This window comes from Moraxella sp. TY6 (assembly GCF_048551375.1).
Classification (GTDB): Bacteria; Pseudomonadota; Gammaproteobacteria; order Pseudomonadales; family Moraxellaceae; genus Faucicola.
This window is the reverse complement of record NZ_JBLYZJ010000001.1, coordinates 115,344-173,014: the sequence shown is the minus strand read 5'-3', so window position 1 is coordinate 173,014 and position 57,671 is coordinate 115,344. Positions and strand designations below refer to the sequence as shown.

At 43.4% G+C, this 57,671-nt stretch carries 51 protein-coding genes, 1 tRNA gene and 1 pseudogene (2 of these 53 cut by a window edge); 22 read left to right on the top strand and 31 right to left on the bottom strand.

Translation table 11 applies throughout. The features are described 5' to 3' along the window. The 3 genes from ACK1U4_RS00815 to ACK1U4_RS00805 form a co-directional block, all read right to left on the bottom strand. Nucleotides 1-298, bottom strand: the 5' portion of a protein-coding gene (locus ACK1U4_RS00815; protein ID WP_419399790.1) for a hypothetical protein. Its footprint begins 191 nt before the window's first position; the window shows 298 of its 489 coding nt (coding positions 1-298); it begins with the start codon at nucleotides 296-298; its stop codon lies off the left edge, out of view. A gap of 3 nt (nucleotides 299-301) precedes the next feature. Further along, nucleotides 302-1,231 carry a bifunctional demethylmenaquinone methyltransferase/2-methoxy-6-polyprenyl-1,4-benzoquinol methylase UbiE gene (gene ubiE, locus ACK1U4_RS00810; protein ID WP_419399789.1) on the bottom strand — a complete coding sequence of 310 codons (930 nt, stop codon included), beginning with the start codon at nucleotides 1,229-1,231 and terminating at the stop codon, nucleotides 302-304. 133 nt (nucleotides 1,232-1,364) lie between these two features. Next, nucleotides 1,365-2,063: an FFLEELY motif protein gene (locus tag ACK1U4_RS00805; RefSeq protein WP_419399788.1), complete on the bottom strand. Its 699-nt coding sequence runs from the start codon at nucleotides 2,061-2,063 to the stop codon at nucleotides 1,365-1,367. A 182-nt stretch (nucleotides 2,064-2,245) separates the two neighbouring features. On the opposite strand from ACK1U4_RS00805, the gene ACK1U4_RS00800 reads away from it, so the two are divergent. Then, entirely contained in the window at nucleotides 2,246-3,832 is a 1,587-nt protein-coding gene (locus ACK1U4_RS00800; RefSeq protein ID WP_419399787.1) for a hypothetical protein, read from the top strand. 179 nt (nucleotides 3,833-4,011) lie between these two features. Here the strand turns inward: ACK1U4_RS00800 and ACK1U4_RS00795 are convergent. The 4 genes and pseudogenes from ACK1U4_RS00795 to leuA form a co-directional block, all read right to left on the bottom strand. Further along, nucleotides 4,012-4,726 (bottom strand): annotated as a pseudogene (locus ACK1U4_RS00795) (AAA family ATPase); the annotation flags it as partial. 234 nt (nucleotides 4,727-4,960) lie between these two features. After that, on the bottom strand, nucleotides 4,961-5,404 hold the full coding sequence (locus tag ACK1U4_RS00790; RefSeq protein ID WP_419399786.1) for a resolvase: 444 nt from the start codon (nucleotides 5,402-5,404) through the stop codon (nucleotides 4,961-4,963). Between the two features lie 101 nt (nucleotides 5,405-5,505). Further along, nucleotides 5,506-5,826, bottom strand: a complete 321-nt coding sequence (locus ACK1U4_RS00785; protein WP_419399785.1) for a YcgL domain-containing protein — start codon at nucleotides 5,824-5,826, stop codon at nucleotides 5,506-5,508. A 73-nt stretch (nucleotides 5,827-5,899) separates the two neighbouring features. After that, nucleotides 5,900-7,624 carry a 2-isopropylmalate synthase gene (gene leuA / locus ACK1U4_RS00780; RefSeq protein WP_419399784.1) on the bottom strand — a complete coding sequence of 575 codons (1,725 nt, stop codon included), beginning with the start codon at nucleotides 7,622-7,624 and terminating at the stop codon, nucleotides 5,900-5,902. A gap of 175 nt (nucleotides 7,625-7,799) precedes the next feature. Between leuA and ACK1U4_RS00775 the strand changes: the two genes are divergently transcribed. Further along, nucleotides 7,800-8,261, top strand: coding sequence for an Lrp/AsnC family transcriptional regulator (locus ACK1U4_RS00775; RefSeq protein WP_419399783.1), 462 nt, complete (start codon nucleotides 7,800-7,802; stop codon nucleotides 8,259-8,261). Between the two features lie 224 nt (nucleotides 8,262-8,485). Here ACK1U4_RS00775 and ACK1U4_RS00770 read toward each other — a convergent pair whose 3' ends face one another. Next, nucleotides 8,486-9,355: a hypothetical protein gene (locus ACK1U4_RS00770; RefSeq protein ID WP_419399782.1), complete on the bottom strand. Its 870-nt coding sequence runs from the start codon at nucleotides 9,353-9,355 to the stop codon at nucleotides 8,486-8,488. A gap of 443 nt (nucleotides 9,356-9,798) precedes the next feature. Between ACK1U4_RS00770 and ahcY the strand changes: the two genes are divergently transcribed. The 3 genes from ahcY to ACK1U4_RS00755 all read left to right on the top strand — a co-directional run bounded on the left by ahcY (nucleotide 9,799) and on the right by ACK1U4_RS00755 (nucleotide 13,461). Next, a complete protein-coding gene (gene ahcY / locus ACK1U4_RS00765) occupies nucleotides 9,799-11,187 on the top strand; it encodes an adenosylhomocysteinase (protein ID WP_419399781.1) in 1,389 nt (462 codons plus the stop codon). Between the two features lie 457 nt (nucleotides 11,188-11,644). Beyond that, a complete protein-coding gene (metF, locus tag ACK1U4_RS00760) occupies nucleotides 11,645-12,628 on the top strand; it encodes a methylenetetrahydrofolate reductase [NAD(P)H] (RefSeq protein WP_419399780.1) in 984 nt (327 codons plus the stop codon). 98 nt (nucleotides 12,629-12,726) lie between these two features. Continuing rightward, nucleotides 12,727-13,461: a hypothetical protein gene (locus tag ACK1U4_RS00755; RefSeq protein ID WP_419399779.1), complete on the top strand. Its 735-nt coding sequence runs from the start codon at nucleotides 12,727-12,729 to the stop codon at nucleotides 13,459-13,461. Between the two features lie 3 nt (nucleotides 13,462-13,464). Here ACK1U4_RS00755 and nfsA read toward each other — a convergent pair whose 3' ends face one another. After that, nucleotides 13,465-14,232, bottom strand: a complete 768-nt coding sequence (gene nfsA, locus ACK1U4_RS00750; RefSeq protein WP_419399778.1) for an oxygen-insensitive NADPH nitroreductase — start codon at nucleotides 14,230-14,232, stop codon at nucleotides 13,465-13,467. A 62-nt stretch (nucleotides 14,233-14,294) separates the two neighbouring features. On the opposite strand from nfsA, the gene ACK1U4_RS00745 reads away from it, so the two are divergent. Next, nucleotides 14,295-14,786, top strand: coding sequence for a DUF3592 domain-containing protein (locus tag ACK1U4_RS00745; protein ID WP_419399777.1), 492 nt, complete (start codon nucleotides 14,295-14,297; stop codon nucleotides 14,784-14,786). Between the two features lie 91 nt (nucleotides 14,787-14,877). Here the strand turns inward: ACK1U4_RS00745 and ACK1U4_RS00740 are convergent, their stop codons facing one another. The 8 genes from ACK1U4_RS00740 to ACK1U4_RS00705 all read right to left on the bottom strand — a co-directional run bounded on the left by ACK1U4_RS00740 (nucleotide 14,878) and on the right by ACK1U4_RS00705 (nucleotide 22,752). Then, nucleotides 14,878-16,008 carry a lipase secretion chaperone gene (locus tag ACK1U4_RS00740; protein ID WP_419399776.1) on the bottom strand — a complete coding sequence of 377 codons (1,131 nt, stop codon included), beginning with the start codon at nucleotides 16,006-16,008 and terminating at the stop codon, nucleotides 14,878-14,880. Between the two features lie 30 nt (nucleotides 16,009-16,038). Further along, on the bottom strand, nucleotides 16,039-17,118 hold the full coding sequence (locus tag ACK1U4_RS00735; protein ID WP_419399775.1) for an esterase/lipase family protein: 1,080 nt from the start codon (nucleotides 17,116-17,118) through the stop codon (nucleotides 16,039-16,041). Between the two features lie 82 nt (nucleotides 17,119-17,200). Beyond that, on the bottom strand, nucleotides 17,201-18,028 hold the full coding sequence (locus ACK1U4_RS00730; protein ID WP_419399774.1) for an HpcH/HpaI aldolase/citrate lyase family protein: 828 nt from the start codon (nucleotides 18,026-18,028) through the stop codon (nucleotides 17,201-17,203). A gap of 33 nt (nucleotides 18,029-18,061) precedes the next feature. Then, nucleotides 18,062-19,405 (bottom strand): solute carrier family 23 protein, encoded by a 1,344-nt coding sequence (locus ACK1U4_RS00725; RefSeq protein ID WP_419399773.1) that lies wholly within the window; start codon nucleotides 19,403-19,405, stop codon nucleotides 18,062-18,064. A gap of 103 nt (nucleotides 19,406-19,508) precedes the next feature. Further along, nucleotides 19,509-20,246, bottom strand: a complete 738-nt coding sequence (locus tag ACK1U4_RS00720) for a sulfate/molybdate ABC transporter ATP-binding protein (RefSeq protein ID WP_419399772.1) — start codon at nucleotides 20,244-20,246, stop codon at nucleotides 19,509-19,511. 8 nt (nucleotides 20,247-20,254) lie between these two features. Then, nucleotides 20,255-21,115: a sulfate ABC transporter permease subunit CysW gene (gene cysW / locus ACK1U4_RS00715; RefSeq protein WP_419399771.1), complete on the bottom strand. Its 861-nt coding sequence runs from the start codon at nucleotides 21,113-21,115 to the stop codon at nucleotides 20,255-20,257. Next, on the bottom strand, nucleotides 21,112-21,996 hold the full coding sequence (cysT, locus tag ACK1U4_RS00710; protein ID WP_419399770.1) for a sulfate ABC transporter permease subunit CysT: 885 nt from the start codon (nucleotides 21,994-21,996) through the stop codon (nucleotides 21,112-21,114). Before cysT ends, cysW begins: the two co-directional genes overlap by 4 nt. 267 nt (nucleotides 21,997-22,263) lie before the next feature. Next, nucleotides 22,264-22,752 (bottom strand): hypothetical protein, encoded by a 489-nt coding sequence (locus tag ACK1U4_RS00705; protein ID WP_419399769.1) that lies wholly within the window; start codon nucleotides 22,750-22,752, stop codon nucleotides 22,264-22,266. 387 nt (nucleotides 22,753-23,139) lie between these two features. On the opposite strand from ACK1U4_RS00705, the gene ACK1U4_RS00700 reads away from it, so the two are divergent. The 5 genes from ACK1U4_RS00700 (at nucleotide 23,140) to ACK1U4_RS00680 (ending at nucleotide 31,473) form a co-directional block, all read left to right on the top strand. Next, nucleotides 23,140-24,666: a TolC family protein gene (locus tag ACK1U4_RS00700; RefSeq protein WP_419399768.1), complete on the top strand. Its 1,527-nt coding sequence runs from the start codon at nucleotides 23,140-23,142 to the stop codon at nucleotides 24,664-24,666. A 36-nt stretch (nucleotides 24,667-24,702) separates the two neighbouring features. Further along, entirely contained in the window at nucleotides 24,703-25,932 is a 1,230-nt protein-coding gene (locus ACK1U4_RS00695) for an efflux RND transporter periplasmic adaptor subunit (protein WP_419399767.1), read from the top strand. A gap of 9 nt (nucleotides 25,933-25,941) precedes the next feature. Next, nucleotides 25,942-27,303 carry an ABC transporter permease gene (locus tag ACK1U4_RS00690; protein WP_419399766.1) on the top strand — a complete coding sequence of 454 codons (1,362 nt, stop codon included), beginning with the start codon at nucleotides 25,942-25,944 and terminating at the stop codon, nucleotides 27,301-27,303. After that, on the top strand, nucleotides 27,243-28,460 hold the full coding sequence (locus ACK1U4_RS00685; RefSeq protein WP_419399765.1) for an ABC transporter permease: 1,218 nt from the start codon (nucleotides 27,243-27,245) through the stop codon (nucleotides 28,458-28,460). Before ACK1U4_RS00690 ends, ACK1U4_RS00685 begins: the two co-directional genes overlap by 61 nt. 247 nt (nucleotides 28,461-28,707) lie before the next feature. Then, nucleotides 28,708-31,473 carry an AAA family ATPase gene (locus ACK1U4_RS00680; protein WP_419399764.1) on the top strand — a complete coding sequence of 922 codons (2,766 nt, stop codon included), beginning with the start codon at nucleotides 28,708-28,710 and terminating at the stop codon, nucleotides 31,471-31,473. A gap of 4 nt (nucleotides 31,474-31,477) precedes the next feature. Here ACK1U4_RS00680 and ACK1U4_RS00675 read toward each other — a convergent pair whose 3' ends face one another. The 3 genes from ACK1U4_RS00675 to ACK1U4_RS00665 form a co-directional block, all read right to left on the bottom strand. Then, on the bottom strand, nucleotides 31,478-32,008 hold the full coding sequence (locus ACK1U4_RS00675; RefSeq protein WP_419399763.1) for a methylated-DNA--[protein]-cysteine S-methyltransferase: 531 nt from the start codon (nucleotides 32,006-32,008) through the stop codon (nucleotides 31,478-31,480). Nucleotides 32,009-32,349: 341 nt separating this feature from the next. Next, entirely contained in the window at nucleotides 32,350-33,498 is a 1,149-nt protein-coding gene (gene ftsY / locus ACK1U4_RS00670; RefSeq protein WP_419399762.1) for a signal recognition particle-docking protein FtsY, read from the bottom strand. A gap of 31 nt (nucleotides 33,499-33,529) precedes the next feature. After that, complete coding sequence (locus ACK1U4_RS00665) at nucleotides 33,530-34,342, bottom strand: hypothetical protein (RefSeq protein WP_419399761.1); 813 nt, start codon at nucleotides 34,340-34,342, stop codon at nucleotides 33,530-33,532. A gap of 172 nt (nucleotides 34,343-34,514) precedes the next feature. Between ACK1U4_RS00665 and ACK1U4_RS00660 the strand changes: the two genes are divergently transcribed. Then, nucleotides 34,515-36,014: a M16 family metallopeptidase gene (locus ACK1U4_RS00660; protein ID WP_419399760.1), complete on the top strand. Its 1,500-nt coding sequence runs from the start codon at nucleotides 34,515-34,517 to the stop codon at nucleotides 36,012-36,014. Between the two features lie 167 nt (nucleotides 36,015-36,181). Further along, complete coding sequence (locus ACK1U4_RS00655; protein WP_419399759.1) at nucleotides 36,182-37,660, top strand: M16 family metallopeptidase; 1,479 nt, start codon at nucleotides 36,182-36,184, stop codon at nucleotides 37,658-37,660. Nucleotide 37,661: 1 nt separating this feature from the next. Here ACK1U4_RS00655 and ACK1U4_RS00650 read toward each other — a convergent pair whose 3' ends face one another. Together ACK1U4_RS00650 and ACK1U4_RS00645 are read right to left on the bottom strand one after the other, a co-directional pair. Further along, on the bottom strand, nucleotides 37,662-38,285 hold the full coding sequence (locus ACK1U4_RS00650) for a hypothetical protein (protein WP_419399758.1): 624 nt from the start codon (nucleotides 38,283-38,285) through the stop codon (nucleotides 37,662-37,664). Between the two features lie 89 nt (nucleotides 38,286-38,374). Further along, entirely contained in the window at nucleotides 38,375-39,232 is an 858-nt protein-coding gene (locus tag ACK1U4_RS00645) for a D-Ala-D-Ala carboxypeptidase family metallohydrolase (RefSeq protein WP_419399757.1), read from the bottom strand. A gap of 398 nt (nucleotides 39,233-39,630) precedes the next feature. On the opposite strand from ACK1U4_RS00645, the gene rodA reads away from it, so the two are divergent. Together rodA and ACK1U4_RS00635 are read left to right on the top strand one after the other, a co-directional pair. Continuing rightward, complete coding sequence (rodA, locus tag ACK1U4_RS00640; RefSeq protein WP_419399756.1) at nucleotides 39,631-40,776, top strand: rod shape-determining protein RodA; 1,146 nt, start codon at nucleotides 39,631-39,633, stop codon at nucleotides 40,774-40,776. Between the two features lie 287 nt (nucleotides 40,777-41,063). Further along, nucleotides 41,064-41,645 (top strand): septal ring lytic transglycosylase RlpA family protein, encoded by a 582-nt coding sequence (locus tag ACK1U4_RS00635; RefSeq protein ID WP_419399755.1) that lies wholly within the window; start codon nucleotides 41,064-41,066, stop codon nucleotides 41,643-41,645. A gap of 165 nt (nucleotides 41,646-41,810) precedes the next feature. Here ACK1U4_RS00635 and ACK1U4_RS00630 read toward each other — a convergent pair whose 3' ends face one another. Then, complete coding sequence (locus ACK1U4_RS00630) at nucleotides 41,811-42,998, bottom strand: vWA domain-containing protein (RefSeq protein WP_419399754.1); 1,188 nt, start codon at nucleotides 42,996-42,998, stop codon at nucleotides 41,811-41,813. A gap of 372 nt (nucleotides 42,999-43,370) precedes the next feature. Here ACK1U4_RS00630 and ACK1U4_RS00625 point away from each other — a divergent pair, with 372 nt between their 5' ends. After that, a complete protein-coding gene (locus tag ACK1U4_RS00625; RefSeq protein WP_419399753.1) occupies nucleotides 43,371-45,236 on the top strand; it encodes a SurA N-terminal domain-containing protein in 1,866 nt (621 codons plus the stop codon). A gap of 158 nt (nucleotides 45,237-45,394) precedes the next feature. On the opposite strand, the gene ACK1U4_RS00620 is transcribed toward ACK1U4_RS00625, so the two are convergent. Beyond that, nucleotides 45,395-47,320 carry a TonB-dependent receptor domain-containing protein gene (locus ACK1U4_RS00620; RefSeq protein ID WP_419399752.1) on the bottom strand — a complete coding sequence of 642 codons (1,926 nt, stop codon included), beginning with the start codon at nucleotides 47,318-47,320 and terminating at the stop codon, nucleotides 45,395-45,397. A 200-nt stretch (nucleotides 47,321-47,520) separates the two neighbouring features. Further along, a tRNA-Met gene (locus ACK1U4_RS00615) sits at nucleotides 47,521-47,597 on the bottom strand. A gap of 337 nt (nucleotides 47,598-47,934) precedes the next feature. On the opposite strand from ACK1U4_RS00615, the gene ACK1U4_RS00610 reads away from it, so the two are divergent. From ACK1U4_RS00610 to infA, 6 genes are all read left to right on the top strand, one after another. Further along, entirely contained in the window at nucleotides 47,935-49,104 is a 1,170-nt protein-coding gene (locus ACK1U4_RS00610; protein ID WP_419399751.1) for a PhoH family protein, read from the top strand. A 228-nt stretch (nucleotides 49,105-49,332) separates the two neighbouring features. After that, nucleotides 49,333-49,884, top strand: coding sequence for an rRNA maturation RNase YbeY (gene ybeY / locus ACK1U4_RS00605; RefSeq protein WP_419399750.1), 552 nt, complete (start codon nucleotides 49,333-49,335; stop codon nucleotides 49,882-49,884). Continuing rightward, complete coding sequence (locus ACK1U4_RS00600) at nucleotides 49,877-50,968, top strand: asparaginase (protein WP_419399749.1); 1,092 nt, start codon at nucleotides 49,877-49,879, stop codon at nucleotides 50,966-50,968. Before ybeY ends, ACK1U4_RS00600 begins: the two co-directional genes overlap by 8 nt. 190 nt (nucleotides 50,969-51,158) lie before the next feature. Then, the gene (locus ACK1U4_RS00595) at nucleotides 51,159-51,563 is read left to right on the top strand and encodes a hypothetical protein (protein WP_419399748.1); all 405 of its coding nucleotides are present in this window, start codon (nucleotides 51,159-51,161) and stop codon (nucleotides 51,561-51,563) included. Nucleotides 51,564-51,569: 6 nt separating this feature from the next. Then, nucleotides 51,570-52,376, top strand: coding sequence for a tRNA pseudouridine(38-40) synthase TruA (truA, locus tag ACK1U4_RS00590; protein ID WP_419399747.1), 807 nt, complete (start codon nucleotides 51,570-51,572; stop codon nucleotides 52,374-52,376). A gap of 108 nt (nucleotides 52,377-52,484) precedes the next feature. Continuing rightward, complete coding sequence (infA, locus tag ACK1U4_RS00585) at nucleotides 52,485-52,706, top strand: translation initiation factor IF-1 (RefSeq protein ID WP_419399746.1); 222 nt, start codon at nucleotides 52,485-52,487, stop codon at nucleotides 52,704-52,706. 35 nt (nucleotides 52,707-52,741) lie between these two features. On the opposite strand, the gene fghA is transcribed toward infA, so the two are convergent. The 6 genes from fghA to ACK1U4_RS00555 form a co-directional block, all read right to left on the bottom strand. Then, nucleotides 52,742-53,581 carry an S-formylglutathione hydrolase gene (fghA, locus tag ACK1U4_RS00580; RefSeq protein WP_419399745.1) on the bottom strand — a complete coding sequence of 280 codons (840 nt, stop codon included), beginning with the start codon at nucleotides 53,579-53,581 and terminating at the stop codon, nucleotides 52,742-52,744. Between the two features lie 35 nt (nucleotides 53,582-53,616). Further along, nucleotides 53,617-54,726 (bottom strand): S-(hydroxymethyl)glutathione dehydrogenase/class III alcohol dehydrogenase, encoded by a 1,110-nt coding sequence (locus tag ACK1U4_RS00575; protein WP_419399918.1) that lies wholly within the window; start codon nucleotides 54,724-54,726, stop codon nucleotides 53,617-53,619. A 97-nt stretch (nucleotides 54,727-54,823) separates the two neighbouring features. Beyond that, nucleotides 54,824-55,861 carry an LLM class flavin-dependent oxidoreductase gene (locus ACK1U4_RS00570; protein ID WP_419399744.1) on the bottom strand — a complete coding sequence of 346 codons (1,038 nt, stop codon included), beginning with the start codon at nucleotides 55,859-55,861 and terminating at the stop codon, nucleotides 54,824-54,826. A gap of 3 nt (nucleotides 55,862-55,864) precedes the next feature. After that, on the bottom strand, nucleotides 55,865-57,271 hold the full coding sequence (locus tag ACK1U4_RS00565) for a TIGR00341 family protein (protein ID WP_419399743.1): 1,407 nt from the start codon (nucleotides 57,269-57,271) through the stop codon (nucleotides 55,865-55,867). Between the two features lie 144 nt (nucleotides 57,272-57,415). Beyond that, nucleotides 57,416-57,544 (bottom strand): hypothetical protein, encoded by a 129-nt coding sequence (locus ACK1U4_RS00560; RefSeq protein ID WP_419399742.1) that lies wholly within the window; start codon nucleotides 57,542-57,544, stop codon nucleotides 57,416-57,418. Nucleotides 57,545-57,629: 85 nt separating this feature from the next. Further along, nucleotides 57,630-57,671: the 3' portion of an organic hydroperoxide resistance protein gene (locus tag ACK1U4_RS00555; RefSeq protein WP_419399741.1), read on the bottom strand. 390 nt of this gene lie beyond the right edge of the window; only the last 42 of its 432 coding nucleotides appear in the window; the start codon falls outside the window, past its right edge; it ends in the stop codon at nucleotides 57,630-57,632.

Sequence of the window (57,671 nt, the reverse complement as noted above, 5' to 3'; positions counted from 1 at the left end):
GCCAACCGATAAAGTGAATTTTACCATTTTCATTGATGGTCAAACCACTTTCATCAAGCATTAAATAAGGAATAGATTGATAATTCTTTTGGCTATTAAAGTAAGTAATCCATAGACCCACCAAGCCAATCAACCCCATTAAAAACAGAAAAACTAAGAGAAAGTGAGCCTCTTCAACAATAAAAAGCCCACTTACAACTACCACTAAAAAACAAATTAAGTAAATAGAAATCTTTTTAGTGGCTTGTTTTAGATTAGTAAGATTGAAGAAAATGTCACGTTTACCAAAATCATTCATCAATTACTTTTTAAACCCACGATGCACCGCCACAATACCACCTGTCAAATTATGATAATCACAATTCACAAAGCCAGCCTCTTCCATCATACCCTTTAACGTACGTTGGTCAGGGTGCATACGGATAGACTCCGCCAAATACTGATAACTCTCGCTATCATTCGCCACCAATTTACCCATCAATGGCAATGCCGTGAACGAATACAAATCATACGCCTTTGACAATGGCTCAAACACAGGCTTAGAAAACTCAAGCACCAGCAAACGACCGCCTTTTTTGAGTACACGATACATCGAGCGTAATGCCGCATCTTTATCGGTAACATTACGTAAACCAAAGCTAATCGTCACCAAATCAAAGCTTTCATCCTCAAATGGCTCAAGGTTTTCGGCATTGGCAAGCACAAAATCCACATTGCTACAGCCTGCATTTAGCAGACGCTCACGCCCTACTTCTAGCATCGCCTCATTGATATCCGATAGCACCACATGACCTGTACGACCGACTTCTTTACTAAACGCCTTTGCCAAATCGCCTGTACCGCCTGCGATATCTAGCACTCGTTGCCCTGAGCGTACACCCGTTAGACTAATCGCATAACGCTTCCATAAACGATGAATACCAAAGCTCATCAAGTCATTCATAATGTCGTATTTTTTGGCAACTGAGGTAAAGACTTCGGCGACTTTTTCTTGCTTCTCGGCTTTTTTTACCGTTTTGTAGCCAAAATGGGTGGCTTCTTCACCATCGGTTTCGGCAGTGTGTGGATTAACAATCGCAGAACGGTCAAAGCCTGTTGAAGAATTTGATACTGGTTTTTCTGATTTGGTCGCAGGTTGGGTCAGTTGTTGACCTTGTGGGACTGAGGTTGGTAGGTCATTGGCATTGCTAAAATTGGTATTTTGTTGACTATTTTGTGTATTATTGCTCATAAATTTTCCTAAATTTTTATTAACACATTTAACAATTTATACAGTCGTTTAAACCAGAAATAAGACAGTTTTGTAGGGGCGTATTGCATACGCCCAAAATTTCAAAGTCTGATTTTTGATTTAATTCACAATATTATACGTCAAATGGATTGGCTTTGCCTGCATGCACATTGTCAATGATTTGCAATTCTTTGGCACAAAACGGCTCGATAAATTCTCCCATGCTTTTGATGGGTTTGATGGCTTGAAAACCTTCATCAATAAAATCATACAACACTTGCATATTGTGTTTATAGGCTGTGCTTTTGGCAAGCGAAAAGGCTTTTTGCAAAATAAATGATTTAAGATATTTATCACTGCGATAACACATGGCTTTAAGGTCAGCGATTTGTTGCACACGTTGGGCTTTGGCATTGACTTGCTGATAAGCCGTTATCATATTGGCTTCATTGACAGGCAAATCATTACTCAATAAATATTGAGCCAACTGCATATCCAAACGAATGGCAGTAATGGCTTCGGTTGCCCCTGATAGACCTGTTTCGATGGCAGTGTTAGGGACAAACTTTTGTAATTTTTCGGCTTTTTTGACCATACGTTCGAGCATACTGGCAAGGCTATTAAATTTATCACCGCCATACAGTTGGTCAATCAAAAATTTGCCCATCGCTTGATGTTTGGCAGGGCTAAACAAGGCTTCGTGGGTGCGGTGAATACGTCCACGTTGCCACGCTTGGACTTCTGAGAGTTTTTGAGCCAAAACTGGGTCATTGTGGTAAGGAAATTGCCAAAATTCGGTTAATTGCTTTTCAATTTGTTCAAATCCGCTCATAAAATTGCTCGCTTAGGCTAGTTAACGATAAAAAATAGGGTCAAAAATGGATGGTGCAAAAATAATCGTATTACCTTAATGCAAAATGCCCAAAAACACAAATTGTAAATTGTTTAGCTCGCTCAAATCATGGTAAGGTAAAGGTTTAGGAACATCATTTTTAACAAATCCAAGGAATGAATATGTCAAACAAAAAAAAGCTTTCAACACCAACCAAATCCCCTAGCCCCTCAGCAGGTTCAAATGGTCAAACCATTGAAAAGTTAAGCCTTGAAGACCAACTCAACTATCAATTATTACAAGCCCAAAAAAACCTCAAACAATCTGCCAAAAAAAGCCTCATAATCCTAGTCAACGGCATGGAAAACGCAGGCAAAGGGGAAGCTGTCACCGCCTTGAGTGGATGGCTTGACGCTCGCTATCTCAAAGTTCACGCCACCATGGGCTACCACCCCAGCCATTACCAACCCATTTGGCAACGTCACACGCCTCAGCTACCGCAACACGGTGAAATTGCGATTTATTTTGGCAATTGGTATGCTGACTTGATTCGATTTGTGTTTGATAGTGGGGACGAACTGGACGAAAAACGCCTACGCCAAATGCTAGACGATATTCAAGCCTTTGAACAAGACCTTATCAATAATAACACCCATATTGTCAAATGTTGGTTTGACGTGGATAAAAAAATCCTCAAAGACCGCCTCACCGACAATGACCCAGACCCCGAACAGCTTTATCATATTGATTGGCAAAACAAAAAACACCGCAAACACTTCCAAAAATTTAGCCAACAATTACTTGCCAAACAAAATAACTGGCATAAAATCAACGGTGATGACTTTGACACCGCCAATTTACAATTTGCCCAAATCGCCTTACAAGCGATTGAACAAGCCAATGCCCATACCAATGAGGCTAATCCTGCTAGCGATACCACCCCCAACACGCCAACTATCACATTTCAACCAGCACCTATCCCCAAATCCTTGACCCAATTTGATAATAAGGTTTTGGATAAAAACACCTATAAAAAACAACTGAAAGCCAAACAAAGAACCCTCGAAAAACTGCTTCGTGAACGAGGACAGCGTCATATCATCATGCTATTTGAGGGGATGGATGCAGCAGGCAAAGGTGGGGCGATTAAACGCATTATCGAAACCCTTGACCCTCGTGAATACATGATTCACCCCATCTCAGCTCCCACTGAAACTGAGCTTAAACACCCTTATCTATGGCGATTTTGGACTCGCCTGCCCCAAGATGAATTGAGTAATATTGACATTGAATTTTTGGCAAATAAATACCCAAAAAGTCGCAGTATCAAAACCCTAAAAAACCAACAACAAGACAGCCGAGTGACGATTTTTGACCGTAGTTGGTATGGGCGAGTGTTGGTCGAACGTATCGAGGGCTTTGCCAAACCTACCGAATGGCAACGTGCCTACGCTGAAATCAATCGCTTTGAACAAGACTTGGTACAAAATGGGGCGATTGTGTTAAAGTTTTGGCTTGCCATTAGCGAAGATGAGGAACTAAACCGCTTTAAGGCTCGTGAGCAAACCCCCAATAAACAGCATAAAATCACCGATGAAGACTGGCGTAACCGTGCCAAATGGGATGACTATGTGCAATCAGCAAGCGATATGATAGCCTTGACCAGCCCAAAATACGCCCCTTGGCATATCATCGCCACCAATGACAAATTGACTGCTCGCCTGCAAGTGCTAGATGCCATCATCAAACAACTTGCCGAGCAACTTTAAAGGTTATTGATGATAAAATCTATCCAACTAGCGAAGCATAAATCCCAAGCGTTGCAATAAATTCAAATCGCTTTCATTTTTGAGCAATGCCCCTGCCATTGGTGGTAACGCCCCAGTGGGATGGGTTAATTGCTCCAAAGCTGTCCCTTCCCCCTCTCCACTGTTGCTAGAATCTAGGGCGTCAGCCGTTAACAACCGAATCCAATCAATCAACTCTGATGTTGATGGCTGTTTTTTTAGCCCTTTTACCTCTCGCAGTTTATAAAATACCGCTAAAGCTTGCTCTACCAGCCTTTCTTGTAAATTGGGAAAATGCACCGCCACAATCTCACGCATGGTGTTTTTATCAGGAAAATCAATATAATGGAAAAAACAACGGCGTAAAAACGCATCGGGCAATTCTTTCTCATTATTGGACGTAATAATCACCACAGGGCGATGGTCAGCGGTGATGGTTTCGCCTGTTTCATACACATAAAACGACATTTTATCCAATTCATGCAATAAATCATTGGGGAACTCAATATCGGCTTTATCAATCTCATCAATGAGTAGCACCACACGCTGTTCACTGGTAAAGGCTTGCCACAGCTTGCCTGCCTTGATGTAATTGGCGATATCATACACACGGTCATCACCCAGTTGGCTATCACGCAGGCGAGATACCGCATCGTATTCGTACAGCCCTTGCTCGGCTTTGGTGGTGGATTTGATATGCCATGTCAATAACGGCATACCGAGGCTTTTGGCGACTTCTTCGGCAAGTAAGGTCTTGCCTGTCCCCGGTTCGCCTTTAATCAGTAGTGGTTTTTGTAGCACAATGGCAGAATTGACTGCCAATTTTAGGCTATCAGTGGCGATATAATTATCCGTGCTGTTAAATTGTTGGGTCATAAGTCATCCTAAAAAATCTAATCTATTTAGGACTTACGCAAAAGACACTGGATTCCTGCATTCGCAGGAATGACGAAATATTTTTAACTACTCGTCACCCCTGCGTATGCAGGGGTCTAGCGTCTTTATAAAGAAAAGATATTTTAAAATTGCGTAAGTCCTACTATTGCTAAAATATAAAAAAAGCCGAAAGTATTGGGCTTTCAGCTTATCAAATTTGAAAAATATTGGTAATTACACCGCCACATTGTCTGCCACTTTGGGTTTTTTGTGCATTTTATCCATGCCCATACGCACAATTTGCCATAAAAAGCCCAAAATACAGCCAACGGTAATCACAATCATAATCGGCAATAGTCCATTAAAAATAATCGCAGGGTCTTTGAGTAAAATACCATAAACCACCGAGATACTGGCTGGGGCGATGTCTGGCGGTGTGCCAAGTGATGTAGTTGGGGTGAGCAAAATCGCACATAAAATAATCCAACTTAATCCTGCCAATGTCTTTGGCAAGACACGCACCACCAAAATCCACAGCAATAATACCACGATTGAGAAACCAACATAAGCGTATAAAGGTAGGTTTTCTGGGGGAATGCCCTTGACCAGTTGCGTCCACCACACCACGATTTCACCAATCACGCCACCGATTTGGTCTAATGATAAAAATGCCAACATACTTCTGCCTTGCCAAAATTTGATTGCTTATTTTAACATGAATAGGATTTAAAATGCGATTGAAAATACTCGCTGACCAAATTTAGCTGATTATCAACACCCTACTGCCATTTATTTTGTTGGGCTTCTGCCATGTTTAGCTTGGCTTGTCGCAATAGCACGTCTTCTGGGGGCATTTGCACAAAGTAGCCTTGCTCGGTTAGCTTGGCTAATACCTCGTCCTTATTGACCCTTGCCAGTTTTTCGGTGGTGGCTAAATCTAAGTGCATGACAAAGGTTTCTCGTCCGATGGCTTGGCGGAAATCCTTAGGCAACACCGCAAGCCAGTCCTTGATTTGGTCAGTGTCATTCGGATAGTCTGGGCGAGCGATATAGACGTAAAGGTCGTCTTTTTTGCTAAATTTATAAATGTCACAGTGCATTTTTATCGCTCCTTATGCTTGATAAAAGGTTGTTGCTAAAATAACTGAAAGCTATTTTAGCATATTTCCCCCATTACCCCACAATGTCTGCCTGTGCCAATGCTGATAAAGTCGCCTTTAACATCGCTGAAACGGTACTGGCACACGTGCCAATCCCAGAATAAATCTCACCATCGACATTCAACTGCAAATACGCCACCGCATTGGCATCGGTACTGGTGACATCATTTTTGGTTAAAGCGTGTTCGGCATAGTTGATGACATGAATCGGCTTGCCAAAATGAGTTGATAACCCATGAATAAAGGCTGACAATGCCCCATTACCTTGACCTGTGATTTGCGATACCTCATCGCCAAAGCGAACTGTACCCGTAAAGGTCACGTCACCGCCTGTGTTATTGATTTGGTAATCCTGTAACGCAAGGGCTGACTGGTTCAAATAGGTCTGTTCAAACACGGCAATCACATCATCAGAGGTCAATTCGGTTTGACGGCTTTCGGCTTCGTGTTGAATCACTCGGCTAAAGTCAATTTGTGTCCAACGTGGTAAGCTAAAGCCAAAATCACGTTGTAAAATATACGCCACACCGCCTTTACCCGACTGGCTATTAATCCGTACCACATCTTGATAGCCACGTCCGATATGAGCAGGGTCAATCGGTAAATACGCCACATCCCATACGCCTTGGGTTTGCTCGGCATATTTTTCGTTATAATCCAAGGATTTTTTGATGGCATCTTGGTGCGAACCACTAAATGCCGTGAATACCAACTCGCCCACATACGGATGGCGTGGGTGAATCGGCAACTGATTGCATTCGCTCACCACTTGGGCAATTTCGCTCATGTTACTAAAGTCAAGCTGTGGGTCAACGCCTTGGCTGTACATATTCATCGCCATCACCATGATGTCCATGTTGCCTGTGCGTTCACCATTACCAAATAGCGTGCCTTCAATACGGTCAGCCCCTGCCATCAATCCCAACTCACTGGCAGCAACGGCTGTGCCACGGTCGTTGTGGGTGTGAAGACTGACAATCACGTGTTCACGCATCGGCAAGTTGCGACAGAAATACTCGATTTGGTCGGCGTATAAATTGGGGGTTGAACATTCAACGGTAGATGGTAAATTAAAAATCACCTTTTGACCCAAATCTGGTCGCCACACTTGACACACAGCATCACATACCGCAATCGAAAAATCCACTTCCGTCTGTGAAAAGCTCTCTGGCGAATACTCAAACGTCCATTCAGTTTCTGGATAGTCCTTTGCCAAATCACGTAATAAGGTCGCACCTTCTACCGCAATGGCAGTGATTTCATCCAAGCTTTTTTGATACACCTTGTCACGTTGGACTTTTGAGGTTGAGTTATATACGTGGACGATGGCTTTTTTTGCCCCTTTTAAGCTCTCAAAGGTACGGCGAATCAAATGCTCACGAGCTTGTACCAAAACTTGCAAGGTCACATCATCAGGAACATGACCGCCCTCAATCAACTGGCGAGTAAAATCGTATTCCACTTGTGCAGCAGACGGAAAACCAATTTCGATTTCTTTAAAACCGACTTTCACTAAAGTGTCAAAAAAACGCATTTTTTGCTCAATACTCATCGGTTCAATCAAGGCTTGGTTGCCATCGCGCAAATCCACACTCGTCCAAATTGGTGCTTTGGTAATCGTCTTGTCACACCAAGTACGGTCGGTTAACTTGGGGGCAAATGCAAAGGGTTGGTATTTAGTATGGTCGAACGCAGGGTTTTGCGGTGTGGTTTTTTTTGATACAGAAGCAGTTGACATGACAAATATCCTTATGAAAATGCACAAAATATAAAATCAATATATATAATGCGTATTATACCCAAGTTAACCCCACATTTTTCACCAAATTTCTTATTAAATTCAGAAAAATTTAGGTTTTTTCACCAAAAATAGTGTATATTTTATAATAAATCACTAATGCATATAAAAACCAATGACAAAACTCGACCACATCGACCATGCTATTCTCGAAGTGTTACAGAATAATGCCAAAATCAGTAATTTAGAGCTAGCAGAAAAAGTCAATCTTAGCCCTACCCCTTGTGCAAGGCGAGTGAAACAGCTTGAAGAACTGGGCGTTATCACAGGCTATCGACTACAGACCGACCCTAAACAACTGGGCTATCAGTTAGCGGTGTTTATCGCTATTAGTATGGATAAGCATACTGCCGAACGCTTTACCAACTTTGAAAAGCAACTCAGCGAATTTCCTGAAGTGGTGAGTTGTAGTATCGTGACAGGACGCAGTGAGGACTATTTGATAAAAGCTGTGGTACGGGACATGGCACATTATGAAGAGTTTTTGCTACATCGGCTCAATCGTCTTGAGGGGATTGTGCAAGTACATACCAGTTTTGAATTACGTGAGGTATTTTCTCGCAGTGTGATTGAGTAGCCTTTGATAAGTAAGCGAATAAAATATAGTTGTTTAAACTAGAAATAAAGTAGTTTTGTAGGAGCATATTACATACGCCTAAAATTTCAAACACTTCTTCTAAATTTAATTCACTATCATTTACGGTTTTGCATTCACACAATTCAAACAATAGTCAATAAAAAAGACGACACCCAAAGGCATCGTCTTTTTATCATTAATCCTACGATTAACTAATACTTAGATTAGAAGCGGTAAGTCACACCAACTTTAGCGATTGGATAAATGACTTGTTTATTTGCTAGTTTATCCATTAAGTCATCTTTTAGCTGTTGTTTAGCGTTGGCAACTGCTGGAAGGTCATTTGGATTGATATTAGTAACAGAACCATTTGCATCAACACTGGTAACAGTCGCAGCGTTTACATTCACGTCAGCTGCACTTTTACCCATGTAAGCTGCACCGACTTCACCAAATAAACCCCAACGTGCATTGATATTTGGACGGTAGCCCAAAGTCAAGTATGGTGCTAGATCATTACGTGGAGCAACTGCCACACCAACAGTAGAACCTTGAGAAACACTATATTTAGTACCATCAATAGTGAAATCAGTTGACCCACCATCATTGTTTAATAAGGCTTTAAATTCGTTGTCTTGGAAAATAACACCTGTACCAACAGTCAAACCATTAGCAAATGGACGAAGATTCACACCTAGGTATGGGTTGTTTAAGTCCAATTTATAGTTAATGTTACCATCGAAATCTTGATATTCATCACCTAATACTTTGTTCCAGTTGATGTATGAATCACTGCTATTGATGTCGACATCACCGTCAATTTTACCGCCAGTCCAACCAGCAACCAATTCAGTTTTATCGTTTACACCCCACGCTACGTTTGCACCATAGCCTAAAGTACCAACTTCTGCACTGACTGCACCTGGATGGGTTACAGTTTCAAAAACAGTTTTCGTACCAGTTAACACTTGGTTAGTGGTGTTCTGCACGACGCCAGTTTCTGGGTTGTAAGCAACAGGTTGTACCACTTCTGCAGCAAATGCAGAAGAAGCAATTAAAGCAGCTGGAATTACAGCAAGTTTTAACATTTTCATCATATAATCCTCAATTATTTTAGAAAGTATATTTTACCAGTAATTTATGCCAAATCCAATGAATTTGGCATAAATTCGCAAAAATCATCAAACAGACAGCATGGTAAAACCTCAATCAGTGATGTAAAGAATTGAAATATTCTGTTACATTGCCCTTAGTGCTATTAAACCCTAATCTAACGTTAAAATCATTGGTATTTATATACGAATTGTTTATCATTATGTAAACATCAATTGCTAAGTGTAACAATAATAAACTTTTGTTTTTGACAAAAACGTGACTTTTTTATCAGTATTTTTTACAATAGTGGCTAACGAGAGATGTTGCAATTTTGCTTAACGACTGCAAGATGAGGCTCGCTTTTTTTATATCAAATAAAAAATAAACAACGACATCTGCGTTTTTGACGCAATTTAACTTTAACAAACTTAAGGAAAACGGTATGAACGCAGTGTCAAATGGCTTTAGCGATTATAAAGTCGCTGATATCAACCTCGCCGACTTTGGTCGTAAAGAAATCAAACTTGCCGAAACAGAAATGCCTGCTTTGATGGGACTTCGCAAACGCTACCAAGACTCACAACCTTTAAAAGGTGCAAAAATTGTCGGCTGTATCCACATGACGATTCAAACCGCTGTGTTAATTGAAACGCTAGTCGCTCTCGGTGCAGAAGTGCGTTGGACTTCATGTAATATTTTCTCAACCCAAGACCATGCGGCGGCAGCGATTGCGGCGGCAGGGATTCCTGTGTTTGCGTGGAAAGGCGAAACCGAAGAAGAATACGAATGGTGCTTACGTCAGCAGATTTTTGAAGGCGGTGAAGAAGGCGGTAAACTTTGGGATGCCAATATTATCCTTGATGACGGTGGTGATTTGACCGCCTTGATTCACAACAGCTATCCGCAAATGCTCGATAATATTCATGGTATTTCGGAAGAAACCACCACAGGCGTACACCGCTTGCTAGAAATGCTAAATAACGGCACATTGAAAGTCCCTGCGATTAACGTCAATGATGCGGTAACCAAGTCAAAAAATGACAATAAATACGGCTGTCGTCATAGCCTAAACGATGCGATTAAACGTGGTACAGATATGCTGTTGTCAGGTCGCCGTGCGTTGGTCGTTGGTTATGGTGACGTGGGTAAAGGCTCGGCTCAATCGTTACGCCAAGAGGGTATGATTGTGCGTGTTACCGAAGCTGACCCAATTTGCGGTATGCAAGCCTGTATGGACGGCTATGAGTTGGTTTCGCCATTTGTTGATGGTGACCCTGCCAAAGGCGTAAACAAAACCCTACTGCAAGACACTGACCTTGTCGTGACCACTACTGGTAACTACCATGTGTGTAACGCTGAGATGTTAAAAGCCCTAAAATCAACCGCTGTCGTGTGTAATATCGGTCACTTTGATACCGAGATTGACACCCAGTTTATGCGTGATAACTGGAAATGGGTCGAAGTCAAACCACAAGTCCATCAAGTGTATCGCTCAAACGATGACAGCGATTATTTGATTTTATTGTCAGAAGGTCGCCTAGTTAATTTGGGTAATGCGACTGGGCATCCGTCACGCATTATGGATGGTTCATTTGCCAATCAAGTATTGGCTCAAATGCACTTGTTTGCCGAAAAATTTGCCAATTTACCTGCGGATAAAAAGTCTGAAAACTTGTATGTCAAAGTATTGCCGAAAAAGCTCGATGAAGAAGTGGCGGCGGCGATGGTGGCAGGCTTTAACGGTGTATTGACTAAGCTAACCCAAGAGCAAGCGGACTATATCGGTGTGCCTGTTGAAGGACCATTTAAACCTGATAGTTATAAATACTAAACTATTGTAATTTTATTTAAAATTAGAAAAGTGGTATAATTGAACTTATACCGCTTTTTTAACTGTAAATTCAAGGTATTAAAATGAACGTACAAGAAGCTTGTCAGTTACATTGTAGAAGTAGCAACACCCCAACAGCAATTATGGGCAATGCAAAATATTCAAATGAATTTATATCAAAAACTTATGGTAAAACAACCTGTAAGCCAAGAAGTTGATGAAAGTTTTGATTTTCCAACATTTCATCTATGTAAATATGAACCAATTAGTCGTGAACAACTTAATGACGAAATATGTGTAAGGCAAATGTTAGGGTAATATCTATTATTTCACAGCTTATAGAACCACAAACCGACCTTAATCAATTTTATTCATTAGCTTATAATTAAAATTCAATTCTATTCAACCTAAATCTCGTTATAATAGCCTTATTTACACATTGATTTAGGGACTTACCATGAATACCTCAGCGGATAACGCCACACTACAACGCCTAAAAGAAGTCGAAACCTTACTCCATAGCATCAAAGCTGACTTACAACCTGCTAAACCTAGCACAAAAATCATCACCACAACGAGCAAAACTTCTGCCACAGGCAATAAGCCTCGCTTTTCTTTTGAGTTTTTTCCTACCAAAACCGATGAGGGTCAAACCAAGCTGATTCACGTGTTTGACGAATTGAATGCCCTAAACCCCACTTATTTTAGTGTCACTTATGGTGCAGGTGGCTCGACCCGTGAGCGGACATTGGGGATTGTCAAAGCGTTAAGTGAACGTAGCGACACGCCTATTACGCCCCATTTATCGTGCATTGGTGATGATAAAGCCGAAATTGGTGAACTGCTCGATTATTATAAATCACTCGGTATTAACCGCATTGTCGCTTTGCGTGGCGATTTACCATCTGGGATGGGTGGTTTGGGCGAATTGCCGTATGCCCTTGATTTGGTGAAGTTTATTCGTGAGCATAGTAGCGATTATTTTAAAATCAAAGTAGCCTGTTACCCAGAAATGCACCCCCAAGCCAAAAGCTTTGAAGCGGATATTGATAACTTAGTCGCCAAGTACCATGCTGGGGCAAGTGAGGCGATTACCCAGTTCTTTTATAATGCCGATAGCTATCTATATTTGCGTGATGCGTTGGCAAAAAAAGGCGTATCACAAGATGATTTTGGCATTACCGCTGGGATTATGCCGATTACCAATGCGTCTAATTTGATTCGCTTTGCCGATGGCTGTGGGGCGGATATTCCTCGCTTTATCCGTAAGCAATTGGCGGATTTTGGTGATGATAAACAGGCGATTAAGGATTTTGGTTTTGAGGTAGTGTTTAAGCTATGTGAACGCTTAATCGCTGAGGGCGTGCCTGCGTTGCATTTTTATAGCATGAATCATATTCACCCAAATAAAGAATTGGTTGAGGCGTTGGGCTTATTATAAATAAAAATAGATTATGATGATGACACATAAAATTTGTTGCCAAATCAAAGTATTAACGATAAAATATTCCAATCAATAACAATTGTAAAGGAATACCCATGCAACTCAAATTAAACCATAAAACCTGCACCGTCATCCTCACCAGTCTATTCGCCCTAACAGGCTGTGCCACCACCGAGTTGCTTGAAGGTGGCTCATCAAGCCCACGCACTGTCACCACTAGCCAAAAAGTCGTGCTGACCCAAGACGAAGTGGTCGCTTTTGGTAAACCTGCCACTGCCCTACCCAATATGCCTAGCACCAGTCTAGTGATTGTGGGTGAAAAAAACAGCTATGTATTGAGCCAAGGCGGTTATGAAGTCGGACAATTATTAACCAATCTTGACCCACGTTATATCCAAGTCACCAAAGCCCTAGACTTTCATTCACCCAATAATGATGGACGCTTTCAAGGTAGCCTTGATATCGCTTATGCTAAACTAAAATCTAGCTTTACCCAAAGCGATTATGATTTTATGCTCCGCAATAAAGGTCAAGAATGTTCGACCGCCAGTGATTTACGCATGAATGCTCAACGTTTTTGTTTTAGCGTCCCTGTGCAAGGTGGCGTATATCCTGCGGTTAGTAATTTGGCATTGATTCAGTCACAGTCAGCATTTAAGGCACTATCCCATCCTTACCAAGTGTCGATTTATACCAACCAATCGACCACAACCACCACACAAAGTAATGGCGGTGGGGCAAATGCAGTGGGTAAACTGGTGATGTTGCCATTTGCATTGGCATTTGATGTGGTGACCTTGCCAGTGCAAGTGTTGGCAGGATTGAATTAAACCTTATTTTTTAGCATACCCTTGCTGATTCAAATAAGGCAAAATTTGCGGACGAGCAGGTTTACCCAAATAATTCATCACTGATTGCGTCCAATCCATGCCCGCTTGTCCACGCTCAACATAATAGGCTTTGACCGTATCATTATAGGCTTGCATTTGCTCAACCGTTGCAGGCTGATAGTGATTGGTCGATACCACCAACTCAATCGGCAAGCGTGGACGCATCGCAGGGTCTTGGTCGGGATAACCCAACGCCATACCAAACATCGGAAACACGCCTTTGGGCAATTGCAATAACTCGCCCAGCCGTGGCACATCATTACGCACACTGCCCAAATACACCCCACCTAATCCTAGACTTTCCGCAGTGACCAATAGATTTTGGGCGATAATCGCACAGTCCACCGCCCCCACAAGCGTGACTTCCGTCCAGTCAATTTGAGCCTCTGGCAATAGCTGTCGGTGGCGATGATTGTCCATACAAAAAATCAGTAACTCCGCACATTGCTCGACATAGGGATGTCCATATTTTTCACCGTCTTTGGCATTTTGAGCATCGGCACAGATACGGCGAATTTGGTAGCGTAAATCTGGGTCAGTGACACGAATAATACTGGCGGATTGTAAAAACCCTGTTGATGACCCTGCTATTGCCGATTGAAATAAAGTGTTTAGCAATTCTTCGCTAATCGGTTGCTCGGTAAATTTGCGGATTGAGCGATGGCTTAGGACGGTTTCTAGGGTGGGTTTACTCGTGATGACATTTGACATAAATATTCCTTAAAATTGTTTTATGTTGATAAGTTTTAGCGTAAATTAAAAGTGAAGTTATTATGGAAATCACAAAAATTCTAGCAGTATTATTGATAATCGGTAGTATTTATTACTTACTCAAAGCCCTATTTGATTTAAAGCTTGCCATACAATCTAACCAATGGGTAAAAACTCCTTGCACAATTAATGATATTGCCATGACTTCATATGAGGACGAAGATGATAATACTTGGTATGATGTTGCCATCAGTTATCAATATAAAGTTGGTGGACACACCTATCAAGGTTCAAGAAGAAATTTTAACAATGATACTCGATTAAACCTTAAAACCGCTCAAGCCATTGTCGCACAGTACGAGCCTTACCGTGCCTCACCCCCAAATGAACGAGCAACCTATCCGCAATCTCAAACATATAAAAAAGCCTATGCCTACTACAATCCCAACAACCCAAAGCAAGCTACTTTAGAAAAAGGTATCAAATTTGATATCTTCTTACGAATTATCTTATGCGTGGGTTTGATAGGCTTCTTGGTGGCGACTTTTTTTTAGAAAACACAGTTTCGTTTGATATTTCAGCCAAATTTCCACATGATATTTTTAATCCAATTTCTCAAATAAAAACTATCATGGATACAGGTTGTTAGTTTTCTAATTTTATCACAGCATCAAGGCGTAATTGTTCTTCTGGGGTAAACAGTTGCTGTTGTAATGTAGTAATGGCTTGTTGAGCTTGGGGATTATTGCCATATTGTTGTAGCAGTTGTTGGCGTTGCTGTTGGTAAATTTGGACTCGATTTTCAAAATTTGCCTGTTCTTGATCAAGCTGTTCTAAACGTTGTACCGCTTCTTCAGAAACATATTTTCGCCTCATGGCATTGATGGCTTGAGGGCTTGCCCCTTGCTGTTGTAGGCGTTGCGTTTCTGTCAATAGTTGCTCGATATTTTGCTGTTGTTGCAGTTGAGCTTTGACTTTGGGGTCACTAAATTGATTAATATAGGTTTGTTTGGCTTGGTCGATACGTTGCTGACGCTCCGCAGGCGTGATTTGTGCGTTTTGATTAATTGTCATCATTTGCAAACTATAATCGTTTAACGCATTATCTTGAGCAAAAAAAGCTTGACGTGTCGCAAGGTCAAAGAATTTGGCTTGGAGTTGTTGTACCTGTTGTAATTGCTTGGCGACCACACCCAAATCCATTGATAAAGCTGTACCATCATTGATTGGCTGACGTTGTTGATTCAACTGACTATCGACTTGGCTTAACGCTTGCAAATAATCCAAATAGCGGTGATACAAGGCGATGGCTTGCGATGACGCTGGCTCTGGCGTGTGTTGGCGAATATAGTCTTCAGTCCGCTGTCGAATTGCCTCTAGAGATTCTTCACCTTGAGCGGATAAAAAATAATCAAACAATCGCCTTAGCCCTTGCGTGACGACCAATTGCCGATTTTCATCAATAATGATTTCACCATCCACTGCTGTACCTTGCAATGACTGAGGCAAAGGCTTATCGGTAGTTGCCATGCCTGTATTTGCCATCATGGTTGAATTTGGCACACTGGCGACAGATGGTGTGATTTTGGCAGAGCCATTCGCTTGCACCTGAGTTTGGGCTTGAGCAGATGGTTTGTTTGAGGCATCTTTTGGCTTTAACCACGCCAATACGATTAACAATAGCACCATCAATGCGACAGCAAGCAATAACATGAGCCAAACTGACCAGCGTTTGAGTTGATGAAAGTTTGGTGAAGGTGATGGCGATTGGCTCATGGCGATAAACTTGATTGTCTATAAACTTGATTATAAGGCTTGTTGTTTAAGGCGATTGACATGGCTACGATACACCGCCAATGGGTTGGTATCTAGCAAGCTGACCACGCCAAAGACTTGATTGACCGAGTCTAAGTGGTTCATTTTATAATCATCACGAATCACTTGCCCAAGACGGCTAGAGCAACGAGATACCAAGCCATCGTTGGCTTCGCCTGCAAAACTGGTGGCAGTCAATGCCAGTACCGTGTCCGATGGGTCGACAGCAGTGGTGACAGGCTGAATACCACTAAAAGAATAATAACGCACCCCATTGACCACGCTGTCTTTGGGATAGCCACAATAACTGGTCGGCATGCCTGCAGGGAATTTTTGATTAAATTTTGTCGTATAATCAGTGGTCAACGCATTAACCGCTGACCAGCCATCTTGCTGTTGGATTTGGCTAAGTGGAATGCCAGAAGCCAAATCCATAAAACCACCGACAAAATTAAAGAACCCAATTGCCAAGGTTGAACCGAGATTAAATTGTCCTTGATTGACATCATAGCCACTTTGCTGACTACCATCCGTGACCATTTTCACCACCCAGTCCGCCATCTTTGAGCCTTGCTCTGGGCTAGATACCGCCGTTACCGATGCCACATATTTGGGAGCAACAGACGCAACATAGCGAATATCATGCCCCCCGTGGCTATGCCCTATCAGATTGACTTTCGGCTGACCTGTCACAGCGATGATGGTTTTGACTTGTTGCAATAACTGCTCGCCTCGCACTTCACTATCATTGACGCTAGAAGTTTTGGTGACAAAAACATTCGCACCATTTTGGGTCAAATCTTGTGGAATACCATGAAAATAATCGGCTATCCCAAACATTTTTGTCCAACCGCCCAAGCCATGAGCCAACACAATCGGATATTTGGTTTGGTCAAAATCAGACGTGACACGTACATCTTTGACCGCCACACAGCCTGTTGCAGTCGCACAATTATAATAGCTTGAGGCATTCGCCATGCCCATTACTAACACTGGGCTTAGTAATAAGCTGGCTTTTAATAATGTGGTTTTTAGCGATAAGGGTTTTGATAATAATGAAGAAGCAGACATGATAAATCATCCTTGATTTGTTAAAAATAAGTGCTGAACAAGCCATTAGAGTTTAGCATTTAAACGCTTAATATGCTACTTTTCATGCGTGTTGCTGTAATAATTTTTGGGCTTGCACAATCACAGGCGTATCCACCATTTCACCATCAATCGCAAATGCTGATAGCCCTGTTTGTTCATAATATGCCACCACTTTTTTGGCAAAAGTTAGTTGCTCATCGGTAGGTTTTGCCAAGGTATTAACAATACCGACTTGGTTGGGGTGAATACACAACATCCCCGAAAAGCCCAAATCTCGCCACCATTTGACACGCTCGGTCAAGCCGTCATTGTCATTAAATGGTGGATACACACATTCGATGGGTGCAGTTAAACCATTAATTTGGCTATGCAAAAGTAGCTGATAGCGTAATTGATTGGCGACCATCTGCCCTGCGTCACTGTCAGCTCGCACGCCCAATTTTTCACAGATATCCAAAAAGCCATAGCTTAACGCATACAAGCCTTGAGCGGTGGCAATATCCGCCACATTTGCCATGCCAATGGGGGTTTCGATTAGGGCGATAATGGGGGTGTTGGGAAAATGACAATGGACTTGGGCGATATCGTCTGCGGTTTCGACTTTGGGCAACACAATGCCGATGATATTGGGTAAATGTTTAACCAATTCAATATCTTGAGCAAACCAATCGCTACCAACTGCATTGACTCTCACCCAAACAGGCTTGGCAGTGTCTGACGTTAGATAGGTTTGTAAATTATGTTGGCATTGTTGTTTGACCGATTCACTAACGGCATCTTCTAGGTCGATGATGACCGTATCCGCCCCACGTTCAAAGGCTTTTGGCACTCGGTGAATGTCAATGGCAGGGACAAACAGATAACTACGGCTTTGGGGGATTTTTGACATGATAAACACCTTAATTTTGCGTAAGTCCTAATTTTAAACTTTAACTTTGCTAAACAAAAAATTTAACAAAATTGCAGTCAGTGTCGCTGTACCGATACCACCCAAATTAAATTGCCCAATATGCAAGCTAAAATCGCCCGTTCCCATAATAATCGTCACTGCACCGATAATTAGATTGGCATTTTTGCTAAAATCAATGTGATTATCAATCCAAATTTTCGCCCCTGCGATGGTAATCAAGCCAAATACGATAATCGAAGCACCGCCGAGCAATGGGCTAGGAATACTGTGAATCAACGCCCCAAACTTTGGCGATAGCCCCAACAGCACAGCCACCAGTCCTGCCACCACAAAAACCGTGGTGGAATAGACTTTTGTCACCGCCATCACACCGATATTTTCGGCATAAGTCGTCACACCTGTGCCACCCACGCTCGATGACAGCACAGTTGCCACACCGTCCGCAAAAAACGCTCGCCCCATATAAGGCGACACGCTTTGACCTGTCATCGCCTCCACCGCTTTGATATGTCCCAAATTTTCTGCCACCAAAATAAACACCACAGGGGCAATGAGAATCATGGCATTCATGTCAAAAGTCGGTGCGGTAAAACTGGGAAAGCCAACCCAAGACGCTTGAGCAATCGGTGCAAAATCAATGGCTTTACCTAAACCCAGTACGTTAGTTAGCACAAAATACGCCACATACGCCAATATCAAGCCAACCAACAGCAACAAACGGCGTAACATCCCACGCCCAAACACCGCCACGCCACTGATGCACAGCACGGTCATCAAGGCAATCCAACTATCAAATTGACTGCCTGCCACGCCTTTGATGGTGACTGGGGCAAGGTTTAAGCCGATAATCATCACAATCGCCCCTGTGACGATGGGGGGCATGAGTTTTTCAATCCATTGCACGCCTGTTTTCATCACCAACAAGCCCATCATGGCATAAATCACGCCACACGCCATGATACCGCCCAATGCCACTGATAAATTGGGATTAATGCCTGACCCTGCATAGGCAGTTGCGGTGATGACAGGGGCAATAAACGCAAAGCTTGAGCCAAGATAACTCGGCACTCGACCGCCTGTCAAAAAGAAAAACAGCACCGTACTCACGCCTGCCATCAAAATCGCCAAATTGGGGTCAAACCCCATCAGCAAGGGAGCAAGCACCGTTGCCCCAAACATAGCAAAAGCGTGCTGTAACCCTAACAACACGCTTTTATCAATGGGTAAATACTCATGGATACGCACAGGATGATGGTCAAGATGCCCATCGTATTTTTGCCATTGGGGAAACCAACCGCTGGTCGATTGCCCATCTGGTTGGCTTGGTGGTTGAGATTGTGTGGTTTGTTGATTCATGCTTGCCCCCAATAACATCAGATAACATCAGAAAAATTCGGGGTATTATAAGCGATTTGTTATGATAAGTGATATTTTTGTAACGATAATTTTTTAAGTTATGCTAAATATGATACTCAACATTATCTTGTAAAAAATTCGCCACAAAATGGCTATTTGGTTGATTAACAAGGGTTTGGTAATCGCCAACTTGCTCAATTTTACCATGATTCATTACCACGATTTCATCCGACAATTCGACCGCCTCTTCTTGGTCATGCGTCACCAAAATACTGGTCACGCCCAATTCATGGTGAATGGATTTTAGCCAACCACGCAGTTCTTTTCGCACTTTGGCATCCAACGCCCCAAACGGTTCATCGAGTAATAAAAGTTTTGGTTCAACGGCTAACGCACGAGCAAGGGCAATACGCTGACGCTGACCGCCAGAAAGTTGATGCGGATATTTTTTGGCAGTATCGGACAGTTGCACCAATGCCAGTAAGTCATTGACTTTTTTGGCAATATCCGCTTTGTTAGGGCGTTGTTTGCGTGGTAGTACGGTCAAACCAAACGCCACATTATCAAACACATTCATATGGCGAAATAACGCATAATGTTGAAACATAAAGCCAATATGACGCTGTTGCACAGGCACATCGGTGACATCATCGCCATCAAACAAAATCCGCCCTGTATCTGCCAACTCAAGCCCTGCGATAATGCGTAACAGCGTGGTTTTGCCACAGCCAGACGGCCCTAGCAAGGAAGTCAACTTGCCTGTGGGGACGGTTAAATTAATCGGTTGTAAGGCGGTAAAATTGCCGAATTGTTTGGTGACGTTTTGGATTTCGATACTCATGGTTTTTCCTAAATTTCTGCGAATTTTTTCTCTTGTCGTTTGGTCAAATATTGTTGCACCAATAGCGTTACCAACGCCAACATCGCCAGCAAACTTGACAAGGCAAAGGAGGCGGTAAAGTTATATTCGTTATAGGCAATCTCGACCAATAACGGCATGGTGTTGGTTTCGCCACGGATATGCCCAGACACCACGCTGACCGCCCCAAATTCCCCCATGGCACGGGCATTGGTGAGAATAATGCCGTACAGCAACGCCCATTTGATATTTGGCAAAGTCACTCGCCAAAACATCTGCCAACCGCTTGCCCCTAGCGTCAACGAGGCTTGCTCTTCGCTACTACCTTGCGACTGCATGAGCGGAATAATCTCACGAGCCACAAACGGAAAGGTCACAAACATGGTGGCAATTACAATGCCAGGGATAGCATAAATCACTTGAAAACCAAAATACTCAAGCCAACCGCCAAGCCAAGAATTTGCCCCAAGCAAGGTCACAAACATCAAGCCTGCCACCACAGGCGACACCGAAAATGGCAAATCGAGCAAAGTGGTGAGTAATTGTTTACCACGAAAATTAAAACGAGTGAGCAACCATGCCATTGCCACACCAATCACGGTGTTCAGTGGTACGACAATCAACGCAGTAATCAACGTCAGTTTAATCGCGTGTAATGCCTCTGGCTCGACAAGGGCTTTCCAATACAAATCCCACCCTGCTTTGAGTGCCTCATAAAACACCGCCAGCAACGGCACAACCAACATCACCACCATAAACAGCATGGCAATCCCAATCAGCGAATAACGCAACCAACTCGGCTCACGAGTGGCAGTATGACCTTGATAATCATGTTGACGAACCGTTATCATGAATGCACCCCACCCATCCGCTTGGTCAATAACCATTGCAACGCATTGATACTAAACAAAATCACAAATGAAATCAGCAACATAAATAACGCCACTGCCGATGCCCCTTGCACATCATAACTGTCCAATTTGCCAATGATAATTAAGGGTAAAATCTCAGACTTCATCGGTAAATTCCCTGCAATAAAAATCACCGAACCATATTCGCCAGTGGCACGAGCGAACATCATGCCCGCCCCCATCAACAGCGATGGATACAATTCTGGTAACACCACTTTAACAAAAGTCGTCAACCGCCCTGCCCCCAATACCGCCGATGCCTCTTCGTATTCAGTGGACATCTCAGCCAATACAGGTTGCACCGCTCGAATCACAAACGGCATACTCACCACCACCAACGCCAACCAAATGCCCAACGGCGTAAACGCAATTTTAATCCCTAATGGGGCGAACCACTGTCCAATCAAACCATTCGGAGCGTACAAGGTGGCAAGCGAAATCCCCATCACGGCAGTGGGCAACGCAAACGGCAAATCCACCAACGCATTCATCAGCGATTTGCCCCAAAACTCATACCGCACCAACACCCACGCAATCAGCGTGCCAAACACCAAATTGGTCAAAGTCGCCAATAACGATACCTTGAGCGTTAGCCCAATTGCTGACAACACACGAGGTTCATTGATAACCTGCCAAAATCCGCCCATGCCTATCTCAGAGGCGGTAAACACCAACGCCACAAATGGCAAAAATACCAATAGCGACAAGGCTAGCACGCTAATCCCCAAACTTAAATTAAAAAACGGCATGATATGGCGTTTTTTATTGGGCTTGAGCGAAGACGCTGGTAAAGAATCTGGCAGAGAAATTGGACGTGCCATTGGGGTGGATTTCCTTACTTTATATACAAAATAATTAAGCCGTCATTGTACCACCACCGTTATGCCAATTTTTATGGTGTTATAGGGTAATATTATGCACAAAAGGAATATTGAGTTGTAAAAACAAAAAAAGCCAAGAATGGCTTCTTGGCTTTGTCAAAAATGCTAATTTAAAATAGAAATAAGGGGCTGTTGTAGGGGCGTATTGCATACGCCCAAAACATTAAAAGTCTTATTTCCAATTTAATTCACTATAAAAACAAGTGATTAGCGATTTTCTGGGGTAATGCGATACCATGCGTCACGAGCGGCGTTACGAGCGTCTGCCCAAAGCATACGAGATTCGCCTTTGACTTCGTTCCATGAACGCTCTAAATCACTTTCAACATCTTCAAAGCGAGTGTTTGCGTCATAACGTGAACGGTTCGCATAACCTACCGCATAAGCAGGTTGATAGTCGTTCTCATAGGTATAATCTTTATTGTAATAGCTAGAAGTTGTATAGTTGTCATGCCAGTAGGTATCTTCGCCTGTTGGGTTGATACCTTCAGCAACTTCATGACCTGCTTTACCGCCGACTACTGCACCAATTGCACCGCCAATCAATGAACCCAATGGACCACCAATTGCACCGATAGTTGCACCCAATGCTGCACCACCCACGCCACCTGTGGCTGTACCAACTGGATGTGAACCTGCTTCACCTGTGATAGGGTCTTGATTTAAGTCAGTGTTATTTACGTTGTTATTAACCATGAGAATATTCCTTATGAATTAGAAAAACAGAATTGTTAAATTTATTAAAATATGAAATTAGTATAAATGACTTTTTTTGAAGTCAAAGTTATAGTAACCCTTTAAATTTCAGATAAATAGGCGGTTTTTGTGTATTTGTTTATCGCTTGATAGGGCTTTGGTAAACCTGTGTAAACCACAAATACGCTGACTAAAGCAATGATTTCTTTGCGTTTAACAGGTCACACTTTTCAAGCCCCAACAGCTTGACGAGTGGTCAGATACTCCCTACAATTAAACCAAATTTTCGCAGGTTTATTTATAAGAAAAATGACAAAATTCACCGCTACAGCTTCCCCTATTGTTACCCAAATTTTGCTTGCACCTGTCTGTTATATGACTTGTTGTATGTCTGCTTTTGCTCAAGACTTACCCAATATTGAGCCTGTCAATTCCCAAATCACACAGCCCATTGCGATTTCCCTTGACCAAACCGCAGTCGACCAAACAGCGATTGACCCAACGCCAAATACCAATCATAACGCACCAACGATGCCAAGCTATTTGTCGCTTGACGAAGCCCAACAGTATTTTTTGCAGGTATCGCCCAAAGTCACTGCCGACCAGTTAGCCATCGTCAGCCGTGAAAAAATGGCTACCACCACCAAAAACCTCAATAAACCTGTGGTATATGTCGGAGCAAGTGCCACCCATCTGCACCTTGATAGGGACATTGACACCACTCGCCTTAAAGACGAGCTTGCTAATGGCGTGAATGATGGTTTGGGCAATTTGCCCATTCCTTTGCCCCTACCCAATCCATTGCCGATTGATTTGGGTAGCGTGATAACCAATCCCATTCCAGATAGTTATAATTTGGATGTCAAAAGCAACCATGTTGGGGCGAATATTACCGCACTTTGGTCGGTTTATAATGGCGGAAAAACCCAAGCCATTACTGATTTACTCAATCAACGCACCGAAGAAAGCCGTGCCGATGCCAATTTGTCGCTGGATGAGCAATACACCAGTCTGACCAAACGCTACTTTAACACCCAAATGGCACTGATGGCACTGTATCTGCGAAGCGATGCCCTCAACGCCATTCGTCAAGCTGACCACGCCGCCCAACGAGCGTTGGACGTGGGGCTGATTGCCAAAGTCGAACGCCTTGAAGCCAAAAACGCCCTTGCCAATGCCGAATACGAAAATAGCAAAGCCCAAAACGATGCGATGCTTGCCATGCAAGCCCTGCAAAGTCTGCTTCGTAGTGACCACGCCGTCAAGCCGACCACGCCTTTATTTATCAATACCAAACCGTTACCGCCTTTGGCATATTTTCAAGATGTAGCACGTCAACATCACCCTGCATTTGCCAAAGTCACTGCCAAATACCAACAAGCCAAAGCCCTGCACGACTTTAGCCAATCCAACTATAAACCCAATGTGATGGTATTTGGTCGCCAACAACTGGCAAGCGATGACCAAAGTTTTATCGCTGGGGTGTCTGCCAATTGGAAATTATGGGGCGGTATTGACCGAGAAGCTAGTAACCAGTCGAGTTTGGCACAAATGCAACAAGCAGAATTTAGCCAAATCGAAATGGCGGATAATATCAATTTATTGGTACAAAAAAACTGGCAAGCCCTTAAAAACGCCCAACAAAATTACCTTAGCCTAAACAACAATATCGCCCTAGCCAGCGAAATGCTACGCTTTCGGCGATTGGGCTTTAAGGAAGGGGTCAACACGCCACTGGAAGTCATGCAAGCTGAGGTTAATCTTGAAAAAGCCAAAACCGAACAAGCTCGTGCGGTGAATGACTATGTGCAAGCCCTTGCCGACTTGATGCAAAGCTGTGGCACGCCTTTGGCATTTAATGATTATGCCCAACAAGCAGACGTGCGTTTGGCTTCACCTTTTGCAAAATCTTAGAACTTACAACCCCTTTAATTAACCACACGGCTGACTATGAGCAATTCCGACACCCCCAACCCTACCCCCAACCGTTTGGACGAGGCAAATATTGATGCCTTGCTCACCGATAAACCAACATCCGATACAACGTCAGCCACGCCTCCTTTATTAGAAAAACAACGCTTAGAAAAACCGTCCGAACCGCCTGTTTCTCAATCTATTGACCCACAATCCGCTCAACCGCAACAAGCCGTCAATAAAAAATCTGGCTTAATTCGTAAAATCGTGCTGAGTTTGATTATTTTGGGCTTGATTGGCTTTGTGGTATGGGGTTTATGGCAAGACAAACAAACCCAAAAAGTCGCTCCCATCAGCCTGCAAGGACATATTGAAGTCCAACAAACCCCCATCGCCTCAAAAGTTGCAGGACGAATTAGTAAAATTCATATCAAAGAAGGCGATGTCATTCAAGTTGGGCAAAAACTGATAGACATGGATAGCCCAGAAATCACTGCTCGACTGGAGCAAGCCCAAGCAGGCAAACAAATGGCTCAAAGCCAACTCGATAAAGCCAAACATGGGGCAAGACCGCAAGAAGTCGAAATGGCAAAATACCAATGGCAAGCCGCCCAATCCGCCGCCGACCTTGCCAAAGTCACTTATGAACGTATCAACCGCCTTGCCAGTGAGGGCTTGATGTCGCAACAAAAACGAGATGAAGCCTACACCAACTATATCGCCAGTCGTGACAAAGCCAGCATGGCAAAAGCCCAATATGACATGGCAGAAGTAGGGGCAAGACAAGAAGACATTGACACCGCTACTGCTCAAGTGACCCAAGTTGATGCCAAAATCAAAGAAGCCCAAGTCGCCCAACAAGAAGCCAATCTCGCCAGCCCCATCACAGGTACGGTGGATAATATCATTGCCAAAGTTGGCTCGGTGGTGGGGCAAGGCGTACCGCTATTGACCGTGATTGACCCCAATGACCAATGGGTCGTGCTAAACGTCACCGAAAATAACCTTGGGCATTTTGCAGTAGGTAGCCAGTTTACCGCCCAAGTCCCTGCCCTTAGCACTGCTAGTCAGTCCTACCAACAGGTATTCAAAGTGTATGCCGTGTCGGTGCTGTCCGACTTTGCCACGTGGCGACCCACCAACGCCCAAGATGGTTTTGATATGCGAACTTTTGAAGTCAAGGCTCGTCCGACCCATAGCGATGGCAAATTGCGTCAAGGCATGAGCGTGTTGGTCAATTTGCCTGCCACAACTGCCAATAAATAATCAGCCACCATGACCAGCACTCCTTCATCCTCATCGCAAAAAAATGCCTTATTAGCGTTTTGGCAAGCGTTTTATTATAGTGCCAAGCGAGAATGGCAATTTTTAATGGCAAAGCCGTTTGATTTTGCGATGATTTTTTGGCTACCTTTTATCACCACTTTTTTAGTATGGTGGATTTTTAGCCGAGGGATGATTACCGATATTCCGATTGGCATCGTGGATAATAGCCACTCGCCACAATCAGCGACCTTGATTCGCTATATTGACAGCACCCCTGATGTGGCAGTGACCCAACAATTTTGGGACACCGCTTCGGCACAGCACGCCATTCAACGAGGGCAAGTGTATGGCGTTGTTGAAATTCCCAGTGATTTTGCCACCCAACTTTTGACCGCACAACCCACTCGTATTTTACTCAATGTCAATGCCCAATACGGCACGCATTCTGGCATGATACAAAAAGGCGTACAATCAGCGGTGCTGACCTACAGTGCAGGGGCAAAAATTCAAGGGCGAATCGCCAAAGGGCAAGACAGCGAGCAAACCAAAGCCACATTTAATCCGATTCAAACGCAAATGGTAGGATTGTTTAACCGTGCCAATAATTATCAACAGTTTTTGGCAGTCACCGTAATTCCTGCTTTGTTACATATTTTGGCGATGGTGATTGGGGCTTCGACTTTAGGGCGAGAAATCCGAGATAAAACCATTGATGACTGGTATCAGTGCCTATTGGGTAATGGCTTGTTAAATAATGGCTTATTGGGCAATGATTTGTTAGGCAATAACTTAGGTAATAACTTGACCAACACAACATCACCAACGCCTACAACGCCCCCACTAACCCACCCAGATATCCTCATGCCTAAGCCCAACTTTTGGTTATTGATGGCAGGGTTAAACGGCAAGTTTATTTGGCAAATGTTGGCTTATACGTTATGGGGAGCGGTGTTATTGACCTTAGCCATGCAGTTGCACCCCATCAGTCTAGGGGCGTGGCTAGTGACCTATACTGGTTTTTTGTTGTTGATGATGTTGTCGTTTTGGCTTGGGCTGATTGTGACGCTTGGCACGTTTTCTTACCGCCAAGGGCTGTCGATGACGGCATTTATCGCCGCCCCTTCGTTTGCGTTTTCTGGGGTGACCTTTCCCTATATTGCCATGAGCGATGGGGCAAAAAAATGGGCGGATTGCCTGCCTTTGACCCATTATTTACGCATTCAAATTCCCCAGTTAGAAATGTCCGCCCCACCTAGCCTAGCGATACCGATTGTATTGGGCTTTATGGTGGCGGTGGCATTGGCGATGTTATGGGCGATTGCATTGACACGGCGAGCCTTGGCAACGCCTCACCGTTGGGGGCAACGCTAATGGCAGAGCAAATGGCACAACATAATCCAACACAAAAAACGACTTTTATCGGTCAATTTTTACAAACCTTTAAGCTCATCGCCCAAGATAAGGGCGTGTTGATGATGCTGGTATTTGCACCGATTTTATATGGCTTTTTTTACCCTTGGCCCTACCGCAATGAAGTGGTGCATAAAATTCCTGTGGCGATTATTGACGAAGACCATTCGGTGATTGCCCAAAAAATCATCAGCTTTGCCGATGCCAGCCCTCGCATTGCCCCTCGGGTGGTCAGCGATGAAAACCAAGCCAAACAGCTACTTTGGCAAGAGCAAATCGCAGGCTATATGGTGATACCGTCTGGACTTGCCCAACACGTCCAATCCGCCCAAACCGCCAAAGTCAGTATCATGGGCAACGCCAGTTATTTTTTGTTAAATAAACAAGTACAAACAGGCTTTTCGGAAGTGGTCGGCACGGTGTCGGCAGGCATTGACATCCAAAAAAATGTCGCTCAAGGCAGTTATGCAACGCTCGCTAGCCAAAATACCGCCCCTGTGAGTTTGCTGATTAATCCCTTATATAACACCACTGAAGGCTATGGCAGTTATATTGTGCCTGCGGTGTCGATTTTGATTTTACAACAAATGTTCTTAATGGGGACTGCGATGTTGGTCGGCACATGGGCAGAACAACGCACCCATCACGCCCCCTTTAAGACATGGCTGGCTCGTATTTTGGCGATTTCAGGCATTGGTTTTATCCTTGGTTGTTTTTATTATGGCGTGGTATTTCGGCTGAATGACTACCCTCGCAACCAAAACCTACTCGGCTCATTGGGGCTATTGGCATTATTTTTCCCCACCGTGGTGACGGCAGGCTGTGTGATTGGATTGTGGTTTAAAGAGCGTGAACGAGCCATGCAATTACTGGTGGTCAGCTCAATGCCAATGATGTTTTTGTCTGGCGTTCCGTACCCTGCCCATAATTTGCCAGAATTTTTGCAATACGCTCGTTGGCTACTGCCTAGCACCCCTGCGATGAATGCCTCGGTGCTACTCAATCAAATGGGAGCAAGCCTTGCCGATGTGCGTCCTTATTTGGGCGGATTGGCGGTAATTTTGGCAAGTAATTTATTGATTTTATTATGGTTAGGGGATAAAAGGGATAAAACTTAAAATGCTAGGATTTACGCATTCAACCAATTTGTAGGTTGGGTAGAGCTTGTAATACCCAACAATTTGCATGGTTTATGTTGGGTGTCATTTTTTGTAAAGAGGGGGTTTGGGGAGATTTAACGAATATTGTTCAATAAATAGCCAATCAAACCGCCTCAATGCCAAAATAGATTGATTTTTCCTATTATTAGCTCCATTATGGTATTATTCTATAAACACGTCTCATTGAGTAAGTGTATTCAAAACTATGAAAACAACCCCAACAGCGACCCCCATTTCACCCCCTACGCCCAAAAAAACAACTAATAACACCTCTACTACCCCTGTAGCTCCCACTGCACCTATGCCAAAAACGAGTCAATCTATTAAACAAATCAAACCAACCAAACCAAAAAACAGCCATCAGCCTGTCCCTCGCAAGCTTTCAGCCAATCTTGTCCCCTTGTCTGCCAATCAGCTTAAACGTATTAGCGACCCCAAACAACTGCCCAAAGATAGCAACCTCTGTGAGGCTGTCCCCTTAGATTTTGGGCAACAACGTGCCGTACAAGCCTTGACCACCGCCCTTGATATCAAAGCCAATGGCTATCATGTATTTGGGGCTGGTGAAAATGGACTGGGTAAACGCACCTTGGTCAACCGTTTGCTCAAGCAACACGCCAGCAACCGCCCCACGCCCAATGATTGGGTGTATGTGCATAATTTTGTTGATGCTCGCCAGCCCATCGCCCTCACTTTGCCTGCAGGGATGGGGCAACGTTTGGCAGATGATATGAAACAATTTTGGCTAACCACCAAAAAGCTACTCAATCAACGCTTTCGCAGTGAGCATTACCAAAGCAAAGTCGAAGCCATCAAAAACGAAATCAGCCAACGAGAAGAACAAGCCTTTAATGCCCTGCATGAAGAAGGTAAACAATACTCATTGGCATTGACCTTGCGACCGTCAGATAATAAGCCAATTTTTGTTGAATCAAAATTTGAGGATTTGGAAAACCTCGCTGATGCGACCCTTGAGCCTGTGTCTGCCAATGATAGCCAAGCCTTATTGCATTCATTGCGTCCGCTAGCGGTCACCGCCAAAAAACAAGCCACTGCCTCATCACAACAGTCGCAAGCGTCATCTCATACACCGCATCCACAATCAAAAGTGATTGGAGATACCGAATCGCATGACGTACATGAAGGGCATAGCCATGCCTTGTCAGATAGCACCAGTGCGGTGGCAAATTATCAAAATAAAAACCACATGCAAAAGCGTCTAAGCCTTGTCACCATTGCCTTAGAAAAAATTGAGGATGAAGCCAATCATACCTTGCAAGCCTTGCACCAATCCTTGACCAAACGCACGCTAAAACCGCTGATTTCACCGTTGTATGAAACTTATGCCGATTTACCAGAGGTGATGACGTATTTACAGCAAGTCCATGATGACGTGGTCAAACATATCGAACGCATTATCAATGAAGATGACGAGGAATTTTTGCCCAGTCATTTTTCGCCTGTGCCTGCTCGCTACTTTGTCAATGTCATGGCAACCCATCAGCCGAACACAGGGCTACCAATTGTGTTTGAGGATTTGCCAACGCATTTGAATTTACTCGGTCATGTTGAGCAAATCACCCATCTTGGTACGATTTCCACCGATGTCAGTCTGATTCGTGCTGGCTCATTGCACCGTGCCAATGGCGGTTTTTTAATCCTTGAAGCCAACAGCTTGCTCGAATATCCCTATGCGTGGCAAGGGTTAAAACGTGCATTACAAAGCCGTCAAATCAAAATGTCAAGCCTTGAGCAAATGCTGACGCTCACAGGCAGTATCAGCCTTGAGCCACAAGCGATTGGACTGGATGTCAAAGTGATTTTGCTGGGTGAGCCTGATTTATATTATGACTTGCTCGATTTTGAGCCAGAATTTAATGCGGTATTCAAAATCCGAGCCGATTTCCATGACCGTGTTGACCGCACACTTGACAACGAAATCGCCATGGTCAATAAAATCGCCGATATGGTCAACAAATACGAGCTATTGACCTTTGACAATACCGCCTTTGCCAGTTTGCTTGACTATTTGAGCGAACAAGCCGAAGACCAAAACGAACTCAGCCTACACAGTGACCGACTGGCTCAAGTCTTGCTCGAAGCCAACCGCCACGCCTTGCTACAGCCGACTGCTGTCGTGACCGACCAACATGTCAAACACGCTATCAAGGATATCCAATACCGCTCTGGTTATCTGCGTCAGCTATTTTGGCAAGAACTCGAAAAAGGTCAACAGCTTATCAGCACCACAGGTGAAGCGGTGGGGCAAGTCAACGCCTTGACCGTGATTAGCTATGCGGATAGTGAATTTGGGATGCCTGCTCGACTCACCGCCAGTGTCCATGCTAGTAACGGTCATGCCGATATCATTGATATTGAGCGTGATGTGGACTTGGGTGGCTCAATTCATGCCAAAGGCGTGCTAATTATGAGTAGCTACTTGCGAGCGTTATTTGCCGAAGAAAATGAACTAAACTTCACGGCTTCACTTGCCTTTGAGCAAAGTTATGGCGGTATTGATGGCGATAGTGCCACCATTGCCGAAACCTGTGCCTTGCTCTCCGCCCTTGCCCAAGTGCCAATCAAACAAAGCCTTGCGGTCACTGGCTCAATGAACCAATTTGGGCAAGTACAAGCCGTGGGCGGTATCAATGCCAAAATTGCAGGGTTTTATGATGCCTGTGTCGAACAAGGCTTGACAGGTAAAGACCAGCAAAACGTGCAAGGGGTCATCATGCCCAAAGCCAACTTGACCCAACTCATGCTTCGCCAAGATATTGTCGAGAGTGTCAAAAAAGGCGAGTTTACCATCTATGCCGTAGAACACGTCAATGAAGCATTGGCATTACTGACTGGCGTGGCGATTGATGACACCACCAAAAAAGGACGCTACAAAAAAGCCACCTTATACGGTCAAATTGAACGTAGATTGGAAGTGTGGGCAGAAAAACACCATGAGGAAAAGGAATAAGCGATTATCGTTCCAAATCCAATAAAATCTGCTTAATCCCTACCCCACCTGTATAACCACCCAATCCACCATCACTGGCAATCACTCGATGACATGGCACAATCAATGAAATCGGGTTTTTGCCATTGGCATTGGCAACCGCTCGAAAGGCAGTTGGCTGTCCGATATTGTTGGCAAGTTGGGCGTAGCTGATGGTTGTGCCATACGGGATTTGTAATAATGCTTGCCATACTTTTTGTTGAAAGGGTGTGCCTGTTGATAAATCTAGCGGAATATCAAAGGTTTGGCGTTTACCATCCAAATATTCGTCAAGTTGACTAATAGTTTGGGATAAAACTTCGGCGTTAGGATTGTCGGTGTTTACTGCCAAGTTTACCAAATCCTTTGGCTCAATGTTTTTGGCTTGTTGGGTGAGTTTGGTGAGGATTTTTTCGGTTTTAACCGTAAACCAATCTAACGCCATCAGCTTGCCGTCTTTGGCGACAAGGGTGATGGTTGGTAAAGTATCTGATAATTGATAGGTCGTTGATAACATAAGCTTTATTTTCATAGGATGTAGGTTGGGTTGAGCTTGCGAAACCCAACATTATCTAACCTGAACTCGAGATAAGAAGTATTAGCATTTTCCATATAATCCCCCTAAATCCCCCTTTTTCAAAGGGGGACTTACCTATCGTTTTAGTCTAAGTTATGGGGGTATAGCCCCCTCTTTCGTAAAGAGGGGGTTGGGGGAGATTTAAATGATAGCAACATCAATGATTTATAATTTTTCTTACCTCGAACTCAGGTTATCTACCAAGGCTACCAATAAGTTACGTTGGGTCTCATACTTCGACCCAACCTACAAATGGCATTTTTGCACAAGCTCTAATCGAGTTATTCATCTTTTTCAAACAAAGCTTGAACAAAATCTTCCGCTTTAAACGGACGCAAGTCATCAATTTTTTCACCCACGCCAATAAAGCGAATCGGTACATTGGTATTTTCAGCAATGTTAAACACCACGCCACCTTTAGCAGTACCATCAAGCTTGGTAATGGTCACACCTGTCAACGTCACCGCTTCATTAAAGATTTCCACTTGATTTAACGCATTTTGCCCTGTCCCTGCATCTAGCACAATCATCGCCTCATGCGGTGCAGTTGGGTCGGCTTTTTGCATGACACGGATGACTTTTTTGAGTTCTTCCATCAAGTTGGTTTTATTTTGCAAACGCCCTGCGGTATCGGCAATCAACACATCAATGCCTCGTGCTTTGGCAGATTGCATGGCATCAAAAATGACCGAAGCACTGTCCGAGCCATGCCCTTGAGCGACCACAGGGATATTATTACGTTCGCCCCATACCTGTAGCTGTTCGGTAGCAGCCGCACGGAAGGTATCCCCTGCCGCCAACATCACCGATTTGCCTTCAGCTTGCAGACGTTTGGCAAGTTTGCCGATGGTGGTGGTTTTACCCACGCCATTCACACCCACCATCAAAATCACAAAGGGTGATTTGGTGGTATCAATGACTAACGGAGCGACTTTTGGGGTCAAGATATCGCTGAGTTCCTGTTGTAAGGCTTTATACAGCGAATGCGAATAAATCAAATCGCCACGAGCGGTTTGTTCGGTTAGGTTTTTGATGATACGATTGGTCGCATTCACGCCAATATCCGCAACAAGCAATTGGTCTTCGACCTCTTCAAGCAGTTCGTCATCAATCTCTTTGCCACCAATCAAAATATTGGTCAAGCCTTCGGTGAAGTTTTTACGGCTTTTGGTTAGCCCTTCTTTCATGCGACTGAACCAACCGCCTTTGGGTTCTGGCTCGGTTGTTGGAGTCGATACGGTTTGGCTTGGCTGTGGTTGTTGCGGTTGGGGCTGTGCTATTGGCGTAGGCTGTGGGGCTGGCTCAGTTGAGATAATTGGCACATTTTGCACAGGCATATTGGGAATGGTGGCATCATCAAAATTTGACACTGCATTACCTTGCGGATTAATCACGACTTTATGGGATAAATTGGTGGTATTCATAAACATGCCTATGCGTTTTGGTTAGAATTTTTAATCATTAGTTGCCACTTTGCACAAACGGCTTGGCGGTTACTTCTAATAGTTGGCTAAAGCTTTGCCCAGTGCTGTCTTGGCTATTTTTAATCATCAGTTGTAAATATGCCGAACGGTTGTCACTCAAGGTTTTATCTGCTAAAAAATAACGGTCTTTGTCAGTACGTAACGCACCCATATTAAAATTAAAACCTTGGTCATATCGCCCAAATATGTTGAAGGTCAAGGGTTGTAATTGATACACGCCTTGGGCATTAGGCAATGCCACATCAGCGATGGTCACCAAAATACGAAACTCCGCTGTCCCATCAATATACCGCATATTCACATACGGCTCATCGCTTAATATCACTTTTTCGATCAAAAAAGGTTCGACAAAATATTGCTTGAGTTGAGCCAATGCCTGCTTAGGAAACCGCTCTAACTCATCCATGCTTAATTCGTGTTTATCCAATGACCAACTAATCGCTGGGGGTGTGGCATTAGGGCTGGTTTTTGTGGTGAGCAACCCCATAAAACCATTGTCCAAACTACCCACTAATGCAGATAATAACATGGGTGAAAAACGTGCTTGGTAATGCTCAATGACCTTATACAGCTTTTGGTAGCTTTCGGCAATCTCAGCCAACTGGCGAAAACTATCCAACGACATTTCATACACATCATAACTATAGCTTAAATTACTAATTCGCATATCTTGACGGTCAATTTGCGATAAGCCCAATTCTTGATAAGGTAACACGCCTGCCAATGCCATGCTGAGTGTCAATGGCTCAATGACACCCAATTCCTTGATAAATATATGTAACGTTAGCATATGATATTGTACCCTGTTGATGCTATGGCATGATGGTTGGTGGTCAATTGTTCGTGGTCATTAAAACCGAATATTTTAGAGTTAAATGCGTCCAAATACTAGGATTATTGCGTACTATCCGTTATGATAAGTAAATTTTAGAAAAAATACGACTAAATTTTGAGATTTATCTATGTTACGCTCATTACTTACCCATACCAAACAACCCGCTTTACCCCCCTTAACAACAACACAATTATCCGCCACTCATATCCGCCAAAGCCCCCTTCGCCCACTGATGCTCATCATGGCAATTGGTGTGGGCATGGGCGTAAGTATGGTCACGCTGGCACAGCCCACCATCGTGTCAACAAACTCGACCGCAAAAACCGCCCCATCAAGCCAATCAAAACAAGCTAGCAACCGTCATCAATATACCTTAGATAATGGCTTAAAAGTGATTATCAAGGAAGACCACCGTTCGCCTGTGGTGATTAGTCAAGTTTGGTATAATGTGGGGGCGACTGATGAGCCAACTGAGTCAGGCGGTATCTCGCATTTACTTGAACACATGATGTTTAAAGGCACAAAAAATGTGTCATCGGCAGATTTTGAGCGACTGATTGCCAAATTTGGTGGTAGCAACAACGCCTTTACCAGCCATGATTATACCGCTTATTATGAAATATTCCCTGCCAATCGTTTAGGGCTTGCCCTTGAACTAGAAGCCGACCGTATGCGGAATCTACAGCTCAACCAGTCAGATTTTTTGAGCGAACAGCAAGTCGTCATGGAAGAACGCCGACAACGCACCGATGACAACCCCACCGCACGAGCGTATGAGCAATTTAGTAAAATGCTGTACCCCACCAGTCCAAAAGGTGAATCTGTGATAGGTCCGATGACGGAAATTGCCTCCATCAAATTAGAACAACTCAAAGACTGGTACAACACTTGGTACGCTCCCAACAATGCCACCGTGGTCATCGTGGGGGATGTCAAACCCGAAGAAGCCCTTGCTCAAGTCAAACATTACTTTGGCAAACTATCACCACAACCCCTGCCGACTCGTCCCAGTGTCACTGAGCAAGGCTTTCGAGGTTATCAAGAGCAAACCACCGAACTCCCTGTGCAAGTGCCAAGCGTGCTGATGGCGTACAATTTACCCACCCTCACCACCGCCAAAGACCCCAAAACCGCCTATGGACTGTTACTATTATCCGATGTGCTAGATGGTGGCTTATCCGCTCGCCTTGAAAAACATCTTGTGCGTGATAAACAAATTCTTGCTTCTATTGGCAGTGGCTACAGTGCCTTTGACCGTGGGGATGGGGCATTGATGATTCATGCCACGCCACGTCAAGGCGTGACCCTCGAACAAGCCAAACAAGCGATTTTGGCTGAAATTGAGGCGTTAAAAACTCAGCCGATTTTGCCCAATGAACTACAACGTGCCAAAACCAGTACCATGACAGGATTGGTCTACAGTCAAGATAGTATCAGCGGACAAGCACAAATGATTGGTAGGTTAAACAGTATTGGCTTGGATGACCGCTTGATTTACGATTTGCCAACCGTGCTAGAAAGCATTCATGCCAATGACTTACAACAATTGGCAAAACATTATTTTACCAAAGACAACCTCACCGTACTGAATGTGGTTAATGGTAAAAAAACAACCGCAAATAACTGACATTATGCCAAACCCAATAAATATCTATTGTAGGGGCGTATTGAATACGCCCAGTATGTGAAATCTTAAACAGGGCGTAAGCATTACGCCCCTACAGTTTTGGGTTTAGTATTCGTAAATATAAATGTCAAACCATGTCAAATTTAAAAAATAATTTGGAAAAACCCATGCAAAACCCTACTTTTACCCCACGCCAATTTATTTTACGCCTTGCACTCAGCCTTATGGCGATTAGCATGCTTCCAAATGCTTATGCCGACACTGCCAACAGCCAAGCCGAAACCCACGGTTCAGCAGATATTGACCCCAATGCACCGATTTTGGCATTGGATAAATTGGATAGCCTAAAAAACACCCCACCTCTGACCGTCACCTTGCCAACGATTCAGCATTTTCACACCGACAATGGCACGCCTGTGGCATTTGTACAAGCCAACAACTTACCAATGGTGGATATCAGCCTGTATTTTAATGCAGGGTCGGCACGAGATGAAACTATTAAAAAAGGTGGTTTTGGCATTGCCAGTCTAACCGCAAGCCTACTTGACCAAGGTACACGTCAACTTAGCGAAGACCAAATCGCCGAAATCAGCGAACAACTCGGCATCAGTCTTGGTGCAAATGCCTATAAAGATATGTTTAGCGTCAGTTTGCGTAGTTTAAGTGATGCTAAATACCTCAACCCTGCGGTAACCTTGATGAGCGACATCATCAGCCAACCCACCTTTCCCAAAGCCAATCTCGAACGCACCAAAGCCCAATACCTTGTCGGCTTACAACAAGCCAAAGAAGACCCCGACACCATTGCCAGTCGAGCCTTTGCCAAGGCAATATTTGGCAAGCATCCTTATGCCCACCCTAGCACAGGGACAGAAGCCAGCATTCCACAGATTCAATCAGCGGACTTACAGCGTTTTGCCAAACGATATTTGGTGGCAAAAAACGCCAATATCGCCATCACAGGTGACCTTAGCCTAACCCAAGCCAAAGCCATCGCCAACCAACTCACCGCCCAACTGCCAAAAGGCACGCCAGCCCCTGCCTTGCCAGAGCCAACGCCCCTCAAGACAGCCAAAACCATCCATATTCCATTTGATAGCACCCAAACTTCGGTGGTCATGGGGCAACTGGGGGACAAACGCCAAACAGACGCCACGACTTTACAACGCCAAACCAATTTTGCTTTAGCAAATGAAATTGTTGGTGGCGGTGGTTTTCAAGCACGTTTGATGAGTGAGATTCGTAAAAAACGAGGGCTGACCTATGGTATTTATAGTGGACTGACCCCCATGCAGGCGACAGGGGCATATCGCATTGAATTTTCCACACGCAATGAAAAAGCCGAAGAAGCGATTAAAGCGACACTAGATGTCGTAAAAAGCGTCAAACAGCAAGGCGTCACCCAAACTGAATTGGACTTGACCAAAGACAGTCAAATCAATAGCTTCCCACTGACCTTTGCCAGTAATGCTTCTATTAATAGCACGTTGGGGATGATGGGCTTTTATGGGCTACCAGATAGCTACTTGAGCGATTATGTCAACCGTGTCAAACAGGCAGATTTAAACCAAGTTAATCATGCGTATGCGACCCTTATCGACCCAAATCGCTTTGTGATTGTCACCGTAGGTAAAAAACAACCCTAAACTAATAAACCTCACTAACGGTGGGGTTTTTGGTCACAACCATATCATAATCAAGGTTTTTGGGATTATAGCGTGTCCCATCATAGCTCACACGAATGGTATAACGGTCAAATTTTGGGGCAATATAGTCACCATTGGCAAAGTTAAACCACACAGGTGAAACTAACTGGACTTCAATATCGCCTGTGACTTTGACCCTAAGCGTGTCTTTTTCTTTGAGATAAACAAAATATTCACAACTGGTTTTGTTAAGTTGTTCATTTTCACGGGTGATGGATTGGGTTTTAAATTGAAAATCCAATAATTTAGGGCATAAGTTTGCTTGTTGGGCGGCCGCTCTGGCATAACTGACTTCAAGGCTATCAGCAATTGCTTGGGCATTGCTTTTTGCTCTAGGGGCAGTGGCTTCAGCCAAGGTCACGCCACCTTCGTTCGCATTAACAGCGTTCGGTTGTATATCCAAGCCAGTTTTATTGACTGTCATATTGCTAGCAGGGGGGTTGGCGTGCGACTCACTGGGCTGAATGTCACATCCCACGAGCAAGCTTGTGCTAGCCAACGTCACCGTAGTCGCCAACCACTTTAACATAAGACCTTTATTTAACAATATTGGTTGTTTTGTCATTTTCATCCTAAACCACTGAATGCTTAATCAGAATCAGAACTGGCTATAATATAAACATTTTATCAAAAACACAACTATTAAAACGTTGCCTAAAAACGACAAGGCGATGAGCTACTACTGTGGTTGCCTCCCCATTTGCGGTAGCCTTGTGTGTCAATGTGAATCGAGCCTGTCGCATATAAGCCTAAACCAAAGTTATAGTCTTGCCCTTGACTTTGCCAAAATTGACATAACCCATCAAAGGTGCTGTCAATTGCCCAACGATTGCCGTCATTTTCAGGAATCCAAATGTCAATCGCCCCATTGGTCGTGTGTTTACTCTCGCCTGCCCCACCTGCACATCGGTTTAGACTGGGATTACGATACACCGAGCGAATCACGGTCGAGCGTGGCAAATAGCCTTGTTGTTTGAGGCGTTCGACCAGTTGGAGAGTAGGTACGATGTTTCGCCACAGCTCAACAGGGGGAACTTCATACGGCTCATAGCCACAGTTGACGGCATCTCTGGCACTGACGACCAATTCGTCAATGGGCGGAAGATTATTCACTTGGGTTTCTAAAAAACCTTGGTAGGCTAGGACTTGTGGCTTATGATAGGGCTGATTTTCCAACCAATAATTAAAGGCTGGATTATGGCTGTTAATTTTATTGGTTTTGAGAAATTTGGTTTTGGTGCTAGCGTCATGCGTTGGCGTATATTTTGGTACAACTTGGTAGCCTTGATAGGATTTTTGTTGCGAAACCACCCCACGCACAGTATTTTGAATGGGGTAGCGACTTTGATACACGCTCGACTGGTAAATTGGAAATGCGTTTTTGCTGGGAGCTTTTTTGCTGGTGGTTTGATTGACCGTGGTGGTGGCACAGCCTGCTAACCCTGTGAATAATAGGGCAAGGCTTGCACCGAGTAGCATGGGCTTATTTGTCATATTTTTTGAGAGATACATATCAAGACCTTTTTTTATTATAATAATAATGATAACTGTTTATGCTTTTTCAAGTGAATCGTGGATAAATGGTGCTTTTTATCAAAAAATCATCAATAAATTATCAAGAAAACAGGAAGTTATTCATTGGTTTATCGGCTATTTATGGCGACTTTTTTACCAGTTTAATACGTTTTATACTATCAAATTCACGTTAAGCAAGCTAAACTATGAGGCTTATTTTTGTGTCTTTTTTTTATGTTTATGTCATTTGAGTATAGTGATTAAATGACGATACTAATCCATGACATTTTTCTAGGGTTTACTCAAAATAGGTATGTGTAAGGTGGTTAATGCCTTTCATTCACGCTATTTATCAGCCCTTTGTTCTTCCCTTGTGTGATGATTTTTGATTGATTATGGCAAAACCGATTGGGCAGTACCGTTTTTCTCGCCAAGCACATCATTTTGGCAATGATCGTTTACCAAGTTTTTGGCAACGTGTGCATCTTGACCCTTGGCTGTTAATGTTGTTATTTGTGACAGCATTGTTTGGCTTGGCAATTTTATACAGTGCCTCCGTACAAGATATGGGGATGTTACTCAAGCAAGCCATGAGCTTTAGCATTGCGTTTGTGGTGATGATTGTGATGGCTCAAATTCCCCCAACATTATACCGTGATTTTACGCCATTTTTTTATGTGGGTGGGGTGATGTTGTTGGTGTTGGTTAAGGTGATTGGTGAGGTGCGTTTAGGGGCTCAACGCTGGATTGATATCCCCGGTTTTGGTAGTGTGCAACCCTCTGAATTTATGAAGCTTGGTATGCCAATGCTATGTGCGTGGTTTTTATCCAAGCGAGATTTGCCACCGAGCTTATCGACTGTGTTGATTTGTTTGGCTACCATTGGGCTTCCTGTGTTGTTGATTGCCGAGCAACCCGATTTAGGTACATCTATTTTGGTCGCTTCTAGTGGGCTATTTGTGCTGTTTTTATCTGGGTTACCTTGGTGGATGATTGGCAGTGCCGTTGCATTATTTGTGCCGTTTGTGTTTGTGGCGTGGGAATATTTATTGCATGATTATCAACGCAAACGTGTGATGACGCTACTTGACCCTGAGGCGGATGCTTTGGGGGCTGGCTGGAATATTATGCAATCAAAGACAGCAATTGGTTCTGGCGGTTTGACAGGTAAAGGCTACCTTGAGGGAACGCAGTCGCATTTGCACTTTTTGCCAGAGGGTCATACCGACTTTATTATCGCCGCCTTTTCTGAGGAATTTGGCTTAATCGGCGTGTGCTTATTGATGTTTTTATATGCTTGTGTATTAGCAAGGGCATTGTTTATCGCTTATCGTCATGGTTCGGTGTATGGTCGCCTCTTGGCAGGGGCGATTGCCATGTCATTTTTTGTGTATGTATTTGTCAATGCAGGCATGGTCGCAGGCATTTTACCTGTGGTGGGCGTGCCATTACCCTTTATTAGCTATGGTGGCACAGCATTGATTACCCTAATGGCAGGTTTTGGCTTAATTATGTCGATTAGTTCACATGATACCAAATAAGGCGATAAAATGCTTTGGTTAAAAAATAGCGGTATTTTTATTAAAAAATACCGTTTATTACGTTTTTAATACCTTTTGTCAAGATAATTAATGCTTTTTGGTCAATGAAGGCTTATTGTATATTTATCGTAAATTAACAAGGGTAAACATTGAACAATGTTTATTCACTAACAATTGCTAGGATGTCTACAATTCTAGCGACAATCTGTGCTATATCGTTTTGTTAAACTCATCAATTTATTGAGTATATTCAACAAAACTAATAGCCATTTTATTTAGAGGTGCTTATGTTCAAGCGTCAACGTAATAATGTCGTCTTAACCCTATGCCTAGCCACTGGCGGTAGCATGCTGAGTCTACCCACCAACGCCGCTAGCAATAACTTAGACAACGTGCTTAATGCGTTAGCTCGCCAACAAAGCAGTGCATCTGACTTGGTCAAATCTGCCCGTCAACCGACTTCTTTGGCACTAACCAGCCAATTAGTCAGTCAAAACACCCAAGCTGTCAGTAATGATAAAGATGTGTTACAACGTCTATCGGCTGTTGCATCCAATACGGTTAGTAAATTTAGCCAAACAGGTGTCGCTTCATGGTATGGTCGTCAATTTCATGGCAAAAAAACCGCCAGTGGTGATGTATTTGACCAAAATGGCTTAACCGCTGCCCATCGTTCACTACCAATGAATTGTTATGTTAAAGTAACTAATAAATCCAATGGCAAAAGTGTGGTCGTCAAAGTCAACGACCGAGGTCCATTCTCTAGCAACCGTGTGATGGATTTATCGTACGGTGCTGCCAAACAAATTGGCTTGGTGAATGCTGGCAGTGGCAATGTCATCATTGAGCGTGTGGCAGGCCCGAACTAATCTTTTGACAGGTTTAAACTTGTAGGGGCTTATTGAATTGTAGGGGCTTATTGAATAAGCCCACTCTTTAAATTTTTAGGTCGTAATTATGCCCCTAGTTTTAAACCCCTAGTTTTAAAGGTGCATATAACACATCTTACAATTATTCCCTACACTCCCTATTAATTATCTCGCCAAATACTTAGTCATATCTTCAATACCATGCAAGGTCATCGGATACATTTGCCCTTGCATGATGTCTTTAATTAAGCCAATGGTTTGGGTGTATTGCCAGTAGCCTTGCTGTTCTGGGTTTAGCCATGCCACTTTATCAAAATGTGCTGTCATTCGCTTAAGCCATACCTGTCCTGCTTCATCGTTCATATACTCCACGCTACCGCCACGAGAGAGCAACTCATAAGGCGACATTGACGCATCACCGACAAAAATCACCCGATAGTCACTGGCATATTTATGCAAAATATCCATCGTGGGTATCGCACTGCTGACACGCCTTGCATTGTCCGTCCACACATAGTCGTATAGGCAATTATGAAAATAGAAAAACTCAAGGGTTTTAAATTCATTTTTACTGGCGGTAAATAGCCGTTCACATTCCTCGATATAGCTGTCCATACTACCGCCAATGTCAAATAGCATCAGCACTTTGACACGATTACGCCGTTCTGGGCGAAACTGTACGTCTAGTACGCCTTTTTGGGCGGTTTTTTTGATGGTTAAATCAATGTCAAGCTCATCAGCCGAGCCTGTCCGAGCGAATTTGCGTAACTTACGCAGTGCCATTTGCATGGAACGGGTTTCGAGTTGGTTATCGCTGTCTAGGTCACGGTATTTGCGTTCTTCCCATACTTTGACGGCACTACGTTTACGTGATTCACCGCCCACTCGCACGCCTTCTGGATGGTCGCCATACGCCCCAAATGGTGATGTACCGCCTGTACCGACCCATTTGCTACCGCCTTGATGTCGCTCTTTTTGTTCTTTTAGCCGTTCTTCTAGGGCTTTCATTAGCTCTTCAAGCGAGCCATATTTTTTGAGCAATCGGCGTTGTTCTTCGGTCAGGTTTTTGGGGTCGAGTTTCAGCTCAAGCCATTCTTTGGGGATTTCGCCCAGTTTGTTCATCAACTCGTCAATATCGAGGGTATCGACACCGTCAAAATAATCCGCCATTGCTCGGTCGAATTTATCAAAGTATTTTTCGTCTTTGACCATACATAGGCGGACAAGTTCATAAAATTGCTCACGGTCTGCAAAGACGATTCCGCTATCGAGCAGGGCGTAGAGGTCGAGCAGTTCACGGGTGGAAACTGGCACGCCATAAGTGCGTAAAGTGTAAAATAAATTTAAAAACATTACCAATTTAACCTTAACTTTTCTACTGCAAACTGACGGCTAACTGCCAAAATTTCTGCCTGTTTATTTTTAACAATCATGGATGGCATCATGGTCTAACCCTCTCATCGCCAACGTGTTAGCCCAGTATAACTAAAAATCAACCCAGTTTGCAGAGATTTTTCCTGCTTTACAACAATTTTGCTATATCCCTTTGAGTGATGCCGAAATTTTATTGATGGATGTGCCGATGGATGCCGCTAAGGCAACCCAGCAATAATCACTATCATTATCCCCAAGGTTTAATCCCTTTGTGCATGGATTTTCATGCCATATTAGCCTATAATATCAGGTTATTTGATTGTTGATTTGATACTTTGCAAGTGAGCCACGATGGACGCATTACGAGAATTTTTAAAAGGTTGGGCAGGTAAAGGGCTACTGATTTTATTTTTATTACCCTTAGCCATTACTGGGTTTGAGTCGATTGTGCGTAGTGGTGATGACCCCAATGCAGTCGCCAAAGTCGGTGACTTAAACATTGACGGTTCAATTTTACAAAACACCATTAATGAACGCCGTACTGCCCTACTCGAACAAGTCAAAGGCGATGCCAGTTTGATTGATGACGAAGCCTTACGTAAGCAGTCTTTGCAAAATATGATTGACCGTTATTTGTTGATGTATCAGGGCAAACAGCTTGGCTTCACCGTGTCGGATGCCACCATCACCCAAATGCTGATGAGCGAACAAGCATTTTTGGGAGCAGATGGCAAATTTTCTAATGATGCCTTTGCCAATTTTCTCAAAGGCAGAGGTATGACCAAAGACCAATTGTTTGACTCATTACGTCAAGATTTGGCGGTGCAAGCGTTTAGCCGTAGCATCATCAATACAGGGCTGTTTTCTGAAGCAGGTATCGAAAAACTTATCAATGCCCAAAATGAATCTCGTCCAGTTTGGCTGTACCGTTTTGATTGGCAACAATTCGCCCCTCAAGTGCAAGTCAGTGATAGTGAAATCAATCAATATTACCAAAAAAATCAAGCTGACCTAAAAAGTGCTGAAATGGTTGATGTCAACTATATGCAGTTAGATAAAAATCAACTGCCCGTGACCGCCCCAACCGAGCAGGAAATCGCCCAACAATACCAAATGTATCTTAAAAATCAAGGCTCACAAACCGAATACGAAGTTGCCATGATTTTGATGAGCGACCCCAAAGCCCAAGCGACCTTAACAGGGCTAAAACAACAGTTGGATAATAATCAAGCAGATTTTGGCACCCTTGCCAAACAATACTCACAAGATGAAGTCAGCAAAAATGAGGGCGGTAATATTGGACCTATCAGTGAAGGTATGTTCCCAGAACATTATCAGCAGATTTTAACGGCGGTCAAAGCCCTTAAAGTCGGACAGGTCACTGCCCCTATCAAAACCAATTTTGGCTATCATTTGTTTAAATTGGTCAAAATCAATGGTCAAACACCGCCTAGCCTAGACAGTGTCAAACCAACTTTAATTGAGCAACTGACCACCCAAAAACGTGAAGCCCTATACCAAGACACCATCACCAAAATCAACAATGATGCGGTGGCTGGGGCAAATTTGGGTGAATTGGCAAACCGTTATAAACTAACCGCTCAATCACTAAAAAATTATCCAAAAGTCGATAATACCACCGTTCTCAATCAACCTGCGATTATTACCAAAGCGTTCGACCCATTGGGGGTACAAGAAGGCAGTATGTCGGTGGGAATCGAGTTGGCAAATAAAGTGGTGTGGCTACAATCCACCAACCATCGTGCGGTCAAAAACCTAACTCAAGCTGAAGCTGTACCTGTAATCAAAGCCAAATTGACCCAACAAAAAGCCCAAGCTTTGGCATTGGCTCAAGCCCAAGCCCTCGCCAGCAAAATTCAGCAAGCCAATAGCGTGGATAATGTGGGCGTACCCCTACAAAGCCTAGGTATGGTCAATCGCCAACACCCTGCCCTACTCACCGAAGAACGTGGTAGTGCCTTTAGCCTACCTGCTAACAATGGTAAACTTGCTGTCACGACAGCGACCACCACTCAAGGGGCAAGCGTACTGGTCGGCGGTGCAATCACTGCCACCAATCCCATCAGTGCTGAGGAAAAACAAAGCACGGCGAAAGTCATCCGTGATGCGATGGGTCAATCACAATTTGAGGATTATTTGGCATATTTGCGTTCAGTAATTGAAGTCAAAATCAAACCACAAACGCCTACCAATTAAACGCTCATTGATAAATAAGACCCAGCCTGTATGGGCGTATTGCATACGCCCTGTTTGTAAAAATCAAAAACAAAACTAACGTATTTTCATAGCGTTTCAGTTGTAAGGCTTAAAAAAGGGGCGTAATAGTTACGCCCCTTATCTATCCAATCTACCGATTAAAACCATTTATAAGTCGCTGATACAAAGGCATTTACACCTTTTTGGTTATAACCATATACGGTTTCGTAGTTTTCGCCTGTCAAATTATTTAAACGAGCATTGATTGTTAAATTTTGGTTAATATAATAATTACTTGATATATTCAATAAAGTATAGCCATCAAGTTGATTGGTATTGCTCGCATCTCGATAACGCTCGCCTATGTGTTGCACTTCACCACGAATATCAAATTGTGGCTGACGATATCCGACATACACTAGCCCTTGATGTTTAGGCTGATAAACCAATGCTTTGTTGGTCGTTTGATTGGTGACATCGCTATAATCATAGCTTAAACCAAACAATTTATTAGCCACCGTCCAATCACTGCTTAGGTTGACCCCTTTAATTTTGACTTTTTCAACATTTTGCATTTGACCTTGATAAGTCTGAGGATTGGTGGTGACCCAAGTCAGCTTGTCTTTAACGTCTGACGTATAACCTGTCAAACGTGTTTTTTGTAAATTCGTGCGATTTTCGACAAATACTTCGGTGTTTTGGCTAGTTTCAGCTTTTAGATTTGGGTTTTCTGAGCCTTTCCAATACAAATCATTGAAAGTTGGGGCTCTAAACCCTGTCGCATAGGATGCTCCAACACGAGTATGCGGTAGAATACGGTATGCACCGCCAACATTATAGGTGGTTTCATTGCCAAATTGAGAGTTATCATCATTTCTGACATTGATTTGGGCATCATACTTGTCTTGTGTCAGTTGATAGCCTGTAAAGACGCTTTTTATGGTACGGTCTTTTTTATCATAATTACTGGTTTCAACTTGTTGTTTTAGTTGCTCATAGCCTGCCATCAACTGCCCCACAGGCAAGCGGTAGCCTAACTGCAAGCTGGCTTGATCTTGTGTGGTGTCAAAGACATCATCCAAGCGTCCTGTTTCCCAATCTGCACCATCATAAGTGGTTGATTTGTCAAAGCTTTGACCGTATTTGAATTGGGCTGATAATGCCTGTTTTTGATAATTCAAAAAGCCTGTAACCGCCCCATTTTTTTGATTGGCATAAGCATTGATGACATTTTCACCACTGTCCATATCTGAGGTTGATTGATTATAAATTCCCGTCAAACCCACTTCAGTGCCTTGATTTAGCTGATATTTAGCCACCAAACTGGCATTTTTTGATTCAAAACCATCTTTATCTGGATAATAGCTGTAGGTATTATGGCTATTCGTGGCATTAATCCCTTCCGTTTTTTCGTAGCCACCCGATAGACTCAGCGTAGATTTTGGTGTGACGAGTTGCCCTGTGACCTGCCCTTTATAACTGTCTTGCGTGCCTGCCCCTACGGTCACTGCAACGTTTGATTGGTCAGCATTTTGCCCTTTGGTAAAAATCTGAACCACACCACCCATCGCATCTGCTCCGTATAAACTTGAGCCTGATGCCCCATACAATACTTCAATACGGTCAATTTGGTCAGCAGGAATCAATGATAATGGTGCAATGCCTGTGGTCGCTGAACTATATCGCACACCATCAATTAGCACCAACACCGCATTACTACCATAACCACGGATTTTGATACCATTTGATGAACCATCACCACCATTTTGGGTAATATATACACCACTTTGCTGACGCAATACATCCAGCACGCTTTGACCGTGATAACGTTGCAAATCCGTTTCATCAATCACCGTAGTCTGAGCAATGATGTTTTTGACGAGGGTTGGGGTACGGGTTGCGGTAACGGTCAAGTCAGGTAAGTTAGTAACAGGCGTGTTAAAATCTTGGGCGGATACATTGGTATTGGTAGGTGGATTGGTATTGGCGGAAGCTGTGCCAACCACACTCACTAAACCTAGCGTTAAGGCATTTAATTTAAATAGGTTTTTGGTAAAAGATGAAGAAGACTTGGTGATTTGCATAAAAATCCTACGAACATTGGTGAAAATACAACATACAAAAAACCAACATTTTAAAAAATTTTATACACATTGCCTAGCATTATCTTGGACATAATACTGGTATTTGCTCATGGTAATATGAAATATATTCATTAAAAGCTTAATAAATATATTAGTTAATATAAAAAAAGCCAATAAAATAAATTATTGGCTTTTAAATATGGTGGCGATGAAGAGACTTGAACTCTTGACCTCACGATTATGAGTCGTGCGCTCTAACCAGCTGAGCTACATCGCCTAAACGTTGCGGATATTGTGTCCGCCTTGTGGACGCATATTATGCGTATTTCGACCCACCTCGTCAAGGGTCATTTGCAATTTTTTTTGCAATTTTTTAAGATTTTCCCCAAAAATACTGACTAAATCAACAATTTTTAGCAAATGGTATAATATTTTATCCGCTTTACCTTGAATTTTGTCACATATTTACCATAATAAACATGATAACCTTATAAATATAGCACCGATTCACTATCGTACCGAATTTTACACCGACATCCAAATTTTCAACACCTAATGACACCCAGTGACAATGAGCAAACCATTGATAAACTTTGATAAAAAAGGAAACTGTCTTGACTGATACCATTAGCCGAACTGTCGATTTATCCCAACTTAACACCCAACAACTCAAAACCCTTTTGGGTGAATATAACAACCATATCAAATACTTAGAACACCGTCTTGGTGTGCATATTCATCAACGTAAGACATCATTTGTGATTTCAGGCGACCTAGAGCCTGTCGAACGTGGCGAGCGGATTTTGACCCAACTTGCCGATGAAGTCGAAAGCAACGACACCATTACCCCAGAGGATTTGCATATTTTGGTACAGACTAGTTTTAGCCGTGAGCAAGATTTGACCCAATCAAATAGTCAAAATAACAGCCAAACTGACAGCCAAACCAACAACGAATTTGACGAATCACAAGGCGGTTATACCCCTATCACGCTACGCACTCGCAAAGGCAAGGTTATCCCTCGTGGCTACAACCAACAGCAATATGTCAAAAAAATCTTGATTTCGGACGTATCGTTTGGCGTAGGGCCTGCAGGGACAGGTAAGACGTACCTTGCGGTGGCGTGTGCGGTGGATATGCTTGAGCGTAATGAGATTGAACGGATTTTGCTGGTGCGTCCTGCGGTGGAAGCAGGTGAAAAACTGGGCTTTTTACCAGGGGATTTGACCCAAAAAATTGACCCTTATCTACGTCCACTGTATGATGCCTTGTATGAAATGCTAGGCTTTGAAAAGGTCGCTAAACTTATCGAGAAACAAGTCATCGAAGTCGCTCCCCTCGCCTATATGCGTGGGCGGACGTTGAACAATTCGTTTGTTATCCTTGACGAAGCCCAAAATACCACGCCTGAGCAGATGAAGATGTTTTTGACACGCCTCGGCTTTGGCTCTCGTGCGGTGATTACAGGCGATATGTCGCAGGTCGATTTGCCTCGTGGCACGCAGTCTGGCTTACGTCAAGCGTTGCAGATTTTAAGCCCGATTGAAGAAATTCATATCACCCATTTTGACAGTAAAGATGTGGTACGTCATCAGTTGGTACAAAAAATCGTCCAAGCCTATGATGTGTTTGATGAAGAACAAGAGGCAGAAAAATTGGCGAAAAAACAAGCTCGCCTTGCCGAAGAAGCGGAAAAACTCGCTCAACAACATGCCCTGCATCAAGCCGAACAAAATGCCTTGTTAAGTAAAATTGCAGGGACATTGGCGACTAAAGGTGAATAACGAAACCCTCTATCAACTTGGGCGTATGCAATACGCCCCTACATAACGGCTTGATTTTACGTTAAATTATTTCAATTTAGGCATTTTGATAAAATGTAGGTTGGGTTGAGCGTGCGAAACCCAACATTATCAACAAAATACGTTGGGTCTCATACTTCGACCCAACCTACAAATGATATCTTTGCCTAAGTTTTATCATTTTTAGAATCCCAACAACAGGTATTTACATTGTCAGCCCCAATCCCCTCTATTATTATCAGCTTTAGCGAAGATTTGCTCAATCAATCTGACTTTCCTACGATTGAAGCCTATTATGATAACGACAAACTCATGGCGATTTTTTCCCAAGTTTTAAGTTACCTAGCTGAAAATCCACAATTTGATTTGCCAGAACATTTAGCAGAAAGCTTATTTAGCAAACCTAGCGAAATTGAGCTTTACATTACCGAACCCATCGAGGCTCGTGAGATTAACCTTGATGCAAGGGGCAAGGATTACGCCACCAATATTTTATCTTATCCCAGTGAGTTGCCAGAAGCCGTGCTAGCGTTATTGCCAAATTTGCCGTTGGGTGAATTGGTGATTTGCCATGAAGTTGTGGTTAAACAAGCGGAAGAGCAAGGCAAAACGCTTACCGACCATTTAACGCATTTATTGGTGCATGGGTTGTTGCATTTGTTAGGGTTTGACCATGAATTGGGGCAAGCCGAGCAAGATGAAATGGAAAGTATTGAAATTGCGGTTTTAAAAGTATTGGGCGTGGCAAATCCGTATGAGTAAAAAAAATATAAATACAATCGGCATTATTTACGCAGGTGGCACGTTTGGCAGTTATGGTCAGCCACTGCAAGCTTTGCCAAATGACGAATTTTTGCCGATTTTAACCAACATCTTGAGCGAGCATTTTGCCACCTACCTCAATCATGCCGAACAGCCTGTGAATTGGCAAATTTTACCCAATGATATTGTTAAAGACAGTAGCCAACTCACCCCCAGTGATTTTGCCCATTTTTACCAACTTATTTTGCAAGCCATATCGCAAGGGATACGCCAATTTGTGCTACTCACAGGCACGGATACGTTAAGTTATCTTGGGGCATTTTTGGCAGAAAGTTTTGCCAATTCAAATACTTGTATTATCGTGACTGGGGCAATGCAACCGCTATTGGATAGCCAAATTTTAACCGCTTATCAAATCGACCCACATAGCGATGCCACGCAAAACCTGTTTGATGCGTGCAAACTGGCTCGACATGGCGAGGCAGGCGTGCGAGTGGCGTTTTCAGGCGAGCATTGGCACGCCCAAACGGTGCAGAAAATTCATAGCCATGACTTGATGGCGTTTGTCGGTCATCATCGTGCGGGCTACCCTGCGACTAGCTACAGCAATAAAGTGACTGCAAGCCAACAGGCTTTATGGCTTGAGGATAAATTGGCACAATTACCCAATGTGGTCGCCAGTCTTAGCCATGCCAATATTATACCCTTGTATCTAACTCCCATGTCAGCGGAGCAGTTAACAAGTCAGTTACAGCAAGCCTTAGCCAATCAACCGAATGGCTTGATTTTATTGGGGTTTGGTGCAGGGAATGTGCCTGTTAATGACTCGGTCAAAGCCTTGTTAAAGCAAGCGAAAAAGGACGGTTGTTTGGTGGTAATTAGCACGCAATGTCCGTTTGGTGGGGTCAGTGGTAGCTATGAGGCTGGGGCATGGCTTGAGGAATGTGGCGTACTTACGACAGGTCGGCTGACTGTGCCTGCGATTTTTGCTCGCTTGTTGTGGCTAACGGCGAATTTTGATACGCCAACTCGCAGACGGCAACGCTGGACGCATTGTATAAAAGATGCGAATAGTGTTGCATGAAGAATGAAATTTTTCTTTTTGTGGCAGGTATGCTATACTGAAGTGGTAGTAACGGTTGTAGTTTAAATATGCCTAGCTCACTCCGACACCTACCGTTATCATCGTAAGTGCGGTCTAAATGCACGAAATCTAGGTACTACGTTTTAACCCTATCATTTTGGTAGGGTTTTTTTATCGGTGGTTTTTATTGATGGATGATAGTAAGGCAAATGATAAAACCCATATCAAAAGTAGAATTCAACAAGACCCCAATGTATTATATAATTATGCGACAAATTTGCTATTATTGAGCGAAGTTTGTGAATTAGAATATGTGGACTTCATCCCCGATGCTCGCAGTGAAAAACATAATAGCCGTTGGAATTTTACACAGTATTTTAATCAAATATTATTGGAAAAATGCTTAACGCAAAACATTATCAATAAAAGTTGTCTAATTATGCCTACCAATAGCCAATATAATTTGGGACTACAATTTATTGATTATTATGTGGCGTTGGTATGGTCGAGTTTTGAATTTGGTAATAATTACTTAAATTTAAACATGCCTTCAAATCATCATCTTGTTATTAATAAACAATTTTTTGGTAAATAACTTTCTATGTCCTCTCAAACTTATGCCATCGGCATTGAATTTATCGGCACGAATTATCGAGGCTGGCAACGCCAACAAGAAGTCGATAGTATTCAACAACGCCTAGAAAGCGTGTTCTCCACCATTGCCAACGAACCCATCGAAATCATCGCCGCAGGTCGCACCGATGCAGGGGTTCATGCCTCCAACATGATAGCCCACTTTACCACCACCGCCCACCGTGAGCCATATAATTGGCTACGAGCCAGTAACAGCCTGCTACCACCAGATATTGCCGTGCGTTGGATTGTTCCTACGCCGTCTGACTTCCATGCACGCTTTAAAGCCATCGCCAGACGTTACCGCTATGTCACGCTAAATCAGCCATACCGCCCTGCGATTTTGAACGGTCAAGTCACCCACGAATACGCCCCACTCGACTTTGACAAAATGCAACAAGCCCTACGCTATATCGTGGGAACGCATGACTTTACCAGTTTTCGAGCGGTGGCGTGCCAGTCCAAACAACCTGTCCGCAACGTGCATTTTGCCAACCTGAGCCAACATGGGGATTTATTGGTGATGGATATTCAAGCGGATGGATTCTTACACCACATGGTACGCAATATCATGGGTAGTTTGTTTGCGATTGGGCGTGGTGAGCAAAACGTGGATTGGCTTGGTGAGTTGTTATTGGCAAAAGACCGTAAGCTCGCCGCCAAAACTGCCGATGCCGATGGGCTATATTTTATCAATGCCATTTACCCTGATGAGTTTCAGCAACTTTTGCCAAACGTGCGGTTATCCCCTGTTTGGCTGAATTTGGCGGAATAAGCGAAATTTTTGTACTGATTTGTAGTAAATTTCGCATTGTATTTGCCATTGTCAAGGCTTTGGCGTATAATTTGGCGTTAAATTTTCACTATTTTTGATAAGGCTATTATGGCAAAGAAAGACGATGTAATTGAATTTGAAGGCGAAGTGATTGACACCTTGCCAAACACGCTGTTTAAAGTCCGCTTAGAAAACGGTCACGAAATTATTGCTCACATTTCTGGCAAAATGCGTAAAAACTATATCCGCATTTTGACAGGTGACAAAGTCAAGGTCGAAATGACCCCATATGACTTGGATAAAGGTCGTATTACCTACCGTGGAAAATAACTTCCATCTAGCTATGATGGGTATGGATTGACACCCTACCCATTCAATGCCCTCGCATGAAATGCAATATGCTCACCAATAAAGCTTGCGATAAAATAATAGCTATGGTCGTAGCCTGCACGTGAATGATATTCACAAGCCACGCCTTTGTCAGTGCAAGCCCCTGTAAACAATTCAGGGCGTAATTGTTCCACCAAGAATTTATCGACATCGCCTTGGTCAATCAAAATCGGCAGGTTCAAACTGCTACTGGCGGTATTGCGAATCAACCATGTCGCATCATAATTTTGCCAAGCCTTTTCATCATTGCCTAGATAAGCGGTAAATGCTTTTTGCCCCCACGGCACTTGCGTTGGGGCGACAATTGGGGCAAATGCCGATACGCTTTGATAACTGCCCGTTTCACGCAAGGCGATAATTAACGCCCCATGACCGCCCATCGAATGTCCGAAGATGGATTTTTTATCCGTCACGTTAAAATGCTCGGCAATTAATTTTGGCAATTCATGCACGATATAATCATACATTTTATAGTGTTTTGACCAAGGCTCTTGTGTGGCATTGACATAAAATCCTGCCCCTTTACCCAAGTCATAGGCTTCATCATCTGCCACATCGTCGCCACGAGGGGAGGTGTCAGGAGCGACCACAATCACATGATGCTCGTTGGCATAACGCTGAAAGCCCGATTTGGTGATAAAGTTCTGTTCGGTACAGGTCAAACCCGATAGCCAATACAACACAGGCAAGGCTTGTTTTTCGGCTGACTCGGGTAGGTAAATGGCAAAATTCATCTCGCAATTTAAGGTATCTGAATGATGTTGCCAGACTTGTTGCTGTCCGCCGAAGATTTTATAGTTTTCGAGTTGTTGCATAGAAGTTATTCCCATTAAGTTTTTTGGAAACGGCATCAATAATGAATCACCGAACGAATCGACTTGCCTTCATGCATCAAATCAAAGGCTTCATTGATTTTATCCAGCCCCATGGTATGCGTGACAAACGGCTCTAGCTTGATGTCACCTTTCATGGCATCTTCGACCATTTTTGGTAATTGAGAGCGACCTTTTACCCCACCAAAAGCCGTGCCTTTCCAAGTACGACCCGTCACCAATTGGAATGGACGAGTAGAGATTTCTTGCCCTGCACCTGCGACACCGATGATGATGGATTGACCCCAACCACGGTGAGCCGATTCTAAAGCAGCACGCATGACATTGACATTACCAATACATTCAAAGGTATGGTCAACGCCCCATTTGGTCATCTCGACCAACACTTCTTGGATTGGCTTGTCATAATCGTTTGGGTTCAGACAATCGGTTGCACCAAATTCTTTGGCTAATTTAAATTTCTCTGGATTGGTATCAATGGCAAAGATACGCCCTGCTTTGGCTTGCTTTGCCCCTTGCAATACCGCAAGACCAATACCGCCTAGACCAAATACTGCTACCGAGTCGCCTTCTTGTACTTTAGCGGTATTATGCACCGCACCGATACCTGTGGTTACGCCACAACCAAGTAAGCAAACGTGTTCAGGATTGGCGTCTGGGTTGATTTTGGCAAGTGATACATCTGCCACCACGGTATATTCGCTAAAGGTTGAACAGCCCATGTAGTGATAAAGTAGTTTGCCTTGATAGCTAAAACGGCTCGTACCATCAGGCATCACGCCTTTGCCTTGCGTTGCACGCACCGATACGCAAAGGTTACTTTTGTTGGATTGGCAAAATTCACATTCGCCACATTCAGCGGTATAAAGGGGAATCACATGGTCACCGACTGCCACGCTGGTCACGCCTTCGCCGACTTCAACCACGATACCTGCACCCTCATGCCCCAAGACGACAGGGAATAAGCCTTCAGGGTCAGCACCCGATAGGGTAAATGCATCTGTGTGGCAGACACCTGTGTGGCTGATTTTTACCAATACTTCGCCTTTTTTGGGACGTTCTACGTCAATTTCGACAACTTTTAACGGTTCATTTGGGGCAAAAGCCACCGCAGCACGAGATTTGATGGTGTTGTTTGTTTGAGTCATGGGGGATTCCTAATTATACGAGTATAGTTATAAGGGCGTAGTTATAAAAGTATAGTAATTGAGAGGCATCATTGGCTTATTGTTTATCCACAATGTCTTTTAACAATTGATAAGATTTTAGCTGTTTTTCTTCATCGAAAATATAGCTGACCGCCATGATTTCATCAAACTGTACTTTATCACGCAAGCTTTGTAATTGATACGCCACGCTTTGTGGGCTACCAATCAACGAACAGGCGGTCATCTGCTCGACCACGGCACGCTCTTGGCTATAGATGGGTAGGGTGTCCAAATCTACAGGCCCAAAATGTGGTTTTTGGGTGGCGTGGGTGTGATTTTTCCACACGTCTTCTGCGTTTGCCATCGGTGGTTGCATGGCTTGTTGGGCGTTGGTGACGACATTTAAGAAAAATTGCGTTTGGGTGGTGGCAAGCATTTTGGCTTCATCATCCGTATCGGCAACAATCGCATTGACACCGACAATCACATAAGGTTCGGCAAGGTGTTTGGACGGTTTAAAATTATTGCGATAAATCTGCACCGCCATCTCGAGCATACGTGGGGCAAAGTGCGAAGCAAAGGCATACGGTAAGCCGAGTTCCGCAGCCAGATAAGCACTTTCAGTGCTTGAGCCTAAGATATAAAACGGGACATTTAAGCCTGCCGATGGATAAGCCGACACAGGGTTGCAATCATCAAAATAACCACGTAACTCCGCAATTTCAGTGGCAAAGTCAAAGGTTTGGCGACCACGGCGTAACGCTTGAGCGGTACGCATATCCGTGCCAGGGGCTCGACCCAATCCCATTTCCACACGGTTGGGGTAGAGGGTTTCTAATGTGCCGTATTGTTCCGCCACTACATAGGGGGCGTGATTGGGTAGCATGACACCGCCCGAGCCGACTTTGAGCGTTTGGGTATTTGCCAAAGTATGTTGAATCAAAAGTGCTGTTGCCGAGCTTGCCAAATTTTTCATGTTATGGTGTTCGGCAATCCAGTAGCGTTCTATGCCAATCTTTTCGGCAAATTGAGCAAGCGTTATCATGGACTGCATGGCTTGGTTGTAATTTTGACCTTGACGCACAGGGACAAGGTTTAGGATAGAGAGTTGCATAGTTTAATTCGTCTCATCAGGTGTTTTTGGGTTGGTGTTTGGCTTTATGGCTGGCTGTATCACTAGCTGTATTGACTCTTGTTGCAGTCGTGCTTTGAGCCATGCCTTTAAGCGTTGCTGTTCATCATCTGATATGGCTTTGGATGTTTGTAGAATCACGATATAAGTCGATTCATTATTTTTGGCAGATGGTGTACCTTGCCAATGCGTACCTTGCCCTATCGTCATCTGTTGAACATCTGGATATTGTGCTTGCAATTCTTGTAGCAAACGCTTATCTGAGATGTCCTGCTCATTTTTTTGCGACATCAATGCTTGAATATGTTGCTGTTGCTCAGCCAGTTGAGCTTTTAATTGTGTTGAGTTTTCTTGGTTGTTTAATAGTTCATTTTTAAAATCATTTAAATTCTCCAAACTGCCACCAGCGTATAATACTTGAACATGGGCTTGATCAAGCCCTATCTGTTGTAGCTGCTGAGTGAGTTTTTCGCTAATTTTCTCGGTATTACCTGAGCCATTAATAATCAAACGAACGGATTGCTTTTTTTCATCAATATCACTATTTAAAATAAAGAATTTCTCATCACGCTGTACTGCTTGAATGCTATTCATGGCTTTGGTGTTAAACACTTCTTTTTTAATCAAATTCATCGCCAAATAAATACTAGGAATCATAATTCCAGATACCACCAAAAAAATCACGATATTATAAAAACGGCGTGTTGATTCGGTAAGTAAGCCACGCCTTGGCAAACGCAATAATTTACAAAATAGTAGTGTAGAAAATGCGATAAATACACAATTGATGGTAAATAAATAAAACGCCCCAAAAAAATAATCCCAATTGCTCGTTGCTAAGCCATAGCCTGCCGTGCAAAGTGGTGGCATCAAGGCAGTTGCAATAGCGACACCTGGAATAACATTGCTCATCTCTTTACGAGTCAGGGCAATAATCCCTGCACTACCACCAAAAAATGCAATCAGCACATCCCACAAATTGGGCTGTGTGCGTGCCAATAATTCACTTTGGGCTTGTTGTAATGGGCTAATCAAAAAATATAATGTTGCTGTAACCAAAGCGATGACAATAAAGATAAAAATATTGCGAATGGACAGACGAATCAATCCAATATCACTGACAGCCACCCCATAGCCTATACCAACAATCGGTCCCATTAAAGGTGAAATAAGCATTGCACCAATCACGACTGCTGTACTGTTCATATTTAGACCAATACACGCAATCAAAATCGCAAACATGAGTACCCATAAGTTTGTTCCCGAAACTTGTGCATCGCTACGAATATCATTATCAATGGCATCGGGATGTGCCTGGTTATGATATAAGCTAAACATGCTGCCTGATTTATGCTGTACGGTTTGCGAATTATCTTCGGATTGGTTATTCATCATCAAGTTCTCAAAATTGCTTTATTGGCATCACACATCATGATGATGTGGTCTAAAAGTATGTCATTTATTTTGCTTTCAGACCACATTTTAATCCAAATTTTGCGTATTCATCAATTGAAGTAACAATAAAGGATGAATGTATTATGCGGGCTGTTGGGTAACAGGGGTTCTGCCTAGCACACAAATTTCTTGCACATCATTCGCCAAGATGGCTTCACGCAAGGCACTTTGCCCAAGCATACCTGTTGCACCGATAATTAAAATTTTCAATATTTTTACTCATTTATGTTGATTAACAAACGCCTAAACCGCCCAAAGCTAAGCTTGGACGGTGTTTTTTACTAAACAATTGATATTACAAATCAAATTGTTGCACGACTTTCACGTGTAAACGCAC

Coding starts and splice junctions, on each gene's coding strand:
- ACK1U4_RS00565 (WP_419399743.1), bottom strand. CDS start 57,271: ATGAATAACCAATCCGAAGATAATTCGCAAACCGTACAGCATAAATCA.
- ACK1U4_RS00800 (WP_419399787.1), top strand. CDS start 2,246: ATGTCAAACAAAAAAAAGCTTTCAACACCAACCAAATCCCCTAGCCCC.
- ACK1U4_RS00705 (WP_419399769.1), bottom strand. CDS start 22,752: ATGGTTAATAACAACGTAAATAACACTGACTTAAATCAAGACCCTATC.
- ACK1U4_RS00680 (WP_419399764.1), top strand. CDS start 28,708: ATGAAAACAACCCCAACAGCGACCCCCATTTCACCCCCTACGCCCAAA.
- ACK1U4_RS00665 (WP_419399761.1), bottom strand. CDS start 34,342: ATGCTAACGTTACATATATTTATCAAGGAATTGGGTGTCATTGAGCCA.
- ACK1U4_RS00645 (WP_419399757.1), bottom strand. CDS start 39,232: ATGTATCTCTCAAAAAATATGACAAATAAGCCCATGCTACTCGGTGCA.
- ACK1U4_RS00655 (WP_419399759.1), top strand. CDS start 36,182: ATGCAAAACCCTACTTTTACCCCACGCCAATTTATTTTACGCCTTGCA.
- ACK1U4_RS00660 (WP_419399760.1), top strand. CDS start 34,515: ATGTTACGCTCATTACTTACCCATACCAAACAACCCGCTTTACCCCCC.
- ACK1U4_RS00720 (WP_419399772.1), bottom strand. CDS start 20,246: ATGAGTATCGAAATCCAAAACGTCACCAAACAATTCGGCAATTTTACC.
- infA (WP_419399746.1), top strand. CDS start 52,485: ATGGCAAAGAAAGACGATGTAATTGAATTTGAAGGCGAAGTGATTGAC.
- ACK1U4_RS00775 (WP_419399783.1), top strand. CDS start 7,800: ATGACAAAACTCGACCACATCGACCATGCTATTCTCGAAGTGTTACAG.
- cysW (WP_419399771.1), bottom strand. CDS start 21,115: ATGATAACGGTTCGTCAACATGATTATCAAGGTCATACTGCCACTCGT.
- cysT (WP_419399770.1), bottom strand. CDS start 21,996: ATGGCACGTCCAATTTCTCTGCCAGATTCTTTACCAGCGTCTTCGCTC.
- leuA (WP_419399784.1), bottom strand. CDS start 7,624: ATGTCAACTGCTTCTGTATCAAAAAAAACCACACCGCAAAACCCTGCG.
- ahcY (WP_419399781.1), top strand. CDS start 9,799: ATGAACGCAGTGTCAAATGGCTTTAGCGATTATAAAGTCGCTGATATC.
- ACK1U4_RS00725 (WP_419399773.1), bottom strand. CDS start 19,405: ATGAATCAACAAACCACACAATCTCAACCACCAAGCCAACCAGATGGG.
- ACK1U4_RS00650 (WP_419399758.1), bottom strand. CDS start 38,285: ATGACAAAACAACCAATATTGTTAAATAAAGGTCTTATGTTAAAGTGG.
- ACK1U4_RS00675 (WP_419399763.1), bottom strand. CDS start 32,008: ATGTTATCAACGACCTATCAATTATCAGATACTTTACCAACCATCACC.
- ACK1U4_RS00755 (WP_419399779.1), top strand. CDS start 12,727: ATGCAACTCAAATTAAACCATAAAACCTGCACCGTCATCCTCACCAGT.
- ACK1U4_RS00730 (WP_419399774.1), bottom strand. CDS start 18,028: ATGTCAAAAATCCCCCAAAGCCGTAGTTATCTGTTTGTCCCTGCCATT.
- ACK1U4_RS00785 (WP_419399785.1), bottom strand. CDS start 5,826: ATGCACTGTGACATTTATAAATTTAGCAAAAAAGACGACCTTTACGTC.
- ACK1U4_RS00740 (WP_419399776.1), bottom strand. CDS start 16,008: ATGAGCCAATCGCCATCACCTTCACCAAACTTTCATCAACTCAAACGC.
- ACK1U4_RS00735 (WP_419399775.1), bottom strand. CDS start 17,118: ATGTCTGCTTCTTCATTATTATCAAAACCCTTATCGCTAAAAACCACA.
- ftsY (WP_419399762.1), bottom strand. CDS start 33,498: ATGTTTATGAATACCACCAATTTATCCCATAAAGTCGTGATTAATCCG.
- metF (WP_419399780.1), top strand. CDS start 11,645: ATGAATACCTCAGCGGATAACGCCACACTACAACGCCTAAAAGAAGTC.
- fghA (WP_419399745.1), bottom strand. CDS start 53,581: ATGCAACAACTCGAAAACTATAAAATCTTCGGCGGACAGCAACAAGTC.
- ubiE (WP_419399789.1), bottom strand. CDS start 1,231: ATGAGCAATAATACACAAAATAGTCAACAAAATACCAATTTTAGCAAT.
- ACK1U4_RS00625 (WP_419399753.1), top strand. CDS start 43,371: ATGGACGCATTACGAGAATTTTTAAAAGGTTGGGCAGGTAAAGGGCTA.
- ACK1U4_RS00570 (WP_419399744.1), bottom strand. CDS start 55,861: ATGCAACTCTCTATCCTAAACCTTGTCCCTGTGCGTCAAGGTCAAAAT.
- ACK1U4_RS00630 (WP_419399754.1), bottom strand. CDS start 42,998: ATGTTTTTAAATTTATTTTACACTTTACGCACTTATGGCGTGCCAGTT.
- ACK1U4_RS00695 (WP_419399767.1), top strand. CDS start 24,703: ATGAGCAATTCCGACACCCCCAACCCTACCCCCAACCGTTTGGACGAG.
- ACK1U4_RS00620 (WP_419399752.1), bottom strand. CDS start 47,320: ATGCAAATCACCAAGTCTTCTTCATCTTTTACCAAAAACCTATTTAAA.
- nfsA (WP_419399778.1), bottom strand. CDS start 14,232: ATGTCAAATGTCATCACGAGTAAACCCACCCTAGAAACCGTCCTAAGC.
- ACK1U4_RS00805 (WP_419399788.1), bottom strand. CDS start 2,063: ATGAGCGGATTTGAACAAATTGAAAAGCAATTAACCGAATTTTGGCAA.
- ACK1U4_RS00600 (WP_419399749.1), top strand. CDS start 49,877: ATGAGTAAAAAAAATATAAATACAATCGGCATTATTTACGCAGGTGGC.
- truA (WP_419399747.1), top strand. CDS start 51,570: ATGTCCTCTCAAACTTATGCCATCGGCATTGAATTTATCGGCACGAAT.
- ACK1U4_RS00685 (WP_419399765.1), top strand. CDS start 27,243: ATGGGCGATTGCATTGACACGGCGAGCCTTGGCAACGCCTCACCGTTG.
- ACK1U4_RS00595 (WP_419399748.1), top strand. CDS start 51,159: ATGGATGATAGTAAGGCAAATGATAAAACCCATATCAAAAGTAGAATT.
- ACK1U4_RS00770 (WP_419399782.1), bottom strand. CDS start 9,355: ATGAAAATGTTAAAACTTGCTGTAATTCCAGCTGCTTTAATTGCTTCT.
- ACK1U4_RS00635 (WP_419399755.1), top strand. CDS start 41,064: ATGTTCAAGCGTCAACGTAATAATGTCGTCTTAACCCTATGCCTAGCC.
- ACK1U4_RS00700 (WP_419399768.1), top strand. CDS start 23,140: ATGTCTGCTTTTGCTCAAGACTTACCCAATATTGAGCCTGTCAATTCC.
- ACK1U4_RS00790 (WP_419399786.1), bottom strand. CDS start 5,404: ATGTTGGCATTTTTATCATTAGACCAAATCGGTGGCGTGATTGGTGAA.
- rodA (WP_419399756.1), top strand. CDS start 39,631: ATGGCAAAACCGATTGGGCAGTACCGTTTTTCTCGCCAAGCACATCAT.
- ACK1U4_RS00745 (WP_419399777.1), top strand. CDS start 14,295: ATGGAAATCACAAAAATTCTAGCAGTATTATTGATAATCGGTAGTATT.
- ACK1U4_RS00690 (WP_419399766.1), top strand. CDS start 25,942: ATGACCAGCACTCCTTCATCCTCATCGCAAAAAAATGCCTTATTAGCG.